This is a genomic window from Intrasporangium sp., assembly GCF_040414665.1.
Lineage (GTDB): Bacteria > Actinomycetota > Actinomycetes > Actinomycetales > Dermatophilaceae > Intrasporangium.
The window spans coordinates 54696-101436 of the sequence record NZ_JBEDUL010000051.1; the positions used below are offsets into that span (position 1 = coordinate 54696).

Consider the following 46741-nt stretch of genomic DNA (forward strand, 5'->3'; position numbering starts at 1 on the left):
CCTCGGCAGCGGTTCAAGCCAGCGGAGCCTTGTGATGTCCTCGCGGCGTAAGAGAGGTGTGGCCGCCTGCGGTCGTGCTTGAGTGCCAATGTGAGTCGGGACGTCACGGCGTGGCCCCGGTGCACGGATACGGTGATCGCACGGTACGGCGGTAGCATTGAGCCAAGCTGCCCGAATCACTCACGTACACAGACACTTTGATGGCTCCACCGCTCAGCTCCCAGCCATGAACCGCTCGAGCCACACCGGTCGCACGAGGGCCCCCACGATCAGCGCGGCGTTGACGACGAGGCCGAAGACGAGTTGCCGGTTCCAGAACAGGGCGAGCAGGAGCGTGGACAAGGTGGCGGCGACCACGGTGAACACCGGCCACGCGCTCCTGAGTGCCGGGACCTGCCACACGCAGAGTGCCACCAGGACGAACCCGACGATCGTGGCGCCGATAAGTACGTACCCCGCTGTGCGGCGGCCAGCCTCGGGCACCAGCCAGGACCGCTCGAGGGAGAAATGGGACACGTCGGTGGCGAGATAGAGCAGGTGGACCAACCCGTGCGCCATCACGAGAACGCCAACAACGACCCGAAGCATGACAACCACAGGAACGACCTCCACGGGTGTGCGTCCACCGTAGCGACAGGCCGACCGAGAGCGCCCACGAGGGCATCAGGTCCACGTCCCAGGACGTCGGTTGCTCGCAACAGCAATCGTGGTCCCTGTGTGGCCGGCGTGTTCGCCATCGCTTACGCCACCCTCGCTACTCCGAAATCGCAAGGCAGATCACCGGCGGCCAGCTGTGCACTAGGACCAGGAGTTCGGCAGCCCTCCGCGGCAACACAGCCCGTTCGTCGGCGGAAGCACTCACCTCCGCTCTCCCGTTCGAGCAGGTGCTCGCGGCACCGCTGGGACCTTGAGGGCGGTGCAGGCGCGACCCGGCGCATAGGGTGCACCTGTGCCCGGATTCGACCAGGTGAGGCTAGTGGGCATCTCACTGGACTGCCCTGAACCTCAGCGCCTTGCCGACTTCTACCTGGGGCTGCTCGGGGGTCGTCAGCTGTGGGCCAAGGAATCGAGCGTCGGGATCGAGGTGCCCGGGGCTGTCCTGATTGCGCAGCAGGTCGAGGGTTATGGTCCCCCGGTCTGGCCGGGGACGTCAGTCGTGCATCTTGACTTCACAGCCGACGATCTCGGCGCGGCTGAGGAGCGGGCGGTCGCGCTTGGCGCCCGGCTGGCAGAGCAGCCGGATCCGCGTTGGCGAGTGCTGCTGGATCCGGCTGGCCATCCATTCTGTCTGACGCCGTTCACACCGCATTTGGTGGGCTGACGAAACCCGCCCGGGCAGGTGCGGCCTACGGCCGAAGCGGCGGCCAGTCGACACGAGGCAGACTGACGCGCCCGGTGCTCAGAGCGGCGACGGGTCTGTCCGAGAGGCCGGGCTGATCGCGGACAGTCTCGCGATCGCCTGGCAAAGCGCAGCCGACCCGTTCGCACCGCTGCAATCGATCCCCGGGATCCACTGGCGTCCAGGCGAGGTCGTCGCTGAGCACCTGCCGCCGCGGGCGCCCCAGAGCCGCTGATGCCTGGTCGCGACTTACGCGTCAGGTGCCACCTCGCAGTGGTGCCCAGTGCAGGGGCAGGTGAGCGAGACCGCGAATTCCAGCTCCCCTCCCCGGGCGGAGCATCGTGGGGGAAGGGTGCGGCGCGGTTCATCAGGGGCGTGGGCTCGCGATCAGCCCTTGTTCCAGCATCGACGGAAACGCTACGGGGTCTGGCCGTCGCGGGAACTGCGTCTGCAAGGGGCTCATGCACCGACCCCGCCCTCGACGGGTCAGGCATGCAATGTTGGTGGGCCACTCCACTTCGCACGCCGAATGAGGGTTGCACAGCAACCGTCAAGGCTCAGGCCCGGACGGCAAGCCCCTGCAGCCAGACCCGCCAGGCCGGCTCCTCGCGCCGCACGTAGTCCCCGGCGTCGGCGGAGAACAGGTACGCCCGCACGCCCGCGGTCGCCGTGCTGCCGCCCTCGGCGTGGGTGAAGACACTGAGCATGCCCGGCACCGGCGAGGTGAGCCTGACCAGCGCCTGTCGCTCGCCGAGACGCTCGACCGTGCCGGTGGCGTCGCGGACCTCGACGGTCGCACCTTCCTCGACCAGACCGAGCTCGTCGCGCAACGTGGACCAGAGCTCGTCCGCGTCGCCGGGGAGGGAGACGCTGGCCTCGAGCTGTGTGGCCTGCTGGCCGGGGAAGTGCGTCAGGTAGAGGCGCAGGTTGTCGAAGAACGGCATCCAGCTGGGGCCCATGTCGTCCCAGAACTCCGACTCCCAGGCGGCGCCCGTCCCGAAGCCGCTGCTCGTGACGTGAACGATGCAGGTCCCGCCGGACTGCGCCTCGACGAGGAACTCTGAGGTCAGCGGGCTGAGCTCATCGGGCTCCTTGCCCATGAGGGCTGCCCAGTCCTCCTCGTAGACGATGCGTCGCGGCGGGTCCCAATCGGTGACCTGGCCGTCGGAGCCCATCTCGGGGCCCATGGAGAAGTGCAGGGAGCCGCCCTCGCGCTCCTCCATCTCGGTGGGCAGGAACCAGGCGCTCATGCCCTTGGCGGTGGCGATGGCCTGCCAGACCTGCTCTGGGGTGCCCGGAACCTCGACGCTGAACTCGAGGCGGTACGGGACGTTGACGGTGGTGTTCATGTGGTCTCCTCGGGAAGGGGGTGGGCGGCGACCAGGAGCCGGTGCGGGCGCCCCTCGTCGTGGTGATAGCGAGCGGCCAGATCGAGCACCGCCGCGGTCAGGTCGTCCGCGAAGGCCGCCCGGTCTGCGGCTGACCGGAAGCCGATCTGCGTGTCGATGGTCAGCGTCGGCAGGCGCTTGCCGGACGCGCCGGCCCGGCGGGCCAGGGCCCCGACCTCACGCACCAGCCGGCCGGCCAGTGCGACGAGGTAGCTCGCCGACAGATGGTCGGCGTTGGCATCGGGGTCGGCCGCAGAGGCGGTGACCGCCGCCGGCGACACGACGTACGACCCCGCGGACGCTTGAAGCACCCGCTCGGTGAGGCCCCCGTGTCGGCGCTCCTCGGACAGCCGCACGAGGCCGTGCGCCTCGAGCGACTTGAGGTGGTAGTTGATCTTCTGGCGCGCGATGCCGACCCGGGACGCCAGCCCGGCGGCGGAAGCCGGGACGGCCAGCTCGGCGAGCAACCGGGCCCGGACTGGGTCCAGGGCGGCGGCTGCCGCCTCCGCGCTCTCGATGACCTCGACGTCCCGCATGACCCCAAGATGGCATTGACAAGAAAAATTGTCAATGGCCTGGATCGCAGTGGCTGATTGCGGGACAGGGTCCGTTTCCGGGGATCCGGTGGGCCGCTCAATACGGATAAAGCCGTTGAGCGAAGTCCTTGTCGATGTGGGAAAGGGACAGGTTCTGTCCCATCGCGTGGTCCGGTCCCGTCAGCGCAGCTGGGAATACGTAGGCCATGACCGACTCGCGGTCGAACGGCTTGGCCAGCGGGTAGAGGGCAGGGTCCCACGTTTGGTAGAGATTCTGCTCAATCGCGTCTTCGGTCCAGAAGTTGGGTGGTCCCGTGAACATCTCCCGGACAGCCTTCTTGTTCCAGGGGATGTTGCCGGACGGGTTCTGGTGTTCATGGTTGAGGCCGAGGACGTGCCCGAACTCGTGGAGGACCATGTAGTCCGCTTCCGTGGCGACGCTGTCGTCGGTGACCGTGCCGAGATTCATCGTTGGCATGTCTAGAGCCACGTCCAATGCCGCCGTGCCGGCGTAAGCCCAGCTGTTTCCCTGGTCGTTGAAGCTCACGCGCAACTCCGCCTCCGGGTCAGCCCCGAACTCGAAACGGAGGTTGGCATACGCGGTCCAGATCGGGACGATGCGCTCCACGAGGAGCCGCTGCCGCGGCGAGCCGTCGAGGAATCGCACGCGGACGATGTCGCCCGGGTTCCAGAGGTTCGGGTGGCCCTCCCGGCGGCTCGCCCTCCGCGCCGGGCCACCGGCGCGGCCCTGCCGCCTCGGCTTCGGTTGCGGAGGAGCCGAGAACTGCAGCGGGACCAGCGACGCGCTGAGCGCGCTCGCGAGATCATCCGGGCTGGTGAAGAACATGACCGTATGCCGCTCGGCGAGTTCCTGGCGGAGACGGTGGATGCTCGTTCCGTGGCTGCCCTCGCCCGTCTGTGAGTCGAAGGAACCAGGCGGCCACGGCGTGGTCTCGTCGAGGAGGAAGATGAGGCACGTCTTGCCGCGGGCCAGCGCATGCCGGTACTCGAGCTCGGTGATGGCGAGCCCCTCCGGGTTGTCGTCCCTTGGAACGAAGCCATAGCGCCACGCAAACAGGCCCACGTAGACATCGCAGGCCTCCACGTCTGCCAGGCACTGATGCAGTGGACGCTGATGAGCAGCGACACCGTCCTCCATCGACACCACGTCATGACGCAGGCGGCGAAGCTGTCGATACGCCTTCTCGCGGTAGTTCTGCAGGTCTCGAAAAGTCGATGAGATGTACACCTTCATCGTGTGCCTCCGTGAGCCGGGGCGGCGATTTCCGGGTGCTCGCCCTTCGGCCAGCCTGTCAATCCAGCGTGCTCACCCTATCTGGGTCGGCGCCGATTCCTCCGCGCACGTGAACGTGCGCCGGCCGGCCATCCGCTGCGAAGTCCGCCCCGCGGGTCGTCGGGGGCAGGGTGAAGACCGGCAGGAAGGACATCTCAACAGCGCCCTGAGCGCTGCCACATCGTGATGTGGGTCCGTCCTTCGGGACCTTGTGCCCTGCCCGTGGCGGCGCCAGGGGCACATGGTCGAGTCATGGACATCAGATCTTCGAGCGGTCCGGCCCGGTCGCGCCGCGTGCTCGCTGCCCCGAATGCTGTTCACTCGATTGGGTGGATGGGCCGCGGGTGGGGGCTGCTCATCGCGGGAGTGGTCGCCATCCTCGGGGCCTGCTCCGGAGATCTGCCCGGGAACGTGGTGGTCGGATCTGGCGACCCGACCTCGGAGACACGAGAGCTGCCGTCCTTCAGCGAGATTGACGTCGGCGGCGGCATCGGTGTCGAGATCGTTCCCGGGTCGGCCACGAGCATCGTCGTGACGGCGCAACCCAACCTCCTGCCGTTGACCACGACAAAGGTCGAGGGAGATCGCCTGACGATCGCCACCACGCAGGGCTACACGACGGTGCATGGCATCTCGGTCAAGGTCACGACATCCACGCTCACCGGGATCGAGCTCCATGGCGGAGCCAGCGCATCCGGCGACGGTTTCAAGGCGCAGTCCTTGAAGCTCAACCTGTCTGGTGGCGCGCACCTTGACCTGTCCGGAGAAGCCAAGGACCTCCAGGTCGAGGCGAGCGGCGGCGCCGTGCTCCGGATCGGTGGCCTGAAACTCACGACGGCGCGAGTCGACCTCAGTGGTGGTGTGGTGGCCACGATGTCGGTGAGCTCCGCGCTCACGGGCCAGGCGTCGGGCGGCGTGGTCATCAACCTCGACCAGCGTCCAGCGACGGTCGATGTCCAGACCTCCGGCGGTGCCGTCGTCCTGGGGTCGTAGAAACGAGTCGGTCACACGGCCAGACGGGTTAGATTGACCCGTATGACCGCTCTGCCGGAGTCGGCCCCGGTCGCCCTGGCGGAACGCTGGGGTGGACGCAGCCGGACCAGTGACCTGGACGGCCCGGTGCACTGGGTCGACTTCGGGGGTCCCGCGACGGCAGCAGCCGACGCACAGGCACCCCTTGTCCTCGTTCACGGACTTGGCGGGTCGCACCTCAACTGGGTCCAGGTGGCACCGGCGCTCGCCGAGAAGCGCCGGGTCGTCGCCATCGACCTTGCCGGCTTCGGGTTGACCCCGGGAGCCGGCCGGGACACAGGCGTGAGGGCCAACGCCGCACTGCTCGGGCGGTTCATCCGCGAGGAGCTCGGTGAACGGAGTGTCCTTGTCGGCAACTCCATGGGCGGCATGGTCTCGTTGTTGCTCGCCGCCGCAGAGCCGGACCTGGTGGCCGGCCTCGTCCTCGTCGACCCGTCTGTCCCGAGTGGAGTCAAGAACCTCGACCGGATGGTCGCGCTCCAGTTCGGGCTCTACGCGACACCGGTCCTGGGCGAGCAGTTCCTCATCCGGCTGCGTCGCCGCTACTCCACCGACCAGCGGGTCAGGGGCATGGTCCAGCTCTGCTTCGCCGACTACTCGCGCGCCGACGTCGAGGTTCTTGAGGCGGGGGTCTCGCTCCTGACCTACCGGGACACCTTGGCGCACTCCGAGGCCGAGTTCCTCAGGGCGGCCAGGTCGCTGCTCGCCGTCCTACGCCATGGCCGCACGTACTCTGCGCTGATCCACCGCATCTCGGCTCCAGTCCTGCTCATCCATGGCGAGCAGGACCGGCTCGTCCCCATCGAGGCAGCACGTCGGATCGCGGCCGCGAAGCCCGAATGGACGACCGAGTGGTTGGCCGGTGTCGGACACACGCCTCAGCTCGAGGTCCCAGACCGGTTCGTCGCAGACGTCGACCGCTGGCTCGCCGCGCTGCCGAGCTGAGGCTCAACGAGCGGCTGGCCCAGCGTGCAGGTCCGCGCGCCTGCCCAGCTCGTGGCCCCATTCCTCAGCACGTGCCAGCTCGCCGTCCTTGAGCGGTCCGTCCGTGTCCTCGACCCAGAACGTCTCACCCTGCTCCGCACGCCGGAACCCGCGAGCGCGCAGGGCCTTCGCCGCCGCCTTGGCCGCCGAGCCGGGCAGCAGCTTCACCTTCACCCGGGTGTCGAAGGTGACCACAGGCAGCTCCGGCCGCGGCGCGACGCCATCGATCCACTCGCGAATGCCGAGCCGCACGTGCTCCTCCGCTCCCTTGGTCTCGGCGTCCTTCCGCGTCGACTCCCGGGTCATGCTGAACGCATGCGTGGGCCCGCCCACGATGAGCAGGCCGACGTCCTCCGGGATCAGGTCGGGCGCCTCGTCGGAGCGCACCGCGTGCACCCCGTCGCCCTCCCCGCCGCGCGACAGCCCGCGCTTGACGGCGTCGGCAACGGCCTTGGTGTTGCCGAACAGCGACTCGTGGACGATGAGTGTCTTCATGGTTCAACCCCCCTCTTCCTCCACCTTCCACGCTACGCGGCCGGCGCCCCGCAAGCGCAGAGCCGTGATCCAACAGACGCGACCACCGCCGGCCCGAGGACTCGTCGCAGAATGGACGGGCGGAGGACCGCGGATCATCCCCGACTGAGGAGACGACAGATGGACGCCAAGGACTGGGACGAGCGCTACTCCGCGACGGATCTCGTCTGGTCGGCCGAGCCCAACCGTTTTGTGGCGGAACTGATCTCGCCGCTGACGCCGGGTTCCGCCATCGACATTGCCGCCGGCGAGGGACGCAACGCGATCTGGCTCGCCCAACAGGGCTGGACGGTCACCGCCACCGACTACTCGAATGTCGCCGTCGAGCGGATGCGAGCCCGGGCGGCGGAGCTGCTCGGCAGGGAGGCGGCCCGCCTGTCCCCACTGGTCGGGGACGCCACGGTGGCAGCGCCAGGCGGCCCAGCGGCATACGACCTCGCGTTGTTCTCCTACCTCCAGCTGCCACCCGCCGAGTGGAAGGTGGCCCTGCGCAACGGCGTCGAGGCCGTTCGGCCGGGTGGCCACGTCCTCGTCATCGGGCACTCCGCGCGCAACCTGACCGAAGGCTGGGGCGGCCCGAGCGCGCGCGAGGTGCTCTACGACCCCGACGAGGTGGTGGACGCCGTGGACGGGCTGCCCGTCGCGGTTGAGCACGCGGACATCCGAGTCCGCCCCTTCGACACGGAGGACGGCCCGCGCGAGGCGCTCGACACCGTCGTGATGCTCAGGCGGACCTGAGGGTCGCCGCTCTGCTCACCTGGTGCCCCGCACTGGGAGGTTCGCCCGGATGAACGCGATGACGTCGTCGAGGACCTCGTCCTGGTTCGTCTCGTTGAAGATCTCGTGCCGCGCACCCGGATACGACGTCGAGGAGGCACGCCTTCCGGCCAGCGACTCCCAGCCCCACTTGGTGTCGGGCATCGGCACGAGCTGGTCGTCCTCGCCGTGCAACCACAGGATGGGATCGTCCACGGCGCCGGCGAAACGAATCACCGCCAACGCCTCCTGGATCGCCTCGAGCGTCGCTCGCTTGAACGGGCCGTGCCAGACGAGCGGGTCGGCGACGTAGGCTTCGCCGACCGAGGGGTCCCGGCTCAGGGTCGAGGGGTCGATCGGCGCGTCCGGGATCTCGTCCGCCGCAAGCAGGGCCTCGGCCGCACGCCACCGCCCGAGGACGGGGGCAGACAGGACGATCGCGGCCAGTCCATCACCCCAGCGCTGTGCGTATCGGGCGCCGATGAGACCGCCCATCGAGTGGCCGACGAGCACGACCGGCAGCGTCGGGTACTCCTCGCGGGCGTGCGCTTCCAGCAGGTGGACGTCCTCCTCCACCTCCTGGAAGCTGGTGATGAGGACGCGTTCGCCGGCGCTCCCACCGTGCCCGACGTGGTCGATCGCGTAGACGACGGCCCCATCGTCAACCAGCCGGGCCGCGACGTGCTCGTACCGGCCGGAGTGCTCGCCGTAGCCGTGGACGAGCAGCGCCACGTACTCAGGCTCCGCAGGAGAACCGCCGCTCCACCGTCGCCCGACGATCTCTCCCGCATGTCCCTCGAAGCTCAGCCCCGTCACGTCCATGCCGACCACCTTCTCCGGGAACGACCCCGGTCGCAAGCGGTGTCCTTGATGGGATCAGGGCCAGACTGGGGCCATGGCACTCGATCTCCACAGCGTCTGCTTCGACGCCATCGACCCCGAGCTCGTGGCCCGGTTCTGGGCAGGAGTCCTCGGCTGGGAGCCAGCTGACGATGATCCCGAGCGCCCCCACGGCGCCGTCACCCTCGCACCGCCCGCGGGCTCCGGGTTCAGGCTGCGGTTCGCTCCCACCCGCGAGGCAAAGTCACTCCAGAACCGGATCCACTTCGACCTGACGAGCGAGACCAAGGCCGAGCAGGACGCGACGGTTGCACGGGCGCTCGACGCGGGGGCGAGGCACATCGACATCGGCCAAGGACCCGATGCGGATCACGTGGTGCTCGCCGATCCGGAGGGCAACGAGTTCTGCGTCATCGAGGCCGGCAACGGGTTCCTCGCCGGCTGCGGGTTCCTCGGGGCGGTCAACTGCGACGGAACTCGAGAGGTCGGGTACTTCTGGAGCCAGGCGCTCGGCTGGCCGCTGGTCTGGGACCAGGACGAGGAGACCGCCATCCAGTCCCCGCAGGGCGGTGCCAAGATCACGTGGAGCGGCCCGCCCTTGATGCCCAGGCCCGCGAAGAGCCGGCAGCACTTCGACCTCGTTCCCGCGACTGACACCGATCAGCGAGCGGAGGTGGAACGCCTCATCTCCTTGGGAGCGAAACGGATCGACAGCGGGCAGGGCGACGTCAGCTGGGTCGTGATGGCCGACCCGGATGGCAATGAGTTCTGCGTCCTGGCCACTCGGGGATGACTCGGCCACCACCCTGATCTGACAGGCTGGCCGCGTGACGGTCGCACGCTCGATCCTGCTCTTCATCCTCGCCGCCCTCGCCGAGATCGGTGGGGCCTGGCTCATCTGGCAAGGGGTCCGTGGGCATCGCGGCTGGCTGTGGATCGGCGCCGGGGTCGTTGCACTCGGGCTCTACGGCTTCGTCGCGACGTTGCAGCCCGACGCGCACTTCGGCCGGATCCTCGCGGCGTACGGCGGCGTCTTCGTCGCGGGATCGCTGGTGTGGGGCATGGTGCTCGATGGCTTCCGGCCAGACCGCTGGGACGTCATCGGGGCGGCGGTGTGCCTCGTCGGGGTGGGTCTCATCATGTACGCGCCGCGCCCTGCCTGATGCCCGGCGATACCCGGTGGGGTATCGTTGGACACAAAGACACGCGTCAATGCACAGGAGGTAACCGTGGAGCTCGACGCTGCGGAGATGCAGTCGGTGATCCGTCGCCTCAACCGGGCCCGCGGGCAGCTCGGTGGCATCGTCAAGATGATCGAGGAGGAGCGGGACTGCCGCGAGATCGTCACCCAGCTCGCCGCGGTCTCGAAGGCTGTCGACCGGGCCGGTTTCGCGGTCATCGCGACGGGCCTCAAGGAGTGCCTCACCAACCCGGACGGCGAGGAGATGGACGTGGACGAGATGGAGAAGCTCTTCCTGTCACTGGCCTGAGTCAGCCGGAGCCGGAGAAGTCGGTCCCAGGGGTGGACTGCGGGCCACTGCCGGGCGACCATTGAAGGCACCCGGAGGAGGTCACCATGGATGCCAGCGCAGACACCACGATGGTCCCCGCCGCGTCAGCCCCAGCTGAGTCGGCTCCGCCTGAGTCCGCACCGCCTGAAGCGACCTCACCCGACACGGCCCCGACCAACGGAGGGTTCGCCGAGCACATCGAACGGGTCCGGGCGCACCGCGCCGAGCTGCGCGAGTCGGTCGCCGCGGTCGATCTCGCGCTCGAGTCGCCCATCGCCCGAGGCGGTGCCTGGCGCGAACGGGTCCGTGCGGCGCTAGCCGAGCTGGCCCACGACTTCGACGACCACATCGACCTCACGGAGAGCCCCGGCGGGATCTACGACCGTGCCAAGCGGAGTGCTCCCCGACTGGGTGGTGCGATCAGGCGACTGCTCCGCGAGCACCGCGAGTACCGGGAGCAGATCCATGGGTATCTCGCGATACTCGAGCATGGCGGCCAGCTCGCGGACCTGCCGGCCTTCCGCGAGGAGCTGACCGCGCTGGTCGGTTGCCTCGTCCGGCACCGGCAGGCCGGCGGTGACCTCGTCTACGAGGCCTACAGCGTGGACCTCGGCGGGTCCGACTGAGACCTGCTCACGTGAACTGCGGCCGCAACGGATACCCAGCCGCCCCGGCGTCACTGGTCCGCGTTGCCAGCACCTGGTGCAGCTGGATCCCGTTGTCCTCGAAACCGAGGCGCGACCCGGCCATGTAGAGCCCCCAGACCCGAGCCCGCCCGAGACCGGCCAGGGCCACGCAGTCGTCCCAGTTCTTGGAGAGGTTCGCGCACCAGCCGGCGAGCGTCAGGGCGTAGTGCTCGCGGAGGTTCTCGTGGTGCTTGACCTCGAGGCCCTCATTCTCCATGACCCGCACGATGTCGCCTGAGCCAGTCAGCTCGCCGTCGGGGAAGACGTAGCGGTTGATGAAGCCGCGCGTCGGCAGCCCCGGGTGCTGGTTGTCCGGCCGGGTGATGCAGTGGTTGAGCAGCCGGCCCTCGTCGCGCAGCCGCGAGCGCAGGAACCGGAAGTACGCGGGGTAGTTCCTGACCCCGATGTGCTCCGTCAGGCCGATCGAGCTGACGGCGTCGAACCCCCGCTCGGTCACGTCCCGGTAGTCGGCGTGCCGCACCTCCGCGCGCCCCTCCAGCCCGTCGCGCCGGATCGCCTCCTGGGCCCACTGCGCCTGCTCCCGCGAGAGCGTCACCCCGAGCGCCGTCACGCCGTAGTGCGTGACCGCGTGCCGCACCATGCCGCCCCAGCCGCAGCCGACGTCGAGCAGCCGCATGCCCGGCTGCAGGTCGAGCTTGCGCGCGACGAGGTCGTACTTGGCGGCCTGCGCGTCCTCGAGCGTGGTCTCTGGTGTCTCGAAGACGGCGCACGTGTATGTCATCGACGGCCCGAGCACGTGCTCGTAGAACTCGTTCCCGACGTCGTAGTGGTGGTGGATCGCGTCCGCGTCCCGCTGCCTCCCGTGCCGCAGCCCGTGGGCGAGCCGCCGCAGCTGGCCCGGTGTCTCCTGGGGAGGCAGCTCGGGCACGTGGACACCTGAGGACCGCACGATCCGGACGAGCTCTGGCACATCGCGCAGCGAGGGGCGGCGCGGTGAGAGGGCCGCTGCCCTGAGGTGTTTGAGCACCTCGTAGGGGTCGCCCTCGTCCATCCCGTCGATGCTCAGCTCGTCCTTGAGGTAGGCGCGCGCCAGGCCGAGATCGCCCGGTGCCGTCAGGAGGTAGTTGAGCGCTCGCGGCGAGTGCAGCCGGACCGTGACGCCGTCCGTGGCGCCGCCCGTCGACCCGTCCCATGCGACGACGCGCACCGGCGCGTCGTCCCCCAGGAGGCGCTCGAATGCCTGGCCAACCGAGATCGTCATCGCGCTTGCACCGCCTTCTCATAGAGGGTTGGGAATCGTCCCTGCGGGTCGTAGTGCCGCTTCGCCGCCGCGATCGCCGCACCGCCGTAGAGCCGCGCGAAGGTCGCCTCGTCGTAGTAGGCGTCGGAGTAGAGCGACTTGTGGCCACCCAGCTCGGTCACCTTGGCCTCGATCGCCCGGTTGACGTCACCGTGCTGCCTGCCGGGCTCGACCTCGACCGACGACCAGAAGCCGACGTTGACGTAGGGGACGTCAGGGTGCATGGGGTAGAGCGGCCACGGCGGCCTTCCCTGGTCGGCTTGGTCATCGTCAGTCGCCCGTATGCCGCTGAGCTCGCTCCCGCTCCCGGGTTGCCTTCGCAGCTGGATCGGGCAGACCCAGACCGGCTCGATGGGGACGTTGTCCAAGAACCAGGTGAGGAACTCGGCCGTGCGGTCGAGGGGAATCTCCACGTCCTGGATGACGCGCTCGCGGGGGAGCCGGCCCCGCCTGGCGTCGATGGCCGCCATGACGCCGTGGCGCTGCTCGAAGGCGACGATCCTCCAGTACACGTCGCTGCGGAGCTTGTCCTTGGGCCAGAGTCGCCGGATCACCGGGTGCTGGGCACCGAAGGCTCGTGAGCACCAGAACCAGTCGGTGTCCCACCGCCACAGGTAGTCGTGCGCGGTGAGCACGTCGGTGCGGCGCTCCTGGATCGAGCGGTAGTAGACCTGAGCGCCGGTGTAGTCGCTCGGGGTGGGCTGGCCCTCGACCTCGTCGGTCCAGTGGGCCAGGGTCAGGTAGGACTCCCGCGGTCCGAAGACGACGCCGTCGACGAAGTCCACGCGGTGCCCGTCCCAGGCCATCGTCCGCATGACGACGCCGATGGCGTCAGCCAGGGCGCCGACGCCGTCGAAGCGGACATGACGGAGCGCCACGTAGGGGGAGGCGGGCTCGAGCTCGATGACGAGGTCGAGGACGTAGCCGAGCGAGCCGTATGAGTTGGGGAAGGTGCGGAACAGCTCCGCCTGCTCGTTGTCCGCGGTGGCGGTGACGACCTCCCCTCGGCCGTCCGCGCCACCGGTGAGGATGCGCAGCTCCCGGACCGACTCGTGCGGCAGTCCGTTGCGGAAGGAGGAGGCCTCGATGCCCAGGCCGGTGACGGCACCGCCGATGGTGATCGTGCGCAGCTGTGGGACGACGAGCGGGACGAATCCACTTGGTAGCAGGGCGTCCACGAGCTCCTCATAGGTCGTCAGCCCGCCGACTCGTGCGGTCCGTGCCGCGGCGTCGATGTCGAAGACACCGCGGAAGGCCGAGAGGTCGAGCCCTTCCCGCGTGCCGTTGCGGGCGGCGCCGTGGCGGAACAGGTTCGAGGTCCGCTTCGCCAGTCGGACGGGCCGGTCCGGCGGCAGTGCTGCGAAGTTCCGGGCCGCTGTCGCGACGGATCCTTCGAGGGGATCGACCGTCACGCGGGTGGGCATGGATCGAGTCAACCAAAGGATTCCGGCGATTCCAACGAAGATTGCTGTGTGTTCTGCGAGGCATGCGACATGCCGTGGGCGGAAAATTGCCGCCCCGGGTGCCCAGTTGCATACCGGCACGGTTGAATTGGCACTGAAGCGCCAGGCCGGGCGCAGCTGGTCACTCATGAAGGGCCAATGATGGAACCTCAGACCGTCCACAACGAACCCTCCGAGGCCGAGCCGGTGAGCGGCAAGGCCGCCGACGAGAAGGCCGGTGCGGCTCCGGGCGAGGCGACGCTGGATGACCTGCTCGAGCCCCCGCTCGGGCCGCAGGCGTCCGATTTCAGTGAGTCGGCGGTCCTGGGCCGGCGGGGTCAGGCCGCACGCTCTGGCTGGCGGCACCTGCTCGTCGAGCTGACCGGTGGTCGGCTCCGACCGCCGCCGGGGCTCGGCGAACTGCGCCGCAACCAGTTGATGAACCGGGTCCGGACGCCGTTCGACGGCACTCGCCGCATCGTCGTGATGAGCCGCAAGGGCGGCGTCGGCAAGACGACGGTGACCGTCGGCGTCGGTGCCACCTTCGCCTCGGCGCGCGGAGACCGGGTCGTGGCCGTCGACGCCAACCCGGACGCCGGCAACCTGGCCCACCGGATCGCGGGGGACTGTCAGCGCACCATCACGGACCTGCTGGCGGACTCCGGCCGCATCCGGTCGTTCGCCCACATGCGGGGCTACACGTCCCAGTGTGTCGAGTCGCGCCTCGAGGTCCTCGCCTCCGACGACGACGCCCGGATCGCCCAGGCCCTCGACCGGGATGCCTACCGGCAGGTCGTCGCCCTCCTCGACCACTTCTACAACCTCATCCTGCTCGACACCGGCACCGGCATCCTCGACAGCGCCAACCAGGGCCTGATCACCGAGGCCGACCAGCTCGTCCTCGTCGTCCGGCCTGCGTTGGACGGCGCGAAGGCCGGCGCCCAGACGCTCGACTGGCTCGAGGAGCACGGCCACACGGACCTCGTCGCTTCCGCCGTGGTCGTCATCAACGGGATCGAGCGGGAGAGCGACCCGATCGTCCAGTTCGCCCGCAAGCACTTCGAGGCCCGTTGTCGACAGGTCGTCTCGGTGCCGTGGGACAAGACTCTCGAGGGCGGCGGGCGCACCACGCTCTCGGGTCTGCACCGCAAGACGCGTCGTGCCTTCCTCGACGTCGCCGCAGCGCTGGCTGACGGCTTCGGCGAGGATCCGCTGGCGCGCGAGTCCCGCGAGTCGGCCAGCCACGGCTTCACGTTCGGCCCCCTCGACGCCTGGCCCACTGATTCGTCTGGCGGATCAGTGCGTGACTGAATGACCACGCACTGACTCGTCTGGCGAATCAGTGCGTCACCGAATTACCACCCACTGACTCGCCTGGCGGATCAGTGCGTCACTGAATCACCACGCACTGATTCGCGAGGTGGGTCAGGGGGCCAGTACGTCAGAGGACCAGTCCGTCGGCGCCCGGGTAACCAGTGGGCCGAGCGAGCTACTCGCGCGCCAGCATCGTCACGCCGAGCCCGACCATCATCGAGCCACCCGCGATCCCGAGCCGGTCGAGGCGCTGGGGCTTGCGCGCCATCCAGTCCCGGGCCCGGCTCGCGACCAGGGCCCAGATGCTGTCGGAGCAGATTGCCATCGCACCGAAGATGACGCCGAGCACGGCCATCTGCACCCCCACGTGGCCTGCCGCGGCGTTGGTGAACTGTGGCAGGAAGGCGACGAAGAACAGGATCGTCTTCGGGTTGGTCACGCCGACGACGAAGCCGATGCGCAGGGCGTGGCCGCGCTTGCCCGACACCTGCGCCTCCAGGGCCTCGCGGGCCCGGGCCCGGTGACGGATCGCCTGGATTCCGAGCCAGAGGACGTAGGCGGCACCCGCCACCTTGATGACGGAGTACGCGGTCGCGCTCGCCGCCACCACGGCGCCGAGTCCCAGCGCGACGAAAATCACCTGGGTCGTGATTCCCAGCCCATTGCCGACGACGGAGAGCAGGGCTTCCCGGCGCCCGACCGTCAAGGCCCGTCCGATGGTGAAGAGCAGGCTCGGGCCAGGCACCTGAATGAAGAGGATCGACGCGACGAGGAACGCGATCATCTGGCTGGAGGTTGGCACCCACCCAGTGTGCGCAGACTGGGCCGGCCCCGCAGGAAATATCCAGTCGCTGGGCACCTGCCGGGCCGTTACCGTCCCAGCCATGACGATCGAACGAGTCGACCCGCCGCAAACCGCAGACGAGGCGACCAGCCTGATGGCCTTTCTGGACTTCCACCGTGACACCCTCCGCCTCAAGGCTGACGGCCTCGACCAGCAACAGCTCGCACAGACAACCGCAGCCTCGAGCCTCACCCTGGCCGGGCTGCTCAAGCACTTGTCCCTCGTCGAGCACTCGTGGTTCGCCTACCGCCTCGTCGGAGGCGACCCGGTCGAGCCGTGGGCGTCCGTGGACTGGGACGCCGACCCGGACTGGGAGTTCACCTCGGCGGTCCACGACGACCCTGACACCCTGCGTCGCATGTTGGACGAGGCAATCGAGGCGTCGCGACGCGCCACAGAGATGGCGCTCCGGGACGGCGGGCTCGACTACCAGTCGGCCCGGACGAACCGGGCCGGCGAGCACTTCACCCTCCGCTACGTGCTGCTGCACATGATCGAGGAGTACGCGCGGCACAACGGCCACGCGGACCTCCTCCGCGAGGCGATCGACGGCCAGACCGGCGAGTGAGTCGGCTCAGGCCAGCGTCCACGAGCCGGCCGCCCGCTGACGCGTCAGAGCGGCCCGGCTGGGAGAGTCTCCCGTCGCGCCCGGATCTCAGCCCGCAAGGTTTCGAGCTCCTCAGGCTCCACGCCGTCGTCAAGGGGCTCGGCAGCCTCGAACTCCACGGCACCTCCGTGCTTGAGCATGAATCGCGCCATGTCGCCGGCATCAGCCAGTTCCTCGGTGGTCACCGACTCGGGCACCTGACGTCTCGTGCGCCAGTCGTGCAGGGCCTTGACGGTCGCCCTGAGGAGGAGCCTCGAAGGCTCGTCCGGGGGGTACGGCTGGTTCACTGCCTCAGCCACGGCTGCCTCCCTTCCGCTTCACCTTGACGATGGCGTCCATGGCCGCTTCCAGCATCGCAGACTGTGTCGTGTTGCGCGACAGGCTGTTGAGCGTGCGCAGCACCTTCAGCTTCACCGGCGACGGAAGCTCGTCGCGGTTGGCCCACACCCACATCAGTGCCTCCCACCACCGCGCCCGCTCGTCGGCATCGATGGCGAGGTTCCTGTCGATCCGACCACGCTCCACGATCCCTCTGTAGGCGATCGTCGCGGCCGCGAGAGCCGCGAGCCCGGCGAAACCGGCCGACGTCATGAACTCACCGATCGCGAGCCGCAGATCCTCCCACGTCATCCTGCGAGTCTGGTCGGTAAAGGGCGTTTCGGACAGTTCCGACACGGCGTAGGCAGAATCGTCGGAGCGGCTCGGCGGCCATGATGTCCGCGAGGTCGCGGTAGCGGCCGGCAGCCGCCTCCCGGCGTCCCGTGCGCCAGGCCAGGTCGGCGAGGGCCAGGCTTGCGTCGCGCGAGGCGTATGCCGCTGAGCTCGTTTCCAGCCGGACCAGCTCCTCCTCGACGTGTCTGAGCTCGCCTGCTGCAGCGCCGAGCTCGCCATTCGCGATGATCCCGTGTGCCGTTGCGGCAAGCCGGGCGACGCGCACGGACGGTGAGGGCCACACGCGCTCCAGGGCACCGTAGAGATCGACGATCCGGGTCCAGTCCGTCTCCTGGAAGGTTGCGGCCACCGAATGGAGGCCCGAGATGGCGGCCTCGATGGCGAACCGGCCGTCGCCGGCGGTTGCGGCGAAGGTTGCGTCGTCGAGGCCGAGAGCGAGCAGCGCTCGGTCCCAACGGCCCCGGTCGACCTCGTCCAGCGCGAGCGCGGTGCCGGTCTCATCGACGCGACCCGGCCGTCGGGCCAGACCGAGCCGGATCACGGCACGCAGCCCGCGGGCCTCAGTATCTCCCGGGTAGGCCGCGACGATGGCGTTGGCGATCGACAGCGCCTGCACGCCGGTGTCGGCGAGAGCATCGACCGGATCGAGCACCGTGCGGTGAGCCAGCGTGAACATCCCTGCGACACAGGCGAGGACGACGGGCAACCGCTCGCGGCGCTCCTCCTCGTCCGGGACCTGAAAGGCGCCGCGAGCCTCGGCGAGGGCCCGCTTCGCCCGGGTGAGCCGAGCCGCTGTCGCCGACTCCTGCAGACCCAGATGAGCCGCGATCTGTGGGATCGACAGCCCGCACACGACGCGCAGCGCGAGCACCATCTGTGATGACGCGCTGACGACCGGGTCGCACGCCACGAAGAGCAGCGCGAGCCGGTCGTCCAGAGCGTCGCCCCGAGGACCGAGCGAGCGGCTGATCGGGTCGTCGTGATCCATGGCGCTGGTGTCCGCGGTCGGGTCGGCCTCCGGTGGGACGAGCTCAGGGGCGAGTCGTCCCTCGACGCGGCGCCGACGATGGTCGTCGATCCACGCACGCTTGGCCACCGACGTGCACCACGCGGCCAGGGAGTCGATCGGCTCACCCGACCGGCGCACGTGGTCAGCGGCGCGCGCGACGGACTCAGCGGCATACTCCTCCGCGTCGTCGAGGTTGCCCGTGAAGGACGCAAGCGTCCGCACGATCCGCGGCCACGCGTCCTGGAACTCCAGCTCGAGTTCACTGTGGGTCGCCGGCATGGCGACATTGTGTCTCCTGCCGAGGACACCGACCCGGCCGACGTCGCGGATCAGCCGAGTGGAATGACCTTGCGCCACTCGATGTGGCCGCCCGTGGGGACGAGGGCCGCGAGCTTGCGGGCGAGGACCTCGTCGTCGGTCTCGACGACGTAGAAGCCGGTGATGACCTCGGCCGTGTCGGTGAACGGCCCGTCCGTGTAGACGGCGTCGTCGGCCTTGCGGTCCGCCGCGCCGGGGACGACGGTGCCGCCGTACTTGGTGTTCGTCAGCGCGTGACCGCCGACGAGCCGCGCGCCGAGGGTTTCCACTGCTTGGGCGAAGGCTCCGTGCGCGGCCATGCTCGCGCCGAACTCGGGGTCGTTCTGCGCCTCGGGGCTCGCGGCGTAGTCGGAGTCCCAGTCGGGCTCGTGGATGAGGTAGACGTACGTGTCGGCCATGGTCGGCTCCTTCTTGGTAAGACTGTCGGTGACTTGTCGGTGAAGCGTGACGGCTCCCGTCACACCATCCTGACGAAGTCGTCCCCGCCGAATCGACATCGGCGATGCACCTTTTCCAAGGGAGGCGTGACTCGGCTCAGCGCACGAGGCACGGGCGCTTCGGGTCGAACGCCCAGCCGTCGACGAGGTACTGCATCGCCACCGAGTCGTCCCTGGCCCCCAAGCCGTGCTCGAGGTAGAGCTCATGGGCGGCGTCCAGCGCCTCCCGGTCGAGCTCGACGCCAAGACCCGGTGCGTCCGGCACCTCGATCTGACCACTGGCGATCTGGAGCGGCCGCTTCGTCAGCGCCTGTCCGTCCTGCCAGATCCAGTGCGTGTCGAGCGCGGTGATCTCGCCCGGCGCAGCAGCCCCGACGTGGGTGAACATGGCCAGTGAGATGTCGAAGTGGTTGTTCGAGTGGGAGCCCCACGTCAGGCCGAAGTCGTGGCACAGCTGGGCGACGCGCACGGAGCCCGCCATGGTCCAGAAGTGCGGGTCCGCGAGGGGGATGTCAACAGCGTGGCCCCGGATGGCGTGCGCCATCTCGCGCCAGTCCGTCGCGATCATGTTCGTCGCGGTCCGCAGACCCGTGGCGCGCCTGAACTCGGCCATCGTCTCGCGGGCCGAGAAGCGGCCCTCGGCGCCGCACGGGTCTTCGGCATACGCGAGGACGTCGTGCAGACCGGTGCACAGACGGATCGCGTCGGCGACGAGCCAGCCCCCGTTGGGATCCAGGGTGATCCGCGCCGTGGGGAAGCGTCGGGCCAGCGCGGTCACCGCCGCGATCTCCTCCTCGCCCGGCAGGACCCCGCCCTTGAGCTTGAAGTCGGTGAAGCCGTAGCGCTCCTGGGCGGCCTCGGCCAGCGCGACGATGGCCTCGGGCGTCATCGCCTCGCGCCGCCGCAGCTGGGACCATCGGTCGTCACCCTCGTCGTCGTCGACGACGTACGGCAGGTCGGTGCGCGACGCGTCTGCCACGTAGAAGAGGTAGCCGAGCATCGGGACGGAGCGGCGCTGCTGCCCGTCGCCGAGCAGCTCCGCCACCGGCACCCCGAGATGCTGGCCCATGAGGTCGAGCAGGGCCGACTCGAGCCCGGTGATGGCGTGCACCGTGGTGCGCACGTCGAACGTCTGGATGCCGCGGCCGCCGACATCGTGGGCCGCATAGGTCTCGGAGACGAGGCGCAGCAGCTGGCGGTAGCGCGCGATCTCCTTGCCCTGCAGCAGTTCCGCGGCTTCGCGGACGGTTCCGGCAATCTTCTCGCCGCCGGGGACCTCGCCGAGACCGGTGTTGCCGTCGCTGTCCGTGATGATGACGACGTTGCGGGTGAAGAACGGCCCATGGGCGCCGCTGAGATTGAGCAGCATGCTGTCATGGCCGGCAACGGGAACGACCTCGACAGTGGCGATCTTGGGTGACAACGGGAGCTCCTGTCAGTTCTGGGAGAGTCGCAGCCGGCCGTCGACCCGCTGGGTGAGCCCCCACGGGTTGTCGTCGCGGGTCGGCTCCGGCAGCAGGTCGGCGGGCACGTCCTGGTAGGCGACCGGCCTCTGGAAACGGTAGATCGCCAGCGACCCCACGGACGTGGTGCGGCTGTCGGAGGTCGCCGGGAACGGACCGCCGTGCACCATCGCGTGGCCCACCTCAACGCCGGTCGGCCACCCGTTGAACAGGATGCGGCCGGCCTTCGTCTCGAGCAGCGGCAACAGGGTTCGCGCGGCGTCGTGGTCGCTCTCGGCCGCCTGGACCGTCACGGTGAGCTGGCCCTCCAGCGCCCGCAGTGACTCCGCCAGCTCGGCGGGGTCGGCCCACCGAACGATGACACCGGAGGGACCGAAGACCTCCTCGGCCACGGTCGCCTCATCGCGCAAGACGGACGTCGTCACGGAGGCCAGCAGCGGCGCGGGCGCGTTGTCGGTGTCGCCGGCGGTCCCCTCGGCCTCGATCGTGACCCCGTCGACCGCCTTGAGCGCGGTCGTGCCCTGCTCGAACGTCTCCGCGATGCCGGGCGTGAGCATGGTCTGCCCGGTCGCCTCCGCGACGGCTCGCCCGGCGGCCGCGACGAAGGCGTCGCCATCCGGCCCCTCCGGCACGAAGGCCAGGCCGGGGTTGGTGCAGAACTGTCCGGACCCGAGGGTGAGGGAGGCGACGTATGCCGCTGCCAGCGCTTCCGCACGCCCGTCGGCGATGCTCCCGGGCAGGACGACGACGGGGTTGACCGAGCTCATCTCGGCAAAGACCGGGATCGGTTCCCGCCGCTCCGCGGCGGCGGCGGCGAGGGCCAGCCCGCCTGCTCGGGACCCGGTGAACCCGACGGCCTTGATCCGCGGGTCCCGCACGAGCGCCTGGCCGATCGACGTGCCGCTGCCGTAGAGGAGCGAGAAGACGCCCGGGTGCAGCCCGCGTGCCGCAACCGCCCTGGCCACCGCTGCCCCCACGAGCTCGCTCGTCCCCGGGTGGGCGTTGTGCGCCTTGACGACCACGGGGCACCCGGCGGCCAGGGCCGAGGCGGTGTCGCCTCCCGCCACCGAGAAGGCGAGCGGGAAGTTGCTCGCACCGAAGACCGCGACAGGGCCGAGCGGAACCTGGCGCTGGCGGATGTCGGCCCGCGGCAGGGGCGTCCGCTCCGGCTGCGCCGGGTCGATCCGGACCTCGAGGTGGTCCGCGAGCCGGACGACGCCGGCGAACATCCGCAGCTGCCCCGTCGTCCGGGCCAGCTCGCCCGTGATCCGGGGCGTCGGCAGCCCCGACTCGGCGACCGCGCGCGCGATGATCGCCTCCCCATCCGCCTCGATCTGCGCCGCCACCTCGTCGAGGAAGGCGGCCCGCTCCTCGGGGCTGGTCGCGCGATAGGTCTCGAAGGCCGCCTCGGCCGCCGCGGTCGCCCACCCGAGCTGCTCTTCGTCCACGAGGGTGTAGGTCGGCTCGAGGGGCTGGCCGGTGGTGGCCTCGATGGCGGTCAGGCCCTTCGACCGGCCGACGAGTCGCTCGCCGGCGACGATCGAGTGGCCGGCAAGGGTGGTGCTGTCGGTGGTGTCGGTGGTTTCGGTGGTCATCGTGGGGTCTCCTCGGGCAGTGGGAGGGCTCGGGTTCAGCTGATCCGGCTCAGCCGATCTTGTCGATGAGGATCTTGAGGTCGGCCAGATCCTGATCGGTGAGGTTGGTCAGTGGGGGACGCACGGGCCCGGCCGACCGGCCGATCGCGGCGAGCCCGCCCTTGATGATCGAGACGGCGTAGCCGTTCTCCCGGTCGCGGATGTCGAGGTAGGGGAGCACGAAGTCGTTGAGCTTGCGGTAGACGGCGTCGCGGTCCTGGCGGCGGACGTCCGCGTAGAAGCCGACGGCGAACTCGGGGAGGAAGTTGAAGATCGCCGACGAGTACGTCGTCACGCCGAGCTGGAGCAGCGGCAACGCAAAGGTCTCCGCGGTCGGGAGCCCGCCGATGTAGAGCAGCCGGTCGCCGACTCGCGCATAAGTGCGCGTCATCGCCTCGATGCTGCCGACGCCGTCCTTGAGACCGACGAAGTTGGGGTGGCGCTCGGCGACCTGCGCGACGGTGGTGTCGGTGAGGACCGCGTTGGCGCGGGAGTACGCGATGACGCCCAAGGAGACTGAGCGGCATACGGCGGAGATGTGGTCGACCAGACCGCGCTGGCTCGCCTCCGTGAGGTAGGGCGGGAAGAGGAGGATGCCGTCGGCACCCGCCGCCTCGGCGGCGCGGGCCTGGGCCACGGCGACGGCCGTGCCCCCGGTGGCCGGGGCGAGGACCGGCACCGTGCCGCCGATCTCGTCGACCGCGACGCGCACGACGCGGTCGATCTCCTCGGTGCGCAGCGAGAAGCCCTCGCCCGTGCCGCCCGCGGCGAACAGGCCGGCGACGTCGAAGCCGCTGAGCCACGAGAGGTGCTCCCGGTACCCCGCCTCGTCGAACTCCAGGTCGGAGGTGAAGTGCGTGACGGGGAAGGACAGGAGTCCGGTCCCCAGGGTATGGGCGAGTTCGTCTGGTGCGAGGGAAGGCACGGTGAGGTCCTTTGCGACGGAGCAGTGGGCTCGGCGGCCGTGCTGGACGGCCGCCGGCCCGCCGCTGGGCCAGTGGTCCAGCACAGGCTAGAAAGGGCCTCCGATACCTGTCCAAGACGGATTTCGTATGTTGCGATGCCTACCGAGCATCAAGGCGCCGTGCGGCCGGGTGGGGTCTCACCGTCGAGGTGCATCCGGCCGATCTGCGTGAGGACGCGGCGGAGCATCGGGCTGCGGCGTCCACGTGCCCAGATGGCGTGCAGCTCGACGGGCTTGCCCGGTACCTCGTTACCGTCAGGGTCGCCGCCCCCGTCGACGAGGTCCGCGTAGGCCACCCCCTCGACTCCGAGGAAGCGCGCCGAGGCCGGCACGAGGGCGCAACCGCGCCCTGCAGCGACGAGCAGAACGGCGGTGAGGATCTGGTGCACCTGTTGCTCGACTCGTGGGTGCGCGTTCGTCAGGAAGCGGACGGTCAGCTCGTGGAAGTAGCGCGACTGGACGGGGTTGTAGCTGATCACGGGGACGCCATCGAAGTCACCCGGCGTGAGCGGCCGGTCGAAGCCGGCCAGGCGGTGGCCGGCCGGCACCGCAGCGCACAGCGCCTCGCGGAAGACGATCCGCGACTCGAGTTCCTCGGTGTCGAACGGCGGGCGGGCGAGGCCCAGGTCGAGCTCGCCGCGGCGGATGCCATCGGCCTGGGCGGCGGTGACCCGCTCGTGGAGGATGACGTCCACGCCCGGGAGGCTCGCGTCGAGCTCACGCAGGAGCGGGCCGAGCACGCCGATGGCGGAGACCGCGGTGAAGCCGAGCCGCAGCGTGCCCGCTGCCCCGCCGTCGATGCGGCGCGCGACGTCGCCCGCGCTCTCGACCAGGGCGAGCAGGCGATACGCCTCGTCGAGGAAGGCGCCGCCCGCCTCCGTCAGGGCGACCCGGCGGTTGTCCCGGTCAAGGAGCGTGACGCCCACGGTGCGCTCGAGCTTCTGGATCTGCCGGCTCAGCGGCGGCTGGGTCATCTGGAGCCGCTCCGCCGCGCGCCCGTAGTGGAGTTCCTCGGCAACGGCGACGAAGGCGCGGACCTGGTCGAGGGTCATCATGGTGGCCGACCCTACCCGTCAATGCTGCGAAAGCATCACTTGATGCAGCATCGGGTTTGGACAGGCATCGAGGGAGGTTCATAGTGTCTCCCGGCATGGGGAGCACCCCCAGGCTCCCACTGCGCTCAACTGACCTCATGACGCCGGTCGTCCGGCGTTCCCACGTCCCAGGAGACTGTCAATGACGAACCTTCTTGCGAGGACCCGCGCGATCCCGGCTGTGGCCGCGGCCGCGACCGCCCTGCTCGTCCTCTCCGCCTGCGGTGGCGTCAAGACCGCCGAGAGCAGCGGCTCCGGTGGCGACTCCTACCCGAGCGGCTCGATCCAGATGACCGTCGGCGCCTCGGCCGGTGGCAGCAGCGACCTCATCAGCCGCGCCCTTTCCAAGGGAATGAGCGAGGAGCTCAAGGTGTCGATGCCGGTCATCAACAAGCCGGGTGCCAACGGGGCCCTCGTCGCCAAGGAGCTCAAGGGAGCCAAGTCGGACGGCTACGCGATCTCCGTCCAGAACGCCTCGCTCTTCGCCATCACGCCGCTCGCGGTGTCCGAGGCTGAGGCGACCTCGATCGACGACTTCGACGTGCTCTACGGCGTCTCGCGGGACGACTACGTCATGGTCACCAACGCCCAGAGCGGCTTCAAGAAGCTCGACGACCTCAAGGCCGCCGGCAAGACCATCAAGTACGGCACGACCGGCGTCGGCACCGGCGCCCAGCTCTCGTCCGCTCTGACCTTCAAGTCCGCGGGCATCGACGCGACCGCGGTCCCGTTCGACGGCGGTGCGCCGAACCTCACCGCCCTGCTCGGCAACCAGGTCGACGCGTCGACGATGCAGATCGGCGAGGCGGTCGAGAACATCAAGGCCGGCAAGCTCGTGCCGCTCGCCGTCTTCGCTCCGGAGCGCGTGACGGCGCTGCCCGAGGTGCCCACGGCCAAGGAGCAGGGCTTCGACGTCGTCGTGACGCAGTACCGCTTCCTCACGACGCCGAAGGGCACGCCGCAGGCCGTCAGGGACCGGCTCATCGCCGCCGCCAAGGCGACCTACGCCACGGCCGACTACAAGAAGTTCAACGAGGACAACTCGCTCACCCCGCTCGAGCTGCCCGGCGATGAGATCGTCACCATGCTCAAGGCCGACCTTGCCTCCAACACCGACAAGGTCAGCAAGTTCGGCATCGAGCTGCAGCAGAAGAGCTGACGCACCAAGACCCACCGCGCGGGCGGGGACCGACCCTTTCTCTGGGGACGGACCCGCCCGCACCGGCCCTCGAGGAGGAGTCCCGGATGAGCACGACACATTCCCATCACCCGTCACCCACTGGGGGCGAGCCCGACATCCTCGAGGAGATCAGGGCCGAGGTGGCTGCCGACCTCGAGGAGGAGCGGCCGCCCCACGCGGGGCCGGTCACCCAGGTCGTTGCGGGTCTCGCGGCCCTCGCCCTCGGCGTCAGCGGCCTCCTGCTCTCACTCGGCTTCGGCCTTGGCTCGCTGACCGAGCCGGGCCCCGGGCTGTGGCCCTTCATCGTGTCCGTGGCCGTCACCGCGCTGTCGGTGGCGCTGCTCGTCCTCGGCCGCCATGACACCGACACCGAGAAGTTCACCCGGTCGAGCATCCTGACAGCGGTCGGCGTGGCCAGTCTCGTCTGCTTCGGACTCCTGCTGCCGGTCATCGGCTTCGAGGTGCCCGCGCTCCTCGTCATGCTGATCTGGACGAGGTTCCTCGGCGGTGAGACGTGGCGCATGTCGGTGCTGATCAGCGTCCTCACCGTTGCGGCCTTCTATGCGCTCTTCGTCCTTGCGCTGCAGATCCCCCTTCCCCGGCTCATCTGAGCCCGCCACCCGGACCCAGGTATCCCCATGGACCTCACCCCGATCATCGACGGCTTCGGCGTGGTGCTGCAGCCCGAGAACCTGCTCTACTGCCTCGTCGGCGTCGTCATCGGCATGCTCATCGGCGTGCTTCCCGGCCTCGGTCCGGCGGCGACGATCGCGATCCTGCTGCCGATCACCTACGGCGTCGAGCCGGTGTCCGCGATCATCATGCTCGCCGGCATCTTCTACGGCGCCCAGTACGGCGGCACCATCACGTCCGTCCTGCTCCGCCTCCCGGGCGAAGCCAGCTCGGTCGTCACGGTCTTCGACGGCTTCGCCATGGCCAAACAGGGCCGCGCCGGCGCCGCGCTCGGCATCGCGGCCATCGGCTCGTTCATCGGCGGCACGGTGTCGATCCTCGGCCTGACCATCCTCGCGCCCGTCGTCGCCGGCTACGCCCTCGACTTCGGCCCGCCTGAGTACGCCGCGCTCGGTCTGCTCGGCGTCCTGCTCGTCGCGACCATCGGCAACGGCGGCAAGCTCAAGGCAGTCATCGCTGCCGCTGTCGGCCTGCTCATCGCAACCGTCGGCAGGGACACCTTCACCGGTGCGGAGCGATTCACCTTCGGCAGCCTCAACCTGGCCGACGGCATCGACTTCGTGCCGATCGCCATGGGTCTCTTCGGCCTTGGCGAGATCCTCTACAACCTCGAGCAGAACCACAAGAAGGTCCATGCACCGGCCAAGGTGACCCGCGTCTGGCCGACCCGCCGCGACCTCAAGGACTCGAGCGGCGCAATCGGCCGCGGGTCGGGTATTGGCTTCGGCCTCGGCGTACTTCCCGGCGGCGGGGCGGTGCTCTCGTCACTTGTCGCCTATGCGGTCGAGAAGCGCCGCGCGAAGCAGCCCGAGCGCTTCGGCCGTGGCGCCATCGAGGGCGTAGCCGCGCCGGAGACGGCCAACAATGCCGCGGCCACCTCGTCGTTCATCCCGCTGCTCACCCTCGGCATCCCGGCGAACGCGACCATGGCGCTGATGTTCGGTGCCCTCCTCATCCAGGGCGTCCAGCCCGGACCGCAGCTCGTCGACGAGCACCCGGACCTCTTCTGGGGGGTCATCAACTCGATGTACGTCGGCAACATCCTGTTGCTCATCATGAGCATCCCGATGGTCGGGATCTTCGTACGGATCCTCAAGGTCCGGCCGGCTATCCTCGCGCCGATCACCGCGCTCATCACGCTGCTCGGCGTCTACACGGTCCGCAACTCGGTCTTCGACATCTTCCTCGTCATCGTGTTCGGCGTCGTCGGCTACCTCATGAAGAAGGTCGGATTCGAGCCCGGCCCGCTCGTCCTGGCGTTCGTCCTGGGAGAGATGATCGAGAGCTCGACGCGGCGCTCGCTGTTGCTCTTCGGTGGCGACCCGACGGGCTTCCTGACCCGTCCCATTTCGGGAACGATCCTGGCCGTCATCGTCGCGGTCGTCCTCTTCCCGCTGGTGCGGAGGATCTTCCGCGGCAGCCGGCCCGCCCACGAGCCCGCCGCACCGTCGACACCCGACGCGAGCGGCCCAGCCGACCAGGCCGACCACCCCGACCACGCCGACCACCACGGCACCCGCGAGACCACGGAGGCAAGATGACCATCGTCGTCGGCTATGTCGACACCCCGGAAGGCCACGCCGCCCTCGATCGAGGCATCGCCGAGGCGCTGCTGCGCGACACGGACCTCGTCGTGGTCAACTCTCCGCGCGGCGGGGCGCCGGTCGACGACGCCATGCTCTCGGCGGAGCAGCGGGATGCCGTCGTCGCTCGTGCGACCGCGGCCGGCGTCGCGGTCGACGTCGCGCAGCCGCTCCACGGCAGCTCACTCGCCGAGACCCTCGAGCGCGTCGTCCGAGACGTGGACGCCTCGCTCCTCGTCATCGGGATCCGCCAGCGCACACCGGTCGGCAAGCTGATCCTCGGCAGCTCCGCGCAGCGGATCCTGCTCGACGCCTCGGTGCCCGTCTTCACGGTCAAGGCTTCTCGGTCATGATGGCCGCCCGGACCACAGGGAGCCGGATCTCCCGTGTCACCGTCACGCCGGTCGCCTTCGCGGACCCGCCGCTGCTCAACGTCGTCGGCGTCCACCAGCCCTTCGCCCTGCGGGCGATCGTCCAGATCCACACCGACACCGGCCTCGTCGGGCTGGGGGAGACCTATGCCGACGAGACGCATCTGGCCCGGCTCGGGGCGGTCGCCGCGGCGGTCCCCGGCACGCCGATCTGGGACGTGAACGCCCTCCGGCGCGTGGTCGTCGAGACGCTCGGCGCGGCACCCTCCGGCGGTGGCCAGAGCTTCGGCGGCATGCTCGACCTCGACTCAGCCGTCGACCCGGTCTTCTCTCCGTTCGAGGTCGCCTGTCTCGACCTGCAGGGCAAGGAGACCGGCCGGCCCGTCAGCGACCTGCTCGGCGGTGCAGTCCGCGACCGCGTCCCCTTCAGTGCCTACCTCTTCTACAAGTGGGCCGGGCACCCGGGCCACCCCGACGACGACTGGGGTGAGGCCCTGACGCCAGACCAGCTGGTGGCGCAAGCGCAACGGATGTGGGCGGCATACGGCTTCACGGCGATCAAGCTCAAGGGCGGCGTCCTGCCTCCGGCCGAGGAGGTCGCCGCGATGCACGCGCTGCGTGACGCGTTCCCGGACCACAAGCTGCGGATCGACCCCAATGGCGCGTGGACCGTGGAGACGTCCGCCAAGGTGGCGGCCGAGCTGGCCGGCGTCATCGAGTACCTCGAGGACCCGACGCCAGGCATCCAGGGGATGGCCGAGGTCGCGCGGACCACCGAGCTGCCGCTCGCGACGAACATGTGCGTCATCGCCTTCGAGCATCTCGAGCCGGCCATCCGGGCGCGGGCCGTCGACGTCGTGTTGTCGGACCACCATCTCTGGGGTGGGCTTCAGCGGTCGCGGACCCTGGCCGGGATCTGCGACACGTTCGGCCTGGGCCTGTCGATGCACTCCAACAGCCACCTGGGCATCAGCCTCGCGGCTATGACCCACCTCGCAGCCGCCACGCCGAACCTCACGTACGCCTGCGACACGCACTACCCGTGGAAGACCGAGGACGTCGTCACGGCGGGCGTGCTCGAGTTCGTCGACGGGGCCGTCGCCGTGCCGACAGGGCCCGGTCTCGGCGTCGAGCTCGACGAGGACGCGCTCGGTGTCCTGCATGAGCAGTACCTCACGTGTGGGGTCCGCCGTCGCGAGGACACCGTGTACATGCGTTCCGTGCAGTCCGATTTCGAGGTGAACACCGCGCGCTGGTGACAATCCCGGCCGTATGCCGCTGGGCTGGTGTCAGCGGTGATCGATCTTGAGACCAGAGCCGCTTGGGCCATGCGTCACCTCGGCCAGATTGACGCAGTCGTGGCACCTCGCTCATGGCCGATGGTCGGGCGTGAGGCGAGCTGCACGCACTTATCCAGCCGAGGCTGGATAAGTGCGGCGTTCGTGGCACCGGTTGCGCACTATCCCAGCCGCGGTTGGGTTGGTGCGGACGACCTCGAGTGGGTGGCGCTGGGTCGGGGACCACGTGGGCCAAGCGCCCGGAGCCGGGTTGAGGAGGACGGGACGTCCGACCATGCCGCCCTGCGAGCTAAGCCCCACCGCCCTTCCCGTCGGCGGCGGTGGAGCGGGGAACTACAGACGCTCTGTGATGGCGAGTTCCAGAACGAGCCGACGTGGCTGCCGAGCTTTCGGCAGTTCGGAGATGACTTCGTCGTAGTAGTCGCGCACGTCAGCGTCCAATGCGAGCACTGCGGCAATGAGCGACTGTTCGGGAATCGTCCCGGAAACCGCGTGGCGAACAAGGGCCGCTATGGCCGGGTCGACGCCCGGCATGAGTTGCGCTGCTTCTAGTCCCAGCGAAGCCCACGCAACTGGGTGGTGCGCCGCCAAGGCAAGGGTCCACGTCCGCGCCTCCGGAGCCCCTTCAAGCGCCCACTCGGCTAGGTCGGGTAGTAGAGCCTCGGCAGCTCGAGCGCAGTCCTGCACTACAACCCAAGGCGTGTACCCCTGCCATGTCGTGTCCTCGCCCAAGCCGTTGAGTTCCCCCGCTGTCTGCGTACCGGGCATGACATCTCATGCCACGGAGCATGATGAGCCCCATGAACACCCCCGCGTTGGATGGAATCCACCACCTGAAGGTCCACGTGACTGACGTCCGCCGGTCCGCAATGTGGTACGCAAGGACGCTCGGCTATCAACCCCTCATGGAGTTCATGCAAGCTTCGCGGCTTGTGGGGTACGGAATGAGCCATCCCAGGGGTGGGACGCTTCTTACGCTGCGGCTCGATCCAGAGCAGGCACGCAAGACCGCCGGTTGGGTGTACTTCGAGATGGGTGTGCCAGACACCGGTGCGCTCAGGGACCTGGCCCAGCGGCTCGACGATCTCGACATCGGACATGGCCCGGTGGTGCGTACCCCCATCGGGTGGCTGCTCCCGGGTGTTCTCGATCCGGACGGCCACGAGATGCGGTTCTACGTCTCCGAGCCACAACACGTCGTAGATGTCGCACATCCGCTCAGAATTCACGACGCTGGACCTGAGGGTTGGAGCGAGCCGATCCATGCCATCGACCTCGACGACTCTGCCGGATGAGGTCAGCGGCGCCGGGACGAGGCCCAGAAACGAGGCTTCGGCGACAACCGAAAAACGAGCCCTCGATCAAGAGACACGCTCATGCCGCGTGGGGGCGTTCGTCTGACCATCATCACTTTGGACTGCCGTGGGCATCCGAGGGTGCCGTCTTCGGATCGACACGGCTCAGCGTTACTCCTCCGTGTGCCGTCTGGGCCGGTTCGCCAGTTCGTGGTGAATGGCGCCAGTTATCGCCGATTCCGGCGCAGCCGGGTGAGGAGCGGGGCCAGTGTTCGTTCTGGAGCAGGCCCCTGGTCGTTAGCCGTGTCCGTTGGCCGCGTCGGCCGTGGGTACCGCGTGAGCCCGCAGGTGAATGCGATCAGGTCGGCCGTGTGTCGATCCAGGGGCCTACTCTCGTACACGCGTCGGAGGTTTTCGTCCAGGGCTGCGGCGCCCGCTGGTGCCGGTCGCCCGGGGAACGCGGCGCGATGAGCCCATCCGCGCACCGCGCTGAGCCCTTCGCGGGACAGGGCGGTGTCCTCGTCAAGCACGATGCCTGGGCCGGCCAGCAGCTCGGCCCACGCACCCCGGGACCTGGCCACGATCCAGGCCGATCTTCGCGTCCACGGTTGGGCACTGTCCCAATAGGGCTGCAGCTGGTCCTGACTGGATGCCGGAACCTTCACGCAAGCCATCAGTCGGCCTTGGTGACCCGACGCCAGCCCCCAGCTCGGTTGTTGGCGATGACCGCCCGGAAGAGCTCGACGAGGGCCGCCTCGTCGAGCGAATCCTCTTGGCGCACCTGGATGGCCCGGGCCGACTTGTTGTCGTGGCCTTGGTTGATGACGCCGTGCGGGTCGGGCGCGATGGGATCGTAGATGAAGATGTTGAGGTGGTCCTTGGCGCCGAGCAGCGCGGCCACGTTGCCGTCCAACACGAAGTAGGGCAGGCGAGTCCGCTTGATGGTCTCCTCCATCTCGGGATCGGCCTCGTGCAGCAACCGCCGCACGCGCTGGGCAACCTCCTGCTGCCAGCTCGGCAGGGTCGCGATGTAGTCGTCAATGCGCGGATCCGGTGCTCCCACGCGTTCGAGGATGGCATGCCTCGAGTCCGTCGCGCGGAGGGTAAAGAGCGTCAGTCCCGTTGCAGCCGTGCCCGCGAGTTGGAGAGATGCAGCCGCATCGCTGACCGGGCGGCCTCGGCGTCGGAGCGCACGATGGCCAGGTAGACGTTCTCGTGCTCGAGCGACACCCGGGTGGGATGGGTCGCATCGGACACGGTGGACGCAGCTGCGAGCCGGGTGCGCGGCAGCATGATCATCATCGGCCCGAGCGACGCGATCAGGTCGGCGTAGAAGCGGTTGCCCGAGGCGACCGCGATCCGGCGGTGGAACTCGAAGTCCGCCTCGACCGCTCCGCTCTGGCGCTCGCCAGACCTGGAGATCTCGTGCAGGGCTCGCTCGATCGCCTTCAGCTGCACTCCCGTTCGTCGCTGGGCGGCGAGGGCAGCGGCCTCGGGTTCCACCCCGATGCGGAAGTCGATCATGTCGAGCACGTCACGGTGGGTGCGCACGCGGTCGGCGCCTACCTCAAAGCGCTCCGTCTCTGGCAGCGCGAGCACGAAGGTGCCGCGACCTTGGAACGTCTCGACGAGGCCGGCAGCCTGGAGCCGCGAGATAGCCTCGCGGACGACGGTGCGGCTGATCCCGAACTCCGCCACGAGCGACGCCTCGGTCGGTAGCTTCTGCCCCGGCTCCATGTCACCGCTGAGGATCCGCTCCTTGAGCCGCTCGACGAGCTCGTGCGCGAGCCCGCGTCCAGTGTCGCGGTCGAGCAGCGCCTCCGTCGTCGCGTCGTCGCCTCGTGGGATCACGGTGCCCAACCTAACGGGCCGCCAAGGCCGTCAGGACCACCCGGTCGAGGGTCCAACCGGCAGCCTGCTCGGACAGGGTGAGGCCGAGCCCGGGCCGGTCCGGCACAATCATCCGGCCGCCCGAGATCTCGAGTCGCTCCTCGAAGAGCGGGCTCAACCACTCGATGTGCTCGACCCACGACTCGCGGGGGTAGGCGGCGGCGAGGTGGACGTGGATCTCCATGACGAAGTGCGGCGCGACGTGCATCCCCGCGTGGTCGGCAAGGGCCACGACCCGCAGGTAGGGCGTGATTCCCCCGACCCGTGGGACGTCCGGCTGGAGATAGGTCACCGACCGGAGGTCGATGAGTCGCACGAGCTCGCCGACGCTCGTCAGCATCTCTCCGGTCGCGATGGGAGTGTCGAGCGCAGCCGTCAACCGGGCGTGGCCCTCGGCGTCGTGCGCGTCGAGCGGCTCCTCGATCCATACCAGATCGAGGTCGGCCAGCGCGCGACCGGCGCGAAGGGCGCTCGTCCGGTCCCACTGCTGGTTGGCGTCGACCATGAGGGGGACGTCGTCGCCGAGGTGTTCGCGGACCGATGTGACGCGGCCCAGGTCCTCGCGGAGATCCGGTTGGCCGACCTTGACCTTGATGCCGCCGATGCCGGCCGCGAGCGATGCCGATGCCCGCTCCTTGACCTCCTCGATCGGCGCGTGGAGGAAGCCGCCGGATGTGTTGTACGTCGCGACCGAGTCCCGGTGCGCGCCGAGCAGCTTGGCGAGCGGGAGGCCGGCGCGTCGTGCCTTGATGTCCCACAGGGCCGTGTCGATGGAGGAGATCGCTTGTGTCGCAACGCCCGAGCGTCCGACCGATGCGCCCGCCCAGAGGAGCCGGTCGTAGATCCGGGGGATGTCGCTCGGGTCCTCGCCGAGGATGGCGTCGGCGACCTCTCTGGCGTGTGCGAACTGTGCCCTGCATCCGGCGCGGGTGGTGTACGAGAAGCCCAACCCGGCCAGGCCGTGCGCCGTCTCGACCTCGCAGACGAGGATCGACACTTCGCGCATCGGCTGCTGTCGTCCCGTCAGCACCTTTGCGTCGCTGACCGGGGTCGGCAGTGGCACGTCGACGAGCGACAGCGAAACCGCGGTGATGCGGTCCGCGCCCCTCGTCTCCGGCGCCGAGGCGCTCATGCGCGACCCACCTCGAACGTGTCCACGGTCCAGGCCTTCGCCTGGTCGCTCAGCGTGAAGCCCAGGCCGGGGCGGTCCGGCACGATCATCCGACCGTCGCGGGTCTCGAGGCGCTCGTTGAACAGAGGGTCGAGCCACTCGAAGTGCTCGACCCACGGCTCGCGGGGATAGGTCGCCGCGAGGTGCAGGTGGATCTCCATGGCGAAGTGCGGGGCGAGGTCGAGGCCGGCGTGGTCGGCGAGCGTGGCGAGCCGGAGGAATGGTGTGATGCCACCGACCCGCGGCGCGTCCGGCTGGATGATGTCGGCCGCCCGGGCCTCGATGAGCCGGACGTGCTCGGCGACGCTGGAGAGCATCTCGCCCGTTGCGATCGGCGTGTCGAGGGCTGCCGCGAGCTGCGCGTGACCCTCCGCGTCGTAGGCGTCGAGTGGCTCCTCGATCCAGACGAGGCCGAGGTCCTCGACGGAACGGCCGAAGCGGAGGGCCGTCGGCCGATCCCACTGCTGGTTGGCGTCGATCATGAGTGGCACGTCGGCGCCGAGGTGCTCCCGGACGGCGGCGAGGCGCTCTAGGTCGAGGCGCCAGTTCGGCTGGCCCACCTTGATCTTGATGCCGCCGATGCCCGCGGCGAGGGACTCCGTCGCGCGCTCCTTGACCTCATCGATCGGGGCATGGAGGAAGCCGCCCGACGTGTTGTAGGCGCGGACCGAGTCGCGGTGTGCACCTATGAGCTTTGCGAGCGGAAGCGCGGCGCGCTTGGCCTTGAGGTCCCACAGGGCGATGTCGATCGCGGCGAGCGCCTGGGTGGCGACCCCGGACCGGCCGACCGAGGCGCCGGCCCAGAGCAGCTTGTCGTAGACCTTCGCGATGTCGCTCGGGTCCTCGCCGATGAGCCGGTCGGCGACCTCCTTGGCGTGCGCGAACTGGGCGGGTCCACCGGCGCGCTTCGAGTAGCTGAAGCCGATGCCGTGCTGGTCCTGCTCGGTTCCGACCTCCGCGAAGAGGAGGACGACCTCGGTCATCGGCCGCTGCCTGCCGGTGAGGACCTTCGCGTCGCTGATGGGCGTGGGCAGCGGCAGGACGACAGTGGAGAGCGCGACATGGCGGATGCGATCGGCAGTCATGAGGAGTGATCGTATAAGTCATGAACTTGTCCGACAAGGCAACGGTCTGCTGTTGCCCCGGAGGCTCACCCACGCAGCTTCGTCAGCCTGCCCTCGAGGGCCGCCCGACGGTGGGCGTTGCCCGCGAGGTCGACGTACCGTTCCCCGAACGCCGCGAGCAGCGCGTCGTCGAGGCGCCGCACCGCACCAGGCGGGTACTTGTATCCCATCCGGGCCGTGACCTCGGCGCTGTCGACCGAGGCGAGGACCGTGTCGAGCGCCTCGACCGTCGTGATGCCGAGCTCCTGCAGCAGACCCGAGACCCAGGTGTAGTGGTCGGTGCGCGACCACCCCGCGTCGGAGTACGTGCCCGCGAGGTACTTCGCGAGGTCCTGCGACCCGATGTGCGGATGGGCGGGGGCCTCCTCGGGCTCCGGTTCGGCGGGGATCGCGACCTGTAGCCGGGCCCGGATCGCGGAGAACTCCCGGTCGGCGAGCTCGAGCAGCCCGGCCGCCAGGGTGAACCGCCGGTCGAGGTCGAAGGCGTGCTCGTCCGGCACCGTGCCCTTGTACCGGATGTCATGCTCGAACTCGGCCCACGCGTGCTGGAGGACGGTGCGGATCTGGACCGATGCGTTGAGCCGGCGGAGTGGCTCGTACGGCGGTGGCACGACGCGGCTCGCATCCACTGCGACGAGCAGGTGCCGGCTGGCATAGCCCCACCGCCCGGCCCTCGCCGTCTCAAGGCCGAGGTCGCGGTCGTCGAGAACTGCGAGCTCCTGGGCGAGCAGGTCGGCCACCGCGGTCACGTCGGCCTGCACGTACGTGATGACCCGCACGCCGATCCCATCGGTGATGTCCTCGATCGGCTCGGGGTGCAGGGGAACCCCATCGACCAGCCGTTCGGCCTTGCCCCGGAACGACTCGACGGACTTGGTGCGCCCCGAGACGTTGAGGTAGTTGATACCGGCATCGTCGAGCAGCGCCTGGACCATCTCGATGTAGCGGCCGGTCGCCTCGACGAGCCGGGGGTGTCGTTCGCGGTACTCGTCCACGGCTCGTTCGACGACCTGCTGGTGCTCACTCCGCCTCGACATGCGCCCATCCTGCCGCCCCCCTCGTCGAGTGTGCAGTTCGCGACCTCCTCCACGCGTCGCGAACTGCACACCCGACTGAGAGGTGGGACGAGTGACGGGACGGGTTTCCCTTCCCGCCCATGCGGTCGGCCGGGCAGGGGAGCTGGTCCCGTCATTCCACCCCTGCCGTATGCCGCTGAGCTCCCTCCCAGCCCGATGCTCGGGTCCGTCCCTCCGGCCGCCTTCGTCGAGTGTGCACTTCACGCCCGGCGCCTACTGCACCCTCGACCTGGTGGCCGAATGGCAGGGACTGCACCTGGACGCAGGATCCAGCTCAGCGGCATACGGCTGCGTTGTTGTGGTGCTCGGGTCACCACCCGCGAAGGCGGAGGACCACGCCTGCGTGGTCGGAGGGCCAGAGGCCCGTTGCCGGGTCGCGGTCGGTCACCTGGTTACCGGTGATGAAGCCGCGGTCGACGTCGAGCGGTCTCCCGTCGAGGGTGTGGGCAAAGACCATGTCGATCCGGTGGTCGAAGCCTGCGGCGGACGCGTCGTTGACGCGCTCGGACAGGCCTGACGTCCAGCCCTGCTCGGCTGGGGCCCACTCGAGCCACTGGTCCGTGTATCCGGCTGGACCCGTGAGGAAGTCGTAGGGGGCCTTGTGGGGCACGGTGTCCTGCGGCTTGACCCTGTCGAGGAGGGGGTCGGAGTTGCAGTCGCACACGAAGACCGTCGTGCGGTCGGTCGCTGTGGCCTCGGCGGCCACCTGCATGCCCTGCGCGAGAGCGAGGTTCGAGCTGAACGCCTCGAAGTGCGAGTTGACGAACCGGAAGGAGGAGCCACCCGCTCGCACGTCCACCCACTGGTAGCCGCGCGAGAAGTTCATCGTCACGCCGGAGATCTCCACCTTGAGGTTGTGGGCGAAGAGCTGGTCGTGCTCGCCAGTCACCGTGAGCGCGTTGGTGGCTCGCTTGAGGATGACGTCGTGCATCGTCAGCCGGACGTCGCGCGGGTTGCCCATCGTCGCAGTGAAGCTCGGGGACTCGACATCGGCACGCTCGCCGACGACCTCGGCGACGTAGGGCGTCCCGGCCGCGCGCAGATCGGCGAGCAGGGTGGCGAGGAAGTCATAGTCGACCGCCGTGGCATTGGGCACGCCGACCTTGTTCAGCTCGAGCGGCCCGGAGCGCCACAGGGCGACCTCCTGCAGGCCGACGAGATCGGGCTTGGCCGTGGCGATCTCGCGGGCCAGCAGCTTGGAGCGAACCGGGAAGTTGGTCGCGTCGACGATGCGTCGGGTCTGGTCGGTGGCGATGGCCAGCGCCGCGACGACTTCCTGAGGCGTCTTGCCCTGGGCCTGCGCCGCGAGCGCGGCCTCGACGGGCCGGTTGATGTCGGCGCCCAGGTAGATGTTGCGGGTCATCACCGTGATCGGCTTGCCCGGCGGCTCAGGCGTGGCCTGGGCGGCGGTCGCCGCGGCCATCGGGACCACGACCAGGGCAGCGGCGGCCGCAGCGAGAACGGCACGCGTGGGCAGTCGGCGCATCAAGTTCCTCCCCATCGAGCTGGTGAGCTCTCCCATTGAGACTGTGAGGGTGAGCCTGCCGTTCCGACGCCCGGGATGCAATGGTTTGGCGCCACTTGGGGTGCGGCGGATCGACCGGCGTCAGCTCCCGGTTCGGGGCGTGCGGGATCGGTAGGCGAGCGAGGCCGCCACGATGCCCAGCGCCCAGATCGTGTGCAGACCGTTGACGACGAGCAGGCCGAGAGTGGCGACGAAGGCGACCGCGGCGGTCCACCAGCCGAGGCTCCAGCGCGGGAGGAGACGGAGCGCCGCGCCGGTCCCGACGACGTAGACGAGGGTGAAGCAGCCCGTGGCGAGCAGCATGAGGGGCGTCAGGCCGAGGTCGAGGACGGCTGCGACCACAAGGGAGAGCGCGCCACCGAGGGTGAGCACGCCGAGGCTGCGCCGCGGAACCTCGCCCGGTCCGCTGCCCTTGGCCAGGGCCGGGGGGAGGCTCCCGTCGCGGCCGAGCGCTGCGCCGAGCCGCGAGCCGCCGGCGAAGTAGGCGTTCATCGCGCCGAGCGTCAGCAGGACGGCGGCGACAGCAGTGAGGACGCGCGCGCCGTCCCCCAGTGCGACGGCCAGGAGGTCCGACAGCGGAGCCTCGGTTGCGCCGGTCGCCGGACCGAGGACGAGAAGGCTGGTCGCCGCGAGGCCGAGGTAGAGCACGCCGACGACGGCAACGGCGATCGCCGTGGCGCGCGGGACATCGCGGCGCGGGTTGCGGTACTCGGCCGAGAGGGGAGCGACGGCCTCCCACCCGGCGAACCCCCAGACAAGGACGGCAGCGGCGGCGGCCACGGGTCCCCAGCCGTGCGGCGCGAAGGGCGACAGGTGGCCGGAGTCGCCATGGGGCAGCGCCAGCGACATGGTGACGAGCATGAGCACGGCGAGCGCGACCGCCAGCGCCAGCTGGACCCGGCCGGAGAGCCGCAGGCCCATGGCGTTCATCGCAGCCGTGCCGGCGAGGAGCGCGGCAGCCACCGCCAGGGTGGTGGTCCGGCCGCCGCCGACCACGTCGGCGACATAGCCCCCTGCCATCATCGACGCAGGGGGAGCACCCACGGGGATGGCGAAGTAGAAGCACCAGCCGACGGCCCCGGCCGCCCGGTCGCCGAACGCTCGCCGGGCATAGGTCGACACGCCACCCGTGTCGGGCAACCGGGCGCCCAATGCCGCGAACGTCGCCGCGAGCGGTATGGACAGGAGGACGAGGGCGGCCCAAGCGACGAGAGAGGCGGGCCCGGCCACGTCGGCGGCGAGGGCGGGCAGCGTGATGACGCCCGTGCCGAGGACGGCGCCGACCGACAGGGCGGTGCCCTGGGCCACGGTGAGCGTGCCCTGTCGCGAGCCCTGTCCCGAGGCCTGTCGCGAGTCCGGCCTGACGGCCTCGGCCGGGCTCGATGGGCCCGCGGAAGCCGCGTCTGATGCCATCCGGGCGCTGCTCGAAGGTGCCATGAGGTCCATGTTGCGGGGCTGGGTGGACTGCTGGGCAGGGCCGCTTTCCCACGAGCGGGCTGGTCCGCTCTACCCTGCTGGAGTGACCATTCACGTGAGCCTCGACGCGCCGGGCGACCGGACGGCCCGGATCTACGTAGCCCTCCGCCACGCGATCCTCGACGGTCGGCTGGCCAGCGGCGACCGCGTGCCCGCGACGCGGGATCTCGCAGGGCAGCTCGGCGTGGCGCGCGGGACGGTGACCTCTGCCTACGACCGGCTCGTGGCCGAGGGCTTCCTCGAGAGCCGCACCGGCTCCGGCACCTTCGTCACCGACGTGGCCCTGACCACGGACGCGGACGACCACGGACGGCGGGCCAGGAGCGGCGCCGTGCAGCCGCTCGCAATGTGGCTCGACTCAGGTCGTGAGCCGGAGCGCCCGCTCGCGGGCCGAGTCCACGACCTCTACCCCGGCTTGCCCGACAACCGGCTCTTCCCGCTCGAGACTTGGCGCCGGCTCGTGTCCACCCAGCTGCGCCGATCACGACTCGACGACCTGACCTATGTCGGTCGCGGCCACCGGCGACTGCGCGAGGAGGTCGCTCGTCACCTCGGCCTGGCCCGGTCGGTTGCCTGCTCGAGCGAGGACGTCATCGTGACCGTCGGCGCCCAGCAGGCCATCGACCTCGTCGCCCGCGTGCTTGTGGAGCCGGGGACCGTCGTCGCCGCCGAGGACCCGGGGTACTCCGCAGCCCACCGGCTCTTCGAGACGCACCGTGCGGTGGTGCGCGGAGTGCCCGTCGACAGCGAGGGCCTCGTCGTCGACGCGCTCCCGGACGACGCCCGGATCGTCTACGTGACGCCGTCCCATCAGTTCCCGACCGGGGTCGTCATGTCCTTGGCCCGCCGGGCCGCCCTCCTGCGCTGGGCGGTCGACCACGATGCCGCCATCGTCGAGGACGACTACGACAGCGAGTTCCGGTTCTCCGACCGGCCGCTCGAGCCGATCCAGAGCCTCGACCGCGAGGGGCGGGTCATCTACGTCGGGACGTTCAGCAAGTCCCTGATCCCAGCCCTGAGGGTCGGGTACCTCGTCGCGCCGCAGTCGCTGCAGCGGGCGCTGCGCGAGGCGAGGCGCGTCAGCACGTGGGAGGGCGACGTCGTCACGCACGGTGCCTTGGCCGACTTCCTTGCGGAGGGACACCACTCCGCGCACGTGCGCCGAGCGAGCCGGGTGTACGGCGAGCGGAGGAGCCAGCTCCTCGCGGAGCTGTCCCGGCACGACGACGTGCTCGAGGTGGTGCCCTCCGTCGCGGGCCTGCACGTGTGCGCGCACTTCCGTGACCAGGGCGTCGATGATCGGTCCGTCGTCGCGGAGGCGGCCCGGCACGGCGTGCGCATCGAGGCCCTCACGCCGCGCTACCTCGAGCAGCCGCCCGTGCAGGGGCTCGTCATGGGGATCGGCACCATCGAGGCCGGCGCCATCCAGGACGCAGTCCGCCGGCTCTCCCGCGCGTTACCCCGCAGCTGACAGCCCGGCGTCTCAGCCGAGCTGCCCGCGGACGGCGCCGGCCGGGAAGACGGTGGTGTGCACGTTGACGTAGAAGTCCTGCGGCGCCTTGAGGATCGCCTTCGCCAGCGACTGGTCGACCGTCGCACACCCGCTGGACGTCCCGTCGACGGGTGGGTTCAGGGGCACGACGACGGCCCCGTTGATGCCCGCGGGTGCGCGGTGGATGTGCGCCGCGAGGACCGGGTCGAGCCCCGAGACGGTGATCTCGTAGCAGACCTCGCTCTGGCCGACGTTGACCCGGACGTCGGCGGTCCCGAGGCCGTCAGGGTCGCCACCGGCGACTTCGTTGGCGCCGACGAGGTCGGTCGAGAATGGGCGGCCACCAGCAAGGGCCGGGGCAGGGGCGAGCATGGCGGCGGCTGCGGCAACGGCTGCGGCCACGGCAAGCAAGCGGGTCCGGTGCATGACATTCCCTTCGTGATCGGGTGGTGGGAGTGGATACGACGCCGAACCGGTCTGGTTCTGCGCTGCGTCCCTCAGCGCGGCGGGATCGAGGTGCTGGGGGTCGGCGGGGGGATCGGTAGGACGAGGTTCGTGCGCAGGGCCCCGTTGACCATGGCCAGCAGGACGCCGACCTCCGACCGGATCACGCCGTAGCGTGCAGGGGCCTGCGGCGACCCGGCCAGCGCCTCGGCGGATGCGGCGTCCGCGAAGAGCCGGAGCGACGTCACTCGGCCGAACCAGCTGGGCGGGTCCAGTCCGGGCGGAGCCGCGGTCCCTTCGAGCGACGTCAGGTGTCGAGCAAGCGCCTCGAACTGCAGGGCGGCGCCCGGGCCAGTGCCGCCGCTCCTGTCCAGAGCCGAGATGTCGCCGATGATCCCTTGGTAGCTCGCCAGGGCGGTGCCCTGGCTGAAGGGGGCCGTCGACGTCACCACGGGGCGTGGCGGCAGGGTCACCGTCACCGTTGGGGTCGTGAGGACGGTCGTCGGCGAGACGACGGTGGTCGTCGCGGTCACCGTGTTGGTGACCGTTCGCCATTCGGGGACGGTCACCGTGGCCGTCGGTCCCAGCCCGGTCCCGGGTGGGGCCTGACTGAGCTCGATCTCCGGTTCGCCCGAGCAGGAGCCGATGACGGCGACCACCAGCGGCGCGAGCACGACAGCGCAGACCCTCGTGCCGCTGACCCTGCCGGTCCCGGTCCGGGTCACGCGGAGTCGGACGACGCGCATGGACTCCTCCGGCGGCGCCACTCGGGGACGGACGTGCGATCGGGCGGGATCGACACGAGGCGCTGCTCACTGATTGTGCGACCTGGACCCCCGCCGTGGGGAGGAATCGGAAGATTTGTTCCTGGCCGTCACAGCAGGGAACTCGGGTCGTCAGGGACGTCAGCGGCATACGACTGGAGCAGTTGGAGCGGCACGATGTCGAGGGCTCGCTCGTGGGTTGCCGCGAGGACGACCGGCGCCGCGGAGCCGGCCTGGTGGGACTCGAGCCAGCGCGTCGCGACAACGCACCAACGGTCCCCGGGCGTGAGCCCGGGGAAGCGCCACTCGGGGCGAGGGGTGAGCAGGTCATTGCCGATGCTGCGCTGGTGCTCGAGGAACTCGGCGGTCACGACGGCGCAGATCGTGTGCAGGCCGCGGTCCTCTGGACCCGCGGTGCAGAACCCGTCGCGGTAGAACCCGGTCAGCGGGTCGGCGCTGCACAGCTCGAGGTCGCCACCCAGAACGTTGCGTTCTCCACGCGCCATGGGGCAAACCTAGCCGTATGCCGCTGGGCCAGGTTTCGCCTACCGTGCCGGGTGATCCGGGTGACTTCGGCTGGAATTGCCGTGGACTCGGGCGGTTTGGCTCGTGATGCTGTCCGGCATGAGTGGTCAGGTCGTCCGCGACTCCCATGGCATCCCCCATCTTCGCGCAGGCACGGTCCTCGACCTGGCCCGGCTCCAGGGGCTGGTGACGGCGCAGGACCGAGCCTGGCAACTCGAGTGGTTCCGGTGGCGGATGGAGGGCCGGACGGCCGAGTACGTCGGCGATGACGGCGTGCCGTGGGACCGCTTCGCGCGGCAGGTTCAGCTCGAGCCGACTGTGCGGGCCTGTTACGCGGCGCTCGATGACGAGACCCGGGCCTGGGTCTCCGCCTATGTCGACGGTGTCAACGAGGGGATGCCGACCGGTCTGGGGCAGGCCCCGGAGCTCGGGCTGCTCGGGCTGCGCGGATTGCCGGACGAGGCGTTCCGGCCGCGCCCGTGGGAGCCCTGGACACCGCTCGGGATCTTCTGGGCGGTCCACCTGCTCTTCGGCACCTTCCCCGCCAAGCTCTTCAACGATCACATCGTGCACCGGCTCGGCGCGGACTGGTTGCCGCTGTTCCATGCCGAGGGCGCCACCCAGTCGGGGAGCAACGCGTGGGTGGTGTGTGGCGAGCGCACCGCCAGCGGCCTGCCGCTCATCGCGGGGGACCCGCACCGGATCCTCGAGCTGCCCGGCTGCTACCAGCAGGTCGGGCTGGCCTGCGACGAGTTCGACGTCGTCGGGTTCGCCTTCCCCGGCGTGCCCGGGGTGCAGCACTTCGCCCATGCCGGTTCGGTCGCCTGGGGCATCACCAACGCCATGGCGGACTACCAGGACCTGACCCGTGAGGAGCTGCGCCGACGCGACGACGGGTGCCTCGAGGCCCGTGGCGTCGCTGGCTGGGCGCCCGTCACGCACCACCTCGAGACCGTGCTCGTCCGCGGTGCGGACGCGGTCGAGGTTCCCGTGGTCGTCACGGAGCGCGGGCCGGTCGTCACGGGCCTTGAGTCGGGACTCGAGGCGGCGCTGTCGCGAGGGACCGCGACCGGGTCATCTGCCGGGTCGCGCGATGGGTCGCCAGCCGCAGCCGCCGACTGCTTCAGCCTGCGCACGCCGTCGCAGGCGACCATCGACCTCGGCTTCGAGGCCTTCCTGCCACTGCTCAGGGCCCGGACGGTGGACGACGTCGAGGCCGCGCTGGGCCGCTGGGTCGAGCCGGTCAACAGTGCCGTGGTGGCGGATGTCGAAGGACGCGTCCGCCACCTGGTGGTGGGCCGGGTCCCGGAGCGGCCCGCGGTCAACTTCGAGGTCCCCGTCGACGCCTGGGACCCGCGGCACGAGTGGGTCGGCTGGAGACGCGGCCCGGCCACCGACGTCGTCGAGGTCATGGTGAGCGCCAACGACCGTCGCAGCGGTGGCGGCCTCGGGGTCGAGTACGCCTCCCCGTTCCGGGCCGACCGGATCCGGGACCTGGTCGGCGACCGGCGTGGCCTGACCCCGGCTGACTTCCTCGCGATCCACGTCGACACCCTCAATGGCCAGGCCCGCCTCATGCGCGAGCTGGTTTCCACGGCGGAGGTCTCCGGTGCCGCTGCCGCGGTCCGCGAGGAGCTGATGGCCTGGGACGGTCTCAGCGTGCCGGACAGTCGTGGCGCCGCGGTCTTCGCCGAGTGGCGGCATGCCTTCGTCCGGTGGCTGACCGAGCATCGGGCGCTCGCGCCGCTGCATGAGCCAACCGGGCACTCGAGACTCTTCACGACATGGCTGACCGTGCCGCTCCAGATCGGCATCGGCTGGCCGTCGATGGTGAGAGGGGCATCCGGCCATGGGATCGACGTGGCGACGGGGGTCGCCGAGGCCCTCGCGCGCGTGGCGCAGCAAGGAGACGAGGCAACCGTCTGGGGCGACCGTCACTGGTTTGATCCGGTGCACGCCCTCGACGGGCTCGGCGGCGTGCCGACGGCGCCGGACGCCGCCGTACCGGGCGACAAGGGGTGCGTCCTCGCAGCGGCGAGCGCCCCGGGGGTGACGGACCGCTGCTACGTGGGTCCGGTGGCGCGGTACGTGTGGGACCTGGCCGACCGGGACTCGAGCCGGTGGGTGGTTCCCATGGGAGCCTCGGGTGTCGAGGGTGACGACCATTTCGCCGACCAGCTGCCCCTCTGGCTCACTGGAGGCTCCCTGTCGACGGCCGGCCCTGCTGTGCGAGAGTGACGCCGTGGAATCCACGCTGACCCGGGCGACAATCGTGTGGTTCGTCGTTGCCGGTGTCTCTGGTGTGGCGGCGGTCTTTCTGCACCTGTTCCGCTCCACCTTCGGCGGCGGGAGCACGGCGCTCGTGCTGGCCATCGCGGCCTATGCGGCAACGGCGCTCGCCGTGGTGAGCGTCTACCGCGGCGTGATGTCGGCCGCATCTCAGCAGGACCGGGCGCGCCGCAACGCGGATCGTGAACGTGAGGTCGCCGACCGGCTGGCCCGGTGGGAGGGCATGCGACCCCGCGACCAGTGACCCGCTCATCGGATCCGGTGAACCAGCGTCGAGGTCGTAGCGGTTCACTGGATCAGAGGCGGCCGCGAATGGGCGTCCGGTCGGCGGGGTCTCCCTCATCGGGCATCACCATCTCGGCTCGCACCCCGAGCAGCCGCACCTCCCGCCCCGGCTCGACCGTGTCCGCGAGCGCCACGGCGGCCTCGACGACGTCATCCTTCTCGTGCGTCGGCGCCTTGAGCTTCCGCGCCTTCGTCTGCGTGAAGAACGGCGCGTAGCGGATCTTCAGCGTGACCCGGAAGACCGGCCGCCCCTCCTTCGCGACGTCCCCGTGCACCTGCTCGGCCAGCACCCGGATGGCGTCGCGGACCTCCTCCGAGGTGGTGAGGTTCTGCTGGTAGGTGGTCTCCCGGCTGTGCCCCCGAGCGATCCACGGGCTGTCGTCGACGACCGCCGAGCCGAGACCCCGGCCGAGCTCTCGATACCAGGTGCCCATCCGCGGGCCGAACTCAGTCACGAGCGCCGCCTCGTCAGAGTAGGCGAGCTGTCGCACCGTCTCGATGCCGAGCGCGGTGAGGCGCTTGGAGATCTTCGACCCCACTCCCCACAGGTCGATCGTCGGGCGGTCGCCCATGACCTCGAGCCAGTTGTCCTTGGTCAAGCGGAAGACGCCTCGCGGCTTCCCGAAGCCGGTCGCGATCTTTGCGCGGATCTTGTTGTCCCCGATGCCGACCGAGCAGTGCAGCTCCGTGGCCTCGAGCACCGCAGCCATGGCCTGTCGGGCGAAGGCCTCGGGGTCATCCGTCGTCACGCCGACGAACGCCTCGTCCCAGCCGAGGACTTCGACGACCACCGAGCCGTGCTCGCTCGAGAGCCGCCGGAGCGTGGCCATCACCTGCTCGGAGGCGGCGTTGTAGGCATCCGCGTCCACGGGCAGGAGGATTGCGTCCGGTGCCTTGCGGGCCGCGAGCCGGAGTGGCATCCCCGACCCGACGCCGAACTGGCGGGCTTCGTAGGACGCGGTCGACACCACGGCGCGCTCCGTCGGGTCGCCACGCCCGCCGACGATGACGGGCTTGCCGGCGAGCTCGGGTCGCCGCAGCACCTCGACCGCCGCGATGAACTGGTCGAGATCGACGTGCAGCACCCAGGCCTGCGCCCCCTCTGCCATGCGCTCCATCATGGCCCACTGTGGTGACGTCGCTGCAACACACCGAGCACCGGCAAGCTCGCGGCGGTTATAACCGTCAGGGGTTGGCCGGTGCTCGGTGTGTTGCGGGTTGCAGTGGGAGCTAGAGGGCCGCGGCAACGGCGCGACCGGCGGTGCGTCCGCTGAAGAGGCACCCGCCGAGGAACGTCCCCTCGAGCGAGTTGTAGCCGTGCATGCCGCCGCCGCCGAAGCCCGCCACCTCACCGGCCGCAAAGACACCCGGCAGCGTCTCGCCGCCCTCCGTCAGGACGCGCGCGGACAGGTCGGTCTCGAGGCCCCCGAGCGTCTTGCGCGTCAGGATGTTGAGACGGACGGCGATGAGGGGCCCGGCCTTGGGGTCGAGGATCTTGTGCGGTGATGCCACCCGAATCAGCTTGTCGCCACGGTAGTTCCGCGCGCCACGGAGCGCCGTCACCTGGGCGTCCTTGGTGAACGCGTTGTCCAGCTCGTTGTCCCGGGCGACGATGGTGCGCCGGAGCGACTCCTCGTCGATGAGCTCCTCGCCGACGAGGGAGCTCATCTTGCGGACCAGCTCCCCGAGACTCGTCGCGACGACGAAGTCCTCGCCGTGCCGCTTGAACGCCTCGACCGGCCCCGGCGCCCCGGGTCGGACCCGTCCGAGCACCTGCCGCACGTCCTTGCCGGTGAGGTCCGGGTTCTGCTCGGACCCGGAGAGGGCGAACTCCTTCTCGATGATCTTCTGCGTCAGGACGAACCACGAGTAGTCGTAGCCCGTCGACAAGATGTGCCGCAGTGTCCCCAGGGTGTCGAAGCCCGGGAAGTACGGTGCGGGCAGCCGGCGTCCCCGTGCGTCCAGCCACAGCGACGAGGGGCCGGGCAGGATGCGGATGCCGTGGTTCTCCCAGATCGGGTCCCAGTTGCGCAGGCCCTCGGTGTAGTGCCACATCCGGTCCGGGTTGATGAGGCGTCCACCGGCCGCCTGGGTGATCTGGAGCATGCGGCCGTCGACGTGTGCCGGCACTCCCGCGACCATCCGCGCCGGCGGCGTGCCGAGCCGCTCCGGCCAGACGCGCCGGACCAGGTCGTGGTTGCCGCCGATGCCGCCGCTCGTGACGATGACGGCCTGCGCGGTGATCTCGAAGTCACCGACCTCGTCGCGGTTCGTCGCCTTCCCGCGCGGAGCGTCGTCGGG

Annotated in this window: 49 protein-coding genes; 19 read left to right on the forward strand and 30 right to left on the reverse strand. The window is 69.9% G+C overall.

The genetic code is table 11. The annotated features are described in order from the left end of the window. Positions 1–213 precede the first annotated feature (213 nt). Positions 214–588, reverse strand: a complete 375-nt coding sequence (locus tag ABF401_RS05630; protein ID WP_353508553.1) for a hypothetical protein — start codon at positions 586–588, stop codon at positions 214–216. A 388-nt stretch (positions 589–976) separates the two neighbouring features. Between ABF401_RS05630 and ABF401_RS05635 the strand changes: the two genes are divergently transcribed. After that, positions 977–1321, forward strand: coding sequence for a VOC family protein (locus ABF401_RS05635; protein ID WP_353508554.1), 345 nt, complete (start codon positions 977–979; stop codon positions 1319–1321). 575 nt (positions 1322–1896) lie between these two features. On the opposite strand, the gene ABF401_RS05640 is transcribed toward ABF401_RS05635, so the two are convergent. From ABF401_RS05640 to ABF401_RS05650, 3 genes are all read right to left on the reverse strand, one after another. Next, on the reverse strand, positions 1897–2688 hold the full coding sequence (locus tag ABF401_RS05640; protein WP_353508555.1) for an SRPBCC family protein: 792 nt from the start codon (positions 2686–2688) through the stop codon (positions 1897–1899). Further along, positions 2685–3263 carry an ArsR/SmtB family transcription factor gene (locus ABF401_RS05645; protein ID WP_353508556.1) on the reverse strand — a complete coding sequence of 193 codons (579 nt, stop codon included), beginning with the start codon at positions 3261–3263 and terminating at the stop codon, positions 2685–2687. The genes ABF401_RS05640 and ABF401_RS05645 overlap by 4 nt, the downstream gene beginning before the upstream one ends. A 97-nt stretch (positions 3264–3360) precedes the next feature. After that, complete coding sequence (locus tag ABF401_RS05650; RefSeq protein WP_353508557.1) at positions 3361–4518, reverse strand: DUF4062 domain-containing protein; 1158 nt, start codon at positions 4516–4518, stop codon at positions 3361–3363. 291 nt (positions 4519–4809) lie between these two features. On the opposite strand from ABF401_RS05650, the gene ABF401_RS05655 reads away from it, so the two are divergent. Further along, on the forward strand, positions 4810–5550 hold the full coding sequence (locus ABF401_RS05655) for a GIN domain-containing protein (protein WP_353508558.1): 741 nt from the start codon (positions 4810–4812) through the stop codon (positions 5548–5550). 42 nt (positions 5551–5592) lie between these two features. Continuing rightward, positions 5593–6534, forward strand: a complete 942-nt coding sequence (locus ABF401_RS05660) for an alpha/beta fold hydrolase (RefSeq protein WP_353508559.1) — start codon at positions 5593–5595, stop codon at positions 6532–6534. Positions 6535–6537: 3 nt separating this feature from the next. Here ABF401_RS05660 and ABF401_RS05665 read toward each other — a convergent pair whose 3' ends face one another. Further along, positions 6538–7068: a flavodoxin family protein gene (locus tag ABF401_RS05665; RefSeq protein ID WP_353508560.1), complete on the reverse strand. Its 531-nt coding sequence runs from the start codon at positions 7066–7068 to the stop codon at positions 6538–6540. A gap of 159 nt (positions 7069–7227) precedes the next feature. On the opposite strand from ABF401_RS05665, the gene ABF401_RS05670 reads away from it, so the two are divergent. Next, positions 7228–7845, forward strand: a complete 618-nt coding sequence (locus tag ABF401_RS05670) for a class I SAM-dependent methyltransferase (RefSeq protein ID WP_353508561.1) — start codon at positions 7228–7230, stop codon at positions 7843–7845. A 15-nt stretch (positions 7846–7860) separates the two neighbouring features. Here the strand turns inward: ABF401_RS05670 and ABF401_RS05675 are convergent, their stop codons facing one another. After that, entirely contained in the window at positions 7861–8685 is an 825-nt protein-coding gene (locus tag ABF401_RS05675) for an alpha/beta hydrolase (protein WP_353508562.1), read from the reverse strand. A 73-nt stretch (positions 8686–8758) separates the two neighbouring features. Here ABF401_RS05675 and ABF401_RS05680 point away from each other — a divergent pair, with 73 nt between their 5' ends. The 4 genes from ABF401_RS05680 (at position 8759) to ABF401_RS05695 (ending at position 10840) form a co-directional block, all read left to right on the forward strand. Then, positions 8759–9496: a VOC family protein gene (locus ABF401_RS05680; RefSeq protein WP_353508563.1), complete on the forward strand. Its 738-nt coding sequence runs from the start codon at positions 8759–8761 to the stop codon at positions 9494–9496. Between the two features lie 34 nt (positions 9497–9530). After that, positions 9531–9866, forward strand: a complete 336-nt coding sequence (locus ABF401_RS05685; RefSeq protein WP_353508564.1) for a YnfA family protein — start codon at positions 9531–9533, stop codon at positions 9864–9866. A gap of 66 nt (positions 9867–9932) precedes the next feature. Next, the gene (locus tag ABF401_RS05690) at positions 9933–10193 is read left to right on the forward strand and encodes a metal-sensitive transcriptional regulator (RefSeq protein WP_353508565.1); all 261 of its coding nucleotides are present in this window, start codon (positions 9933–9935) and stop codon (positions 10191–10193) included. Between the two features lie 86 nt (positions 10194–10279). Next, positions 10280–10840: a hypothetical protein gene (locus ABF401_RS05695; RefSeq protein WP_353508566.1), complete on the forward strand. Its 561-nt coding sequence runs from the start codon at positions 10280–10282 to the stop codon at positions 10838–10840. Between the two features lie 7 nt (positions 10841–10847). Here the strand turns inward: ABF401_RS05695 and ABF401_RS05700 are convergent, their stop codons facing one another. Continuing rightward, on the reverse strand, positions 10848–12122 hold the full coding sequence (locus tag ABF401_RS05700; protein WP_353508567.1) for a class I SAM-dependent methyltransferase: 1275 nt from the start codon (positions 12120–12122) through the stop codon (positions 10848–10850). Beyond that, on the reverse strand, positions 12119–13585 hold the full coding sequence (locus tag ABF401_RS05705) for an FAD-binding oxidoreductase (protein WP_353508568.1): 1467 nt from the start codon (positions 13583–13585) through the stop codon (positions 12119–12121). The genes ABF401_RS05700 and ABF401_RS05705 overlap by 4 nt, the downstream gene beginning before the upstream one ends. A 177-nt stretch (positions 13586–13762) precedes the next feature. On the opposite strand from ABF401_RS05705, the gene ABF401_RS05710 reads away from it, so the two are divergent. Then, positions 13763–14914: a MinD/ParA family ATP-binding protein gene (locus tag ABF401_RS05710; protein ID WP_353508569.1), complete on the forward strand. Its 1152-nt coding sequence runs from the start codon at positions 13763–13765 to the stop codon at positions 14912–14914. Between the two features lie 178 nt (positions 14915–15092). Here the strand turns inward: ABF401_RS05710 and ABF401_RS05715 are convergent, their stop codons facing one another. Continuing rightward, complete coding sequence (locus ABF401_RS05715; protein WP_353508570.1) at positions 15093–15719, reverse strand: LysE family translocator; 627 nt, start codon at positions 15717–15719, stop codon at positions 15093–15095. 82 nt (positions 15720–15801) lie between these two features. On the opposite strand from ABF401_RS05715, the gene ABF401_RS05720 reads away from it, so the two are divergent. Further along, positions 15802–16329: a DinB family protein gene (locus tag ABF401_RS05720; protein ID WP_353508571.1), complete on the forward strand. Its 528-nt coding sequence runs from the start codon at positions 15802–15804 to the stop codon at positions 16327–16329. Between the two features lie 44 nt (positions 16330–16373). Here the strand turns inward: ABF401_RS05720 and ABF401_RS05725 are convergent, their stop codons facing one another. From ABF401_RS05725 to ABF401_RS05760, 8 genes are all read right to left on the reverse strand, one after another. Continuing rightward, on the reverse strand, positions 16374–16667 hold the full coding sequence (locus ABF401_RS05725) for a hypothetical protein (RefSeq protein ID WP_353508572.1): 294 nt from the start codon (positions 16665–16667) through the stop codon (positions 16374–16376). Next, positions 16660–16998, reverse strand: coding sequence for a hypothetical protein (locus tag ABF401_RS05730; RefSeq protein ID WP_353508573.1), 339 nt, complete (start codon positions 16996–16998; stop codon positions 16660–16662). The genes ABF401_RS05725 and ABF401_RS05730 overlap by 8 nt, the downstream gene beginning before the upstream one ends. Beyond that, positions 16964–18328: an RNA polymerase sigma factor gene (locus ABF401_RS05735; protein ID WP_353508574.1), complete on the reverse strand. Its 1365-nt coding sequence runs from the start codon at positions 18326–18328 to the stop codon at positions 16964–16966. Before ABF401_RS05735 ends, ABF401_RS05730 begins: the two co-directional genes overlap by 35 nt. Positions 18329–18378: 50 nt before the next feature. Then, positions 18379–18765, reverse strand: coding sequence for a YciI family protein (locus tag ABF401_RS05740; protein ID WP_353508575.1), 387 nt, complete (start codon positions 18763–18765; stop codon positions 18379–18381). A 136-nt stretch (positions 18766–18901) separates the two neighbouring features. Then, a complete protein-coding gene (locus tag ABF401_RS05745; RefSeq protein WP_353508605.1) occupies positions 18902–20173 on the reverse strand; it encodes an enolase C-terminal domain-like protein in 1272 nt (423 codons plus the stop codon). Between the two features lie 66 nt (positions 20174–20239). Continuing rightward, entirely contained in the window at positions 20240–21862 is a 1623-nt protein-coding gene (locus ABF401_RS05750; protein WP_353508576.1) for an aldehyde dehydrogenase (NADP(+)), read from the reverse strand. A 49-nt stretch (positions 21863–21911) separates the two neighbouring features. Next, positions 21912–22826 (reverse strand): 5-dehydro-4-deoxyglucarate dehydratase, encoded by a 915-nt coding sequence (gene kdgD, locus ABF401_RS05755; protein WP_353508577.1) that lies wholly within the window; start codon positions 22824–22826, stop codon positions 21912–21914. A gap of 149 nt (positions 22827–22975) precedes the next feature. After that, complete coding sequence (locus ABF401_RS05760; protein ID WP_353508578.1) at positions 22976–23920, reverse strand: LysR substrate-binding domain-containing protein; 945 nt, start codon at positions 23918–23920, stop codon at positions 22976–22978. 181 nt (positions 23921–24101) lie between these two features. Between ABF401_RS05760 and ABF401_RS05765 the strand changes: the two genes are divergently transcribed. From ABF401_RS05765 to ABF401_RS05785, 5 genes are all read left to right on the forward strand, one after another. After that, positions 24102–25118 carry a tripartite tricarboxylate transporter substrate binding protein gene (locus ABF401_RS05765; protein ID WP_353508579.1) on the forward strand — a complete coding sequence of 339 codons (1017 nt, stop codon included), beginning with the start codon at positions 24102–24104 and terminating at the stop codon, positions 25116–25118. A gap of 86 nt (positions 25119–25204) precedes the next feature. Beyond that, complete coding sequence (locus ABF401_RS05770; protein WP_353508580.1) at positions 25205–25750, forward strand: tripartite tricarboxylate transporter TctB family protein; 546 nt, start codon at positions 25205–25207, stop codon at positions 25748–25750. Between the two features lie 27 nt (positions 25751–25777). After that, positions 25778–27373 (forward strand): tripartite tricarboxylate transporter permease, encoded by a 1596-nt coding sequence (locus tag ABF401_RS05775; RefSeq protein WP_353508581.1) that lies wholly within the window; start codon positions 25778–25780, stop codon positions 27371–27373. After that, positions 27370–27768 (forward strand): universal stress protein, encoded by a 399-nt coding sequence (locus ABF401_RS05780; RefSeq protein ID WP_353508582.1) that lies wholly within the window; start codon positions 27370–27372, stop codon positions 27766–27768. Before ABF401_RS05775 ends, ABF401_RS05780 begins: the two co-directional genes overlap by 4 nt. Beyond that, positions 27765–29045 carry a glucarate dehydratase family protein gene (locus tag ABF401_RS05785; protein WP_353508583.1) on the forward strand — a complete coding sequence of 427 codons (1281 nt, stop codon included), beginning with the start codon at positions 27765–27767 and terminating at the stop codon, positions 29043–29045. The genes ABF401_RS05780 and ABF401_RS05785 overlap by 4 nt, the downstream gene beginning before the upstream one ends. 372 nt (positions 29046–29417) lie before the next feature. On the opposite strand, the gene ABF401_RS05790 is transcribed toward ABF401_RS05785, so the two are convergent. Then, on the reverse strand, positions 29418–29618 hold the full coding sequence (locus ABF401_RS05790; protein WP_353508584.1) for a hypothetical protein: 201 nt from the start codon (positions 29616–29618) through the stop codon (positions 29418–29420). A gap of 266 nt (positions 29619–29884) precedes the next feature. Between ABF401_RS05790 and ABF401_RS05795 the strand changes: the two genes are divergently transcribed. Beyond that, the gene (locus tag ABF401_RS05795; RefSeq protein WP_353508585.1) at positions 29885–30379 is read left to right on the forward strand and encodes a VOC family protein; all 495 of its coding nucleotides are present in this window, start codon (positions 29885–29887) and stop codon (positions 30377–30379) included. A 673-nt stretch (positions 30380–31052) separates the two neighbouring features. On the opposite strand, the gene ABF401_RS05800 is transcribed toward ABF401_RS05795, so the two are convergent. From ABF401_RS05800 to ABF401_RS05830, 7 genes are all read right to left on the reverse strand, one after another. Next, positions 31053–31442: a DUF1801 domain-containing protein gene (locus ABF401_RS05800; RefSeq protein WP_353508586.1), complete on the reverse strand. Its 390-nt coding sequence runs from the start codon at positions 31440–31442 to the stop codon at positions 31053–31055. Between the two features lie 50 nt (positions 31443–31492). Beyond that, complete coding sequence (locus tag ABF401_RS05805) at positions 31493–32230, reverse strand: FadR/GntR family transcriptional regulator (protein ID WP_353508587.1); 738 nt, start codon at positions 32228–32230, stop codon at positions 31493–31495. A gap of 10 nt (positions 32231–32240) precedes the next feature. Next, entirely contained in the window at positions 32241–33401 is a 1161-nt protein-coding gene (locus ABF401_RS05810; RefSeq protein WP_353508588.1) for an L-talarate/galactarate dehydratase, read from the reverse strand. Next, positions 33398–34525 carry an L-talarate/galactarate dehydratase gene (locus tag ABF401_RS05815; protein WP_353508589.1) on the reverse strand — a complete coding sequence of 376 codons (1128 nt, stop codon included), beginning with the start codon at positions 34523–34525 and terminating at the stop codon, positions 33398–33400. The genes ABF401_RS05810 and ABF401_RS05815 overlap by 4 nt, the downstream gene beginning before the upstream one ends. A 65-nt stretch (positions 34526–34590) precedes the next feature. Next, positions 34591–35601: a GTP pyrophosphokinase gene (locus tag ABF401_RS05820; protein WP_353508590.1), complete on the reverse strand. Its 1011-nt coding sequence runs from the start codon at positions 35599–35601 to the stop codon at positions 34591–34593. A gap of 349 nt (positions 35602–35950) precedes the next feature. Beyond that, the gene (locus ABF401_RS05825; protein ID WP_353508591.1) at positions 35951–37126 is read right to left on the reverse strand and encodes an exonuclease/endonuclease/phosphatase family protein; all 1176 of its coding nucleotides are present in this window, start codon (positions 37124–37126) and stop codon (positions 35951–35953) included. A gap of 120 nt (positions 37127–37246) precedes the next feature. Next, entirely contained in the window at positions 37247–38602 is a 1356-nt protein-coding gene (locus tag ABF401_RS05830; protein ID WP_353508592.1) for an APC family permease, read from the reverse strand. 82 nt (positions 38603–38684) lie between these two features. On the opposite strand from ABF401_RS05830, the gene pdxR reads away from it, so the two are divergent. Further along, positions 38685–40112 carry a MocR-like pyridoxine biosynthesis transcription factor PdxR gene (pdxR, locus tag ABF401_RS05835; RefSeq protein WP_353508593.1) on the forward strand — a complete coding sequence of 476 codons (1428 nt, stop codon included), beginning with the start codon at positions 38685–38687 and terminating at the stop codon, positions 40110–40112. Positions 40113–40124: 12 nt separating this feature from the next. Here pdxR and ABF401_RS05840 read toward each other — a convergent pair whose 3' ends face one another. The 3 genes from ABF401_RS05840 to ABF401_RS05850 all read right to left on the reverse strand — a co-directional run bounded on the left by ABF401_RS05840 (position 40125) and on the right by ABF401_RS05850 (position 41847). Next, entirely contained in the window at positions 40125–40559 is a 435-nt protein-coding gene (locus ABF401_RS05840; RefSeq protein ID WP_353508594.1) for a CHRD domain-containing protein, read from the reverse strand. 71 nt (positions 40560–40630) lie between these two features. Beyond that, positions 40631–41323: a hypothetical protein gene (locus tag ABF401_RS05845; RefSeq protein ID WP_353508595.1), complete on the reverse strand. Its 693-nt coding sequence runs from the start codon at positions 41321–41323 to the stop codon at positions 40631–40633. Positions 41324–41451: 128 nt separating this feature from the next. After that, complete coding sequence (locus ABF401_RS05850) at positions 41452–41847, reverse strand: DUF2237 family protein (protein WP_353508596.1); 396 nt, start codon at positions 41845–41847, stop codon at positions 41452–41454. Between the two features lie 118 nt (positions 41848–41965). On the opposite strand from ABF401_RS05850, the gene ABF401_RS05855 reads away from it, so the two are divergent. Next, positions 41966–44104, forward strand: coding sequence for a penicillin acylase family protein (locus ABF401_RS05855; protein ID WP_353508597.1), 2139 nt, complete (start codon positions 41966–41968; stop codon positions 44102–44104). A 4-nt stretch (positions 44105–44108) separates the two neighbouring features. After that, positions 44109–44399, forward strand: a complete 291-nt coding sequence (locus ABF401_RS05860) for a hypothetical protein (RefSeq protein WP_353508598.1) — start codon at positions 44109–44111, stop codon at positions 44397–44399. Between the two features lie 52 nt (positions 44400–44451). Here ABF401_RS05860 and ABF401_RS05865 read toward each other — a convergent pair whose 3' ends face one another. Together ABF401_RS05865 and ABF401_RS05870 are read right to left on the reverse strand one after the other, a co-directional pair. Beyond that, complete coding sequence (locus ABF401_RS05865; RefSeq protein WP_353508599.1) at positions 44452–45549, reverse strand: DNA polymerase IV; 1098 nt, start codon at positions 45547–45549, stop codon at positions 44452–44454. A gap of 121 nt (positions 45550–45670) precedes the next feature. Further along, positions 45671–46741: FAD-binding dehydrogenase (locus ABF401_RS05870; protein ID WP_353508600.1), on the reverse strand; the 1071-nt coding region annotated here is incomplete at its 5' end.

Excerpts from the sequence above, each read along its gene's own strand:
- ABF401_RS05645 (WP_353508556.1), bottom strand. The coding sequence starts at position 3,263 with ATGCGGGACGTCGAGGTCATCGAGAGCGCGGAGGCGGCAGCCGCCGCC.
- ABF401_RS05770 (WP_353508580.1), top strand. The coding sequence starts at position 25,205 with ATGAGCACGACACATTCCCATCACCCGTCACCCACTGGGGGCGAGCCC.
- ABF401_RS05700 (WP_353508567.1), bottom strand. The coding sequence starts at position 12,122 with ATGACGATCTCGGTTGGCCAGGCATTCGAGCGCCTCCTGGGGGACGAC.
- ABF401_RS05815 (WP_353508589.1), bottom strand. The coding sequence starts at position 34,525 with ATGACTGCCGATCGCATCCGCCATGTCGCGCTCTCCACTGTCGTCCTG.
- ABF401_RS05630 (WP_353508553.1), bottom strand. The coding sequence starts at position 588 with ATGCTTCGGGTCGTTGTTGGCGTTCTCGTGATGGCGCACGGGTTGGTC.
- ABF401_RS05745 (WP_353508605.1), bottom strand. The coding sequence starts at position 20,173 with ATGCTGCTCAATCTCAGCGGCGCCCATGGGCCGTTCTTCACCCGCAAC.
- ABF401_RS05640 (WP_353508555.1), bottom strand. The coding sequence starts at position 2,688 with ATGAACACCACCGTCAACGTCCCGTACCGCCTCGAGTTCAGCGTCGAG.
- ABF401_RS05680 (WP_353508563.1), top strand. The coding sequence starts at position 8,759 with ATGGCACTCGATCTCCACAGCGTCTGCTTCGACGCCATCGACCCCGAG.
- ABF401_RS05795 (WP_353508585.1), top strand. The coding sequence starts at position 29,885 with ATGAACACCCCCGCGTTGGATGGAATCCACCACCTGAAGGTCCACGTG.
- ABF401_RS05855 (WP_353508597.1), top strand. The coding sequence starts at position 41,966 with ATGAGTGGTCAGGTCGTCCGCGACTCCCATGGCATCCCCCATCTTCGC.
- ABF401_RS05705 (WP_353508568.1), bottom strand. The coding sequence starts at position 13,585 with ATGCCCACCCGCGTGACGGTCGATCCCCTCGAAGGATCCGTCGCGACA.
- ABF401_RS05765 (WP_353508579.1), top strand. The coding sequence starts at position 24,102 with ATGACGAACCTTCTTGCGAGGACCCGCGCGATCCCGGCTGTGGCCGCG.
- ABF401_RS05775 (WP_353508581.1), top strand. The coding sequence starts at position 25,778 with ATGGACCTCACCCCGATCATCGACGGCTTCGGCGTGGTGCTGCAGCCC.
- ABF401_RS05840 (WP_353508594.1), bottom strand. The coding sequence starts at position 40,559 with ATGCACCGGACCCGCTTGCTTGCCGTGGCCGCAGCCGTTGCCGCAGCC.
- ABF401_RS05790 (WP_353508584.1), bottom strand. The coding sequence starts at position 29,618 with ATGCCGGGCGTCGACCCGGCCATAGCGGCCCTTGTTCGCCACGCGGTT.
- ABF401_RS05675 (WP_353508562.1), bottom strand. The coding sequence starts at position 8,685 with ATGGACGTGACGGGGCTGAGCTTCGAGGGACATGCGGGAGAGATCGTC.
- ABF401_RS05820 (WP_353508590.1), bottom strand. The coding sequence starts at position 35,601 with ATGTCGAGGCGGAGTGAGCACCAGCAGGTCGTCGAACGAGCCGTGGAC.
- ABF401_RS05830 (WP_353508592.1), bottom strand. The coding sequence starts at position 38,602 with ATGGCACCTTCGAGCAGCGCCCGGATGGCATCAGACGCGGCTTCCGCG.
- ABF401_RS05730 (WP_353508573.1), bottom strand. The coding sequence starts at position 16,998 with ATGACGTGGGAGGATCTGCGGCTCGCGATCGGTGAGTTCATGACGTCG.
- ABF401_RS05650 (WP_353508557.1), bottom strand. The coding sequence starts at position 4,518 with ATGAAGGTGTACATCTCATCGACTTTTCGAGACCTGCAGAACTACCGC.
- ABF401_RS05845 (WP_353508595.1), bottom strand. The coding sequence starts at position 41,323 with ATGCGCGTCGTCCGACTCCGCGTGACCCGGACCGGGACCGGCAGGGTC.
- ABF401_RS05850 (WP_353508596.1), bottom strand. The coding sequence starts at position 41,847 with ATGGCGCGTGGAGAACGCAACGTTCTGGGTGGCGACCTCGAGCTGTGC.
- ABF401_RS05865 (WP_353508599.1), bottom strand. The coding sequence starts at position 45,549 with ATGGCAGAGGGGGCGCAGGCCTGGGTGCTGCACGTCGATCTCGACCAG.
- ABF401_RS05655 (WP_353508558.1), top strand. The coding sequence starts at position 4,810 with ATGGACATCAGATCTTCGAGCGGTCCGGCCCGGTCGCGCCGCGTGCTC.
- ABF401_RS05780 (WP_353508582.1), top strand. The coding sequence starts at position 27,370 with ATGACCATCGTCGTCGGCTATGTCGACACCCCGGAAGGCCACGCCGCC.
- ABF401_RS05825 (WP_353508591.1), bottom strand. The coding sequence starts at position 37,126 with ATGCGCCGACTGCCCACGCGTGCCGTTCTCGCTGCGGCCGCCGCTGCC.
- ABF401_RS05785 (WP_353508583.1), top strand. The coding sequence starts at position 27,765 with ATGATGGCCGCCCGGACCACAGGGAGCCGGATCTCCCGTGTCACCGTC.
- ABF401_RS05695 (WP_353508566.1), top strand. The coding sequence starts at position 10,280 with ATGGATGCCAGCGCAGACACCACGATGGTCCCCGCCGCGTCAGCCCCA.
- ABF401_RS05660 (WP_353508559.1), top strand. The coding sequence starts at position 5,593 with ATGACCGCTCTGCCGGAGTCGGCCCCGGTCGCCCTGGCGGAACGCTGG.
- ABF401_RS05750 (WP_353508576.1), bottom strand. The coding sequence starts at position 21,862 with ATGACCACCGAAACCACCGACACCACCGACAGCACCACCCTTGCCGGC.
- ABF401_RS05740 (WP_353508575.1), bottom strand. The coding sequence starts at position 18,765 with ATGGCCGACACGTACGTCTACCTCATCCACGAGCCCGACTGGGACTCC.
- ABF401_RS05810 (WP_353508588.1), bottom strand. The coding sequence starts at position 33,401 with ATGAGCGCCTCGGCGCCGGAGACGAGGGGCGCGGACCGCATCACCGCG.
- ABF401_RS05735 (WP_353508574.1), bottom strand. The coding sequence starts at position 18,328 with ATGCCGGCGACCCACAGTGAACTCGAGCTGGAGTTCCAGGACGCGTGG.
- ABF401_RS05760 (WP_353508578.1), bottom strand. The coding sequence starts at position 23,920 with ATGATGACCCTCGACCAGGTCCGCGCCTTCGTCGCCGTTGCCGAGGAA.
- ABF401_RS05720 (WP_353508571.1), top strand. The coding sequence starts at position 15,802 with ATGACGATCGAACGAGTCGACCCGCCGCAAACCGCAGACGAGGCGACC.
- ABF401_RS05670 (WP_353508561.1), top strand. The coding sequence starts at position 7,228 with ATGGACGCCAAGGACTGGGACGAGCGCTACTCCGCGACGGATCTCGTC.
- ABF401_RS05665 (WP_353508560.1), bottom strand. The coding sequence starts at position 7,068 with ATGAAGACACTCATCGTCCACGAGTCGCTGTTCGGCAACACCAAGGCC.
- ABF401_RS05710 (WP_353508569.1), top strand. The coding sequence starts at position 13,763 with ATGATGGAACCTCAGACCGTCCACAACGAACCCTCCGAGGCCGAGCCG.